At 72.6% G+C, this 57,671-nt stretch carries 44 protein-coding genes (1 of these 44 running past the window's edge); 20 read left to right on the top strand and 24 right to left on the bottom strand.

The window, feature by feature from the left end; all coding sequences use genetic code 11:
• The 16 genes from OF819_RS13370 to OF819_RS13295 form a co-directional block, all read right to left on the bottom strand.
• On the bottom strand, positions 1 to 1,215 hold the 5' portion of the coding sequence (locus OF819_RS13370) for a DUF4910 domain-containing protein (RefSeq protein ID WP_267243703.1). Its footprint begins 39 nt before the window's first position; the window shows 1,215 of its 1,254 coding nt (coding positions 1–1,215); it begins with the start codon at positions 1,213 to 1,215; its stop codon lies beyond the left edge, outside the window.
• Positions 1,216 to 1,232: 17 nt separating this feature from the next.
• Positions 1,233 to 2,267, bottom strand: coding sequence for an NAD-dependent epimerase/dehydratase family protein (locus tag OF819_RS13365; RefSeq protein ID WP_267243702.1), 1,035 nt, complete (start codon positions 2,265 to 2,267; stop codon positions 1,233 to 1,235).
• Positions 2,268 to 2,270: 3 nt separating this feature from the next.
• Complete coding sequence (locus OF819_RS13360) at positions 2,271 to 2,918, bottom strand: PIG-L deacetylase family protein (RefSeq protein ID WP_267243701.1); 648 nt, start codon at positions 2,916 to 2,918, stop codon at positions 2,271 to 2,273.
• A complete protein-coding gene (locus OF819_RS13355; protein ID WP_267243700.1) occupies positions 2,915 to 3,754 on the bottom strand; it encodes a glucose-1-phosphate cytidylyltransferase in 840 nt (279 codons plus the stop codon). The genes OF819_RS13360 and OF819_RS13355 overlap by 4 nt, the downstream gene beginning before the upstream one ends.
• Complete coding sequence (locus tag OF819_RS13350; RefSeq protein ID WP_267243699.1) at positions 3,751 to 4,986, bottom strand: class I SAM-dependent methyltransferase; 1,236 nt, start codon at positions 4,984 to 4,986, stop codon at positions 3,751 to 3,753. The genes OF819_RS13355 and OF819_RS13350 overlap by 4 nt, the downstream gene beginning before the upstream one ends.
• Positions 4,983 to 6,257 carry a glycosyltransferase gene (locus tag OF819_RS13345; RefSeq protein ID WP_267243809.1) on the bottom strand — a complete coding sequence of 425 codons (1,275 nt, stop codon included), beginning with the start codon at positions 6,255 to 6,257 and terminating at the stop codon, positions 4,983 to 4,985. The genes OF819_RS13350 and OF819_RS13345 overlap by 4 nt, the downstream gene beginning before the upstream one ends.
• A gap of 20 nt (positions 6,258 to 6,277) precedes the next feature.
• On the bottom strand, positions 6,278 to 7,567 hold the full coding sequence (locus OF819_RS13340) for an O-antigen ligase domain-containing protein (RefSeq protein ID WP_267243698.1): 1,290 nt from the start codon (positions 7,565 to 7,567) through the stop codon (positions 6,278 to 6,280).
• A 1-nt stretch (position 7,568) separates the two neighbouring features.
• Complete coding sequence (locus tag OF819_RS13335) at positions 7,569 to 9,074, bottom strand: right-handed parallel beta-helix repeat-containing protein (protein ID WP_267243697.1); 1,506 nt, start codon at positions 9,072 to 9,074, stop codon at positions 7,569 to 7,571.
• A gap of 60 nt (positions 9,075 to 9,134) precedes the next feature.
• A complete protein-coding gene (locus OF819_RS13330) occupies positions 9,135 to 11,135 on the bottom strand; it encodes an alginate lyase family protein (protein WP_267243696.1) in 2,001 nt (666 codons plus the stop codon).
• Positions 11,132 to 13,327, bottom strand: a complete 2,196-nt coding sequence (locus OF819_RS13325) for a bi-domain-containing oxidoreductase (protein ID WP_267243695.1) — start codon at positions 13,325 to 13,327, stop codon at positions 11,132 to 11,134. The genes OF819_RS13330 and OF819_RS13325 overlap by 4 nt, the downstream gene beginning before the upstream one ends.
• Entirely contained in the window at positions 13,324 to 15,240 is a 1,917-nt protein-coding gene (asnB, locus tag OF819_RS13320; RefSeq protein WP_267243694.1) for an asparagine synthase (glutamine-hydrolyzing), read from the bottom strand. The genes OF819_RS13325 and asnB overlap by 4 nt, the downstream gene beginning before the upstream one ends.
• 3 nt (positions 15,241 to 15,243) lie before the next feature.
• Complete coding sequence (locus OF819_RS13315) at positions 15,244 to 16,767, bottom strand: Wzz/FepE/Etk N-terminal domain-containing protein (RefSeq protein ID WP_267243693.1); 1,524 nt, start codon at positions 16,765 to 16,767, stop codon at positions 15,244 to 15,246.
• Positions 16,764 to 18,140 carry a Wzz/FepE/Etk N-terminal domain-containing protein gene (locus tag OF819_RS13310; protein WP_267243692.1) on the bottom strand — a complete coding sequence of 459 codons (1,377 nt, stop codon included), beginning with the start codon at positions 18,138 to 18,140 and terminating at the stop codon, positions 16,764 to 16,766. The genes OF819_RS13315 and OF819_RS13310 overlap by 4 nt, the downstream gene beginning before the upstream one ends.
• A complete protein-coding gene (locus OF819_RS13305; RefSeq protein ID WP_416370525.1) occupies positions 18,137 to 19,462 on the bottom strand; it encodes a glycosyltransferase family 4 protein in 1,326 nt (441 codons plus the stop codon). The genes OF819_RS13310 and OF819_RS13305 overlap by 4 nt, the downstream gene beginning before the upstream one ends.
• Complete coding sequence (locus tag OF819_RS13300; RefSeq protein ID WP_267243691.1) at positions 19,452 to 20,768, bottom strand: nucleotide sugar dehydrogenase; 1,317 nt, start codon at positions 20,766 to 20,768, stop codon at positions 19,452 to 19,454. Before OF819_RS13300 ends, OF819_RS13305 begins: the two co-directional genes overlap by 11 nt.
• A gap of 82 nt (positions 20,769 to 20,850) precedes the next feature.
• Entirely contained in the window at positions 20,851 to 22,329 is a 1,479-nt protein-coding gene (locus OF819_RS13295) for a sugar transferase (RefSeq protein WP_267243690.1), read from the bottom strand.
• Positions 22,330 to 22,982: 653 nt separating this feature from the next.
• On the opposite strand from OF819_RS13295, the gene OF819_RS13290 reads away from it, so the two are divergent.
• The 6 genes from OF819_RS13290 (at position 22,983) to OF819_RS13265 (ending at position 29,291) form a co-directional block, all read left to right on the top strand.
• On the top strand, positions 22,983 to 23,828 hold the full coding sequence (locus tag OF819_RS13290; protein ID WP_267243689.1) for a PhzF family phenazine biosynthesis protein: 846 nt from the start codon (positions 22,983 to 22,985) through the stop codon (positions 23,826 to 23,828).
• Positions 23,829 to 24,329: 501 nt separating this feature from the next.
• Positions 24,330 to 25,004, top strand: a complete 675-nt coding sequence (locus OF819_RS13285) for an isochorismatase family protein (RefSeq protein ID WP_323748922.1) — start codon at positions 24,330 to 24,332, stop codon at positions 25,002 to 25,004.
• Positions 25,001 to 26,884, top strand: coding sequence for an anthranilate synthase family protein (locus OF819_RS13280; RefSeq protein WP_267243688.1), 1,884 nt, complete (start codon positions 25,001 to 25,003; stop codon positions 26,882 to 26,884). Before OF819_RS13285 ends, OF819_RS13280 begins: the two co-directional genes overlap by 4 nt.
• Before the next feature lie 7 nt (positions 26,885 to 26,891).
• Positions 26,892 to 27,356 (top strand): PhzA/PhzB family protein, encoded by a 465-nt coding sequence (locus tag OF819_RS13275; RefSeq protein WP_267243687.1) that lies wholly within the window; start codon positions 26,892 to 26,894, stop codon positions 27,354 to 27,356.
• Positions 27,353 to 28,366, top strand: a complete 1,014-nt coding sequence (locus OF819_RS13270; RefSeq protein ID WP_267243686.1) for a methyltransferase — start codon at positions 27,353 to 27,355, stop codon at positions 28,364 to 28,366. The genes OF819_RS13275 and OF819_RS13270 overlap by 4 nt, the downstream gene beginning before the upstream one ends.
• Before the next feature lie 13 nt (positions 28,367 to 28,379).
• Positions 28,380 to 29,291: a class I SAM-dependent methyltransferase gene (locus OF819_RS13265; RefSeq protein ID WP_267243685.1), complete on the top strand. Its 912-nt coding sequence runs from the start codon at positions 28,380 to 28,382 to the stop codon at positions 29,289 to 29,291.
• A gap of 53 nt (positions 29,292 to 29,344) precedes the next feature.
• Here OF819_RS13265 and OF819_RS13260 read toward each other — a convergent pair whose 3' ends face one another.
• The 7 genes from OF819_RS13260 to OF819_RS13230 form a co-directional block, all read right to left on the bottom strand.
• On the bottom strand, positions 29,345 to 30,058 hold the full coding sequence (locus OF819_RS13260; RefSeq protein WP_267243684.1) for a GntR family transcriptional regulator: 714 nt from the start codon (positions 30,056 to 30,058) through the stop codon (positions 29,345 to 29,347).
• Between the two features lie 41 nt (positions 30,059 to 30,099).
• A complete protein-coding gene (locus OF819_RS13255; protein ID WP_267243806.1) occupies positions 30,100 to 31,038 on the bottom strand; it encodes an ornithine cyclodeaminase family protein in 939 nt (312 codons plus the stop codon).
• A gap of 2 nt (positions 31,039 to 31,040) precedes the next feature.
• A complete protein-coding gene (locus tag OF819_RS13250; RefSeq protein WP_267243683.1) occupies positions 31,041 to 32,072 on the bottom strand; it encodes a proline racemase family protein in 1,032 nt (343 codons plus the stop codon).
• Complete coding sequence (locus OF819_RS13245) at positions 32,072 to 33,454, bottom strand: aldehyde dehydrogenase family protein (protein ID WP_267243682.1); 1,383 nt, start codon at positions 33,452 to 33,454, stop codon at positions 32,072 to 32,074. The genes OF819_RS13250 and OF819_RS13245 overlap by 1 nt, the downstream gene beginning before the upstream one ends.
• Positions 33,451 to 34,452, bottom strand: a complete 1,002-nt coding sequence (locus tag OF819_RS13240; RefSeq protein ID WP_267243681.1) for a proline racemase family protein — start codon at positions 34,450 to 34,452, stop codon at positions 33,451 to 33,453. The genes OF819_RS13245 and OF819_RS13240 overlap by 4 nt, the downstream gene beginning before the upstream one ends.
• The gene (locus OF819_RS13235; protein WP_267243680.1) at positions 34,452 to 35,375 is read right to left on the bottom strand and encodes a dihydrodipicolinate synthase family protein; all 924 of its coding nucleotides are present in this window, start codon (positions 35,373 to 35,375) and stop codon (positions 34,452 to 34,454) included. Before OF819_RS13235 ends, OF819_RS13240 begins: the two co-directional genes overlap by 1 nt.
• A 120-nt stretch (positions 35,376 to 35,495) precedes the next feature.
• A complete protein-coding gene (locus tag OF819_RS13230; RefSeq protein WP_267243679.1) occupies positions 35,496 to 36,965 on the bottom strand; it encodes an aminopeptidase P family protein in 1,470 nt (489 codons plus the stop codon).
• Between the two features lie 166 nt (positions 36,966 to 37,131).
• On the opposite strand from OF819_RS13230, the gene OF819_RS13225 reads away from it, so the two are divergent.
• From OF819_RS13225 to OF819_RS13210, 4 genes are all read left to right on the top strand, one after another.
• Entirely contained in the window at positions 37,132 to 39,540 is a 2,409-nt protein-coding gene (locus OF819_RS13225; RefSeq protein ID WP_267243678.1) for a collagenase, read from the top strand.
• A gap of 160 nt (positions 39,541 to 39,700) precedes the next feature.
• Positions 39,701 to 40,153 carry a cell division protein SepF gene (locus tag OF819_RS13220; RefSeq protein WP_267243677.1) on the top strand — a complete coding sequence of 151 codons (453 nt, stop codon included), beginning with the start codon at positions 39,701 to 39,703 and terminating at the stop codon, positions 40,151 to 40,153.
• 82 nt (positions 40,154 to 40,235) lie between these two features.
• Positions 40,236 to 41,414: an AAA family ATPase gene (locus tag OF819_RS13215; protein WP_267243676.1), complete on the top strand. Its 1,179-nt coding sequence runs from the start codon at positions 40,236 to 40,238 to the stop codon at positions 41,412 to 41,414.
• A gap of 241 nt (positions 41,415 to 41,655) precedes the next feature.
• A complete protein-coding gene (locus OF819_RS13210) occupies positions 41,656 to 42,234 on the top strand; it encodes a DUF6099 family protein (RefSeq protein ID WP_267243675.1) in 579 nt (192 codons plus the stop codon).
• Positions 42,235 to 42,256: 22 nt separating this feature from the next.
• On the opposite strand, the gene OF819_RS13205 is transcribed toward OF819_RS13210, so the two are convergent.
• Positions 42,257 to 42,496 carry a hypothetical protein gene (locus tag OF819_RS13205; protein WP_416370531.1) on the bottom strand — a complete coding sequence of 80 codons (240 nt, stop codon included), beginning with the start codon at positions 42,494 to 42,496 and terminating at the stop codon, positions 42,257 to 42,259.
• A 322-nt stretch (positions 42,497 to 42,818) separates the two neighbouring features.
• On the opposite strand from OF819_RS13205, the gene OF819_RS13200 reads away from it, so the two are divergent.
• The 10 genes from OF819_RS13200 to OF819_RS13155 form a co-directional block, all read left to right on the top strand.
• Complete coding sequence (locus OF819_RS13200; RefSeq protein WP_267243674.1) at positions 42,819 to 43,751, top strand: LLM class F420-dependent oxidoreductase; 933 nt, start codon at positions 42,819 to 42,821, stop codon at positions 43,749 to 43,751.
• 15 nt (positions 43,752 to 43,766) lie between these two features.
• Positions 43,767 to 44,669 carry a homocysteine S-methyltransferase gene (gene mmuM / locus OF819_RS13195; RefSeq protein WP_267243673.1) on the top strand — a complete coding sequence of 301 codons (903 nt, stop codon included), beginning with the start codon at positions 43,767 to 43,769 and terminating at the stop codon, positions 44,667 to 44,669.
• A 95-nt stretch (positions 44,670 to 44,764) separates the two neighbouring features.
• Positions 44,765 to 46,252 (top strand): 3' terminal RNA ribose 2'-O-methyltransferase Hen1, encoded by a 1,488-nt coding sequence (locus tag OF819_RS13190; RefSeq protein WP_267243672.1) that lies wholly within the window; start codon positions 44,765 to 44,767, stop codon positions 46,250 to 46,252.
• A complete protein-coding gene (locus OF819_RS13185) occupies positions 46,249 to 48,777 on the top strand; it encodes a polynucleotide kinase-phosphatase (protein WP_267243671.1) in 2,529 nt (842 codons plus the stop codon). Before OF819_RS13190 ends, OF819_RS13185 begins: the two co-directional genes overlap by 4 nt.
• A gap of 907 nt (positions 48,778 to 49,684) precedes the next feature.
• Positions 49,685 to 50,410 (top strand): Crp/Fnr family transcriptional regulator, encoded by a 726-nt coding sequence (locus OF819_RS13180; protein ID WP_267243670.1) that lies wholly within the window; start codon positions 49,685 to 49,687, stop codon positions 50,408 to 50,410.
• 85 nt (positions 50,411 to 50,495) lie between these two features.
• Entirely contained in the window at positions 50,496 to 51,302 is an 807-nt protein-coding gene (locus tag OF819_RS13175) for a hypothetical protein (protein ID WP_267243669.1), read from the top strand.
• Positions 51,299 to 53,674, top strand: a complete 2,376-nt coding sequence (locus OF819_RS13170) for a hypothetical protein (RefSeq protein WP_267243668.1) — start codon at positions 51,299 to 51,301, stop codon at positions 53,672 to 53,674. Before OF819_RS13175 ends, OF819_RS13170 begins: the two co-directional genes overlap by 4 nt.
• Positions 53,671 to 54,936 (top strand): hypothetical protein, encoded by a 1,266-nt coding sequence (locus OF819_RS13165; RefSeq protein ID WP_267243667.1) that lies wholly within the window; start codon positions 53,671 to 53,673, stop codon positions 54,934 to 54,936. Before OF819_RS13170 ends, OF819_RS13165 begins: the two co-directional genes overlap by 4 nt.
• A complete protein-coding gene (locus OF819_RS13160; protein WP_267243666.1) occupies positions 54,933 to 55,430 on the top strand; it encodes a Pycsar system effector family protein in 498 nt (165 codons plus the stop codon). The genes OF819_RS13165 and OF819_RS13160 overlap by 4 nt, the downstream gene beginning before the upstream one ends.
• An 8-nt stretch (positions 55,431 to 55,438) precedes the next feature.
• Positions 55,439 to 57,671: VWA domain-containing protein (locus tag OF819_RS13155; protein ID WP_267243665.1), on the top strand; the 2,233-nt coding region annotated here is incomplete at its 3' end.

The raw sequence follows: 57,671 nt of genomic DNA, 5'->3' as shown, positions 1-57,671 counted from the left end.
CGCGTCGGCGACGGCGTCGAACGGCAGCCCGGACCGCTCGGCGACGTCCAGCAGACTGTGTTCGCCGTCGGAGAGGCTGAGCACCCAGAGCATGGCCAGCTGGGCCTGCTTCGCGTCGCTGCGGCCGCCGAGCGAGTCATACAGCCCGCGCCGGCCAAGCTGCGGTTCGCCGTAGGGGCTGAGGTTGACGTACCGCCGGTTGCGGTCCAGTACGGCGAACGCCTCGCGGCAGACGGCGAGCGTGTCCGCCATCGCCTCCGGGGAGACAAAGTCCAGATTGTCCGCCGAGGTGTGGTATTCGGGGTAGCCGGCGTACGGGGTCCGGCTGAGCGAGCCCACGCCGAGATCGAACCCGGGCGAGCAGAACTGCCGCTCGTCGTAGCCGTACGGGGTGAACTCGGCGACGCGGTGCTGGCGTTCCGAGGCGAGAAGCACATGCCGCATCACCCGGTCGATCTCCGCGTCGCCGCGCCTGCTCTGCTTGTACGTCAGCCGGCCCCTGTCGCCGGCGCAGGCCAGCACCAGACCGTGCTTGACCCGTTCCACCCTTTCCGCGTTGCGGGCCAGCCAGGTGATCGCCCCGATGGTGCCGGGCGCGAACAGGAACCGGTAGGTGTACCACGGCGTCCGCTCCGCCAGCGCACGGGCCAGGAACGTCGCCACCGCGATGCCGGCCAGGTTGTCATTGGCCAGCGACGGGTGGCAGACATGGCAGGAGACGATCACCTCGTCGGCGACCTGCCCGGGGACCACATGCTCGGCGTAGGTGAGATGGCCGTCGGCGAGTGCGGAGTCGATGCGCACCTCGTACTCGCCGTCCGGCAGCGCGTCCAGAGTCTCCTGGGCCAGGCAGAACCCCCACTCCGGCTGGTAGTAGCTGGTGCGGTACGGCACCCAGGCCGGGTGGTCCGGCAGGGTGTGCAGGTGTTTGCGCAGCTCGGCCAGCGGCATGGTCGCCGACACCGGCACGCTGTAGCCGAGCACATGCAGGCTGGACGCGGCGAAGTCGACGACCCGGTTGCCGGCGGCGTCGGCGATATACGCGTCCCGGATGTTCCACTCCTGCGGCACCGTCCAGTCGAGCACCTGAGTCCCGGTGGGCACCTCGTGCACCTGCAGCGGGACGTACTCGCGGACGATTTCCAGGGTGGCGCGCACTCCGTCGCCCGTGATGCTCCGGCACAGCGGGTACAACCGCTCCACCAGCGCGTACATCTCTGCTCCTGCCGTGGTCACCGGCGCCGCCGCAGGGTGTCGTCGACGGCGCCCGCGTCGGACGCCGCGCGCAGCACGGCCAGCCGGGTGAAGCGCCGCTCGAAGTCCTCCCGGGTCAGCCCGTGTTTCCGGTAGGCGTCGGCGAGTTCGAGCGCGCCCTGCTTCACCGTCCACTCGCAGTCAAAGCCGGGCGCCGCGGCTCGGAACCGGGAGAAGTCCACCCGGTACGACCGCGGATCGGCGCCGGTCTCCCCAGTGATCACCACCCGTGAGCCGGACACCGCCTCGGCTACCTGCTCGGCGATCTCGGCGACCGTGACATTGTTGATCTCACTGCCGATGTTGAACGCCCGGTCGTGCACCGATTCCCGCGGCGCGACCAGCGCGGCCGCGAAGGCCCGTGCGATGTCGGCGGCGTGCACCAGCGGACGCCAGGGGGTGCCGTCGGAGAGCACCAGCACCTCGCCGGACAGGAGCGCGTGGCCCACCAGATTGTTCAGCACGATGTCGGCGCGCAGCCGCGGTGAGTAGCCGAAGGCGGTGGCATTGCGCATGAACACCGGGCTGAAGTCGCCGTCGGCCAGCGCGTGCAGATCGTCCTCCACCCGCACCTTGGACTCCGCGTACGGCGTCACGGGGCGCAGCGGGGCGTCCTCGGTCACCAAGTTCGACACGTCGGGGTCGTCGGCGGCCCCGTAGACCGAGCAGGTCGACGCGTACAGAAAGCGCCGCACTCCGGCGTCGCGGGCCAGCCGGGCCAGCCGTACGGACGCGTGGTGGTTGATGTCGTAGGTGAGCTGCGGCGCCAGCGCGCCCAGCGGGTCGTTGGACAGGGCGGCCAGGTGGATCACGGCGTCCACCCCGGCGATGTGTTCGGCCGTGACATCGCGCAGATCCACCCGATGCCCCGGCGGGTCCGCGGGCGGCGGGCCCAGCACGCAGTCGGAGAACAGGCCGGCGTCAAGCCCGACGACCTCGTGCCCGGCGGCGGCGAGCACCGGGGCCATCACGGTGCCCAGGTAGCCCTGGTGTCCGGTCAGCAGTACGCGCAAGGTTCAACCCCCCAGGTTGAGAGTGAGTTTGGTGACGGCGAACGCCTCGGCGTAGCGCGCATGGCTTTCGATGCCGCGGATCCGGGCCAGCCCGAGGAAGGCTTCCCGGTCGTACCAGGGCCGGTGGCGTTGCGAGGGGTAGTGCTCCTGCAGCAGCCGCACCTTCCGTTCGGCGGTCTGCGGCGACAGCGGCTGGTACGCCGCCGGACGGCCGAGGTCGCCGTCCCACTTGACGATCTCGTAGCCGAGGACCAGATGGTCGCGGAACGCGGTGGTCACCAGCTTCGCCAGGCCGCGGTGGTCCTGGTGCGCGTCATCGGCGCGCGGGGCCAGCACCAGATCCGGCTCGGTCCGCGCGCGCAGCTCCTCGACCGCGGCCTTGGCCTCCCCCCAGTGGGCAGGCAGCCGGCCGTCCGGCAGCTTGTCCACGGTCAGCCGCAGATCGGCGTCCGGGCAGAAGGCGGCGAGCGCGGCCCGCTCCTCCTGCTCCCGTTCGCTGCCGCCGCCGGAGAGCACCAGCGCGTCGACGCGGATGCCCGGCCGTGCGAGGCACAGCGTCAGCAGCGTGCCGCCGGCGCCGATGGCGATGTCGTCGCAGTGCGCGCCCACCGCGACGAGCCGGTCCAGACGCCCCGTCCCGAGCCGGATCACGCCCTGGCTCCGAAGCCGTGCCCGTCGCCGTCCCCGCCGGCGGTCGCGCCCGCCGCCGCGGTGTCCCGCTCCCACAGGGCCCATGGGCGGTCGCCCCGTGCGTAGGCGTCGTCGAGCGCCGCCCGCTCCTTCACGGTGTCGGTCGGCTTCCAGAAGCCGCGGTGCCGGTGCGCCACCAGCCGGCCGCGCTTGGCCAGTTGGGCGCATCCGTCAGCGACCAGGTCCCCGTTCTCGGGGATGTGGTCGAAGATCTCCTGGCGGAGCACGAAGTAGCCGCCGTTCTCCCACAGCGGCAGTTCGCTCACCGCGGTGATGCCCCCCACCAGCCCGTTGTCGCCCAGGTCCACGCAGTGGAACGAGGACTGCGGCGGCACCACCATCATCGAGGCGCCGGCGTCGCGCCGGGCGAAGGAGTCGATCATCTTTGGCAGCGGGGCGTCGGTGAGCACATCGGCGTAGTTGGCGAGGAACATCTCGTCGCCGTCCAGGTGGCGCCGCACCCGGCGCAGCCGCTCCCCGATCGGCGACGCGATGCCGGTCTGCACGAACGTGATCGTCCAGGAGGCGATGTCGGTGGACAGCAGCTCGGTCCGCCCGCCCCGCAGCACGAAGTCGTTGGACGTCGTCTCCTCGTAGTTGAGGAAGAAGTCCTTGATGTGGTGAGCCCCGTATCCGAGACACAGGATGAACTCCGTGTGCCCGAAGTACGCGTAGTAGCGCATGACGTGCCAGATCAGCGGCCGCGGGCCGACCATCGCCATCGGCTTGGGCACATCGTCGGCGGCTCCGCTGCGCATACGCAGCCCGTAGCCGCCGCAGAACAGTACGACCTTCATGGCTTGACCTCGACAATGCTCAGTTCCGGTATGGGAAAGACCAGCCGGCCGCCCCAGTCGTGCACAAAGGACAGCTGCTCGACCAGCTCGGCCCGCAGGTTCCACGGGAGGACGAGGATGTAGTCCGGTCTGTCGACGGCTATCCGCTCGGGCGGCAGAATCGGGATGCGGGCGCCCGGGGTGAACCTGCCGTGCTTGTAGGGGTTGCGGTCGACCGTGTAAGGGAGCAGGTCGGGCCGGATGCCGCAGTGGTTCAGCAGCGTGTTGCCCTTGCCCGGGGCGCCGTAGCCGACGACCGTCTCGCCGCGCTCGGCCGCTGTGATGAGGAACCGCAGCAGGTCCCGGCGCACCTTGGCCACCCGAGCGGAGAACTGGGTGTATCCGGACAGCTCCTGCAGCCCGGCGGCCTTCTCCCGGTCCAGCACGTCGGCCACCTGCCGGGACGGCTCGCCCGCCGCCTCGGCCGGCCGGGCCCACAGCCGGATGGAGCCGCCGTGCGTGGGCAGCAGTTCGACGTCTGCGAGCGCCAGTCCGCCGCTCGCCAGCGCCCGGCTCGCGGACGCGACCGTGTAGTACTGGAAGTGCTCGTGGTAGATCGTGTCGTACTGGTTCTCCTCGATCAGGGTCAGCAGGTGCTGCACCTCGATGGAGACCCAGCCGTCGTCGGCGACCAGGGCGCGCAGCCCCCGGGTGAACCCGACCACGTCGGGGATGTGCGCGTACACATTGTTGGCCACGACCAGGTCCGCCGGGCCGTGCTCGGCGCGGACGCCGGCGCCGGTTGCCGGGTCCAGGAACTCCGTGAGCGTGGGCACGCCCGCGTCCCGCGCCGCCGCGCCGACGTTCACCGAGGGCTCGATGCCGAGGCAGCGGATCCCCCGGTCCACCACGCCCTTCAGCAGATACCCGTCGTTGCTCGCGACCTCGACCACGAAGGCGTCGGCGCCGAGACCCAGCCGCTCAACGGCGTCGGCGACGAACGTGCGCGCGTGCTCCACCCAGGAGGTCGAGTAGGAGGAGAAGTACGCGTACTGAGTGAACGTCTCCTCCGGAGAGATCAGCGGAGGGATCTGCGCGAGCCAGCAGTCGGTGCACACCCGCAGGTGCAGCGGGTACGCCGGCTCCGGCCGGTCCAGTTGGTCCGCGGCGAGAAAGCTCTCGCACGGTGGCGTCGCCCCGAGGTCGACGACGCTCGCCAGCGCCGCCGAGCCGCAGAGTCGGCATCCTGTCATCTGCTGCCCCCATCCCGCTCGGGCGGGCGCACCCGCCGCGAGCCAGTGCTTCCGTTCCCTGCCGGCGGCGGGCCGTCCCCGCCGCCCAACCCACCCGCGATCGCGGTGCGGTACCCCTCCACCAGGCGCTCCAGCCCGATGGCCGGGCTGAAGTCCCGCTCGTAACGGCGCCGGGCCGCCCGGCCCATCTCCCGGCCGAGGGCCGGCTCGGCCGTGATCCGGCGCAGGCAGGACGCGAGCGAGGCGGGCTCGCCCGGCCGGTGCAGCAGCCCGGTCACCCCGTCCTCGACGAGTTCGACGAACGCGCCGTGACCGGCGGCGACGGCCGGGACCCCCGCCGCCATCGCCTCCACCACGACCAGGCCGAACGCCTCCAGCCAGGTGGAGGGAGCCACCACGGCGACCGACCGCGCGATGGCCTGCCGGCACTCCTCCGGGTCGTACAGGCCGACGTACCGCACGTCGTCCCGGTCCGCGGCCCAGGCGGCCACCTCTCGCTCCAGCGGCCCCGCGCCGGCGACCGTGAGCGGCACGCCCACACCGCCGTCGGCGGCGATCTCGTCCCATGCGGCCATGAGCAGCCGCACGCCCTTGGCCTCCGCGAGACGGCCGAGATAGAGCAGCTGCTCGCCGGCGCCCGCTCGGCGGACGCCCGGGTCGGGCACGAAGTTGTGCTTCACCGCCAGCCGCTCGGACGGCATGCCCGCCCGCACCAGGACGTCGCGCTGCGCCGCGGAGATGCAGAAGAACCGCTCCACGCCGGACCACCACCGCCGCCGGTTGACCGACAGGCTGACCGCGAGCGGCACCGTGGCCAGCCGGGAGCTCCGGTAGCAGCCGTGCCGGACGGCGGGCAGCGGCGCGGACCCGACGCACTCGGTGCACGGCCGGCCGTCCCGCTGCAGCGTGCCGGGCGGGCAGACCTGGGTGTAGTTGTGCAGAGTGGCGACGGCGGGCACGCCTGCGTCGGCGCACGCGGCCAGCACCGCCGGCGACAGCAGCGGGAAGACGTTGTGGATGTGCACCACATCCGGCCGCTCGGTGCGAAGCCGGGCGGCGAGCTCCGCGCGGACCGCCGGGTTCCATGGCACGAGGAGCGGTACCGCGGCCTTGCCCAGCAGGGACCGGGCGGCGATGTCGTCGCTGCGCCGCTCGAACACCCCGACCCGGTGGCCGGCGCCGCGCAGCAGCGCCACCTCCTGGTCGACGACCTTGTTCTCCCCGCTTGGCTGCGCCGAGGCGTAGCGGTTGTGCACTACGAGGACGTGAATGCCGTGAACGTCATGCATGCTCAGATCACCTCCGGTCTCTGGGCCCATCGCGGGATGCGCCGTCGAGGGACTTCGGGCGTTGGGAGAGGAGCCGGGAGAGGGGCCGGGAGAGGGGTCGGGGAAGGCGCTGAGGGAGGCGCAGCCGCGGCGGGCGCCGCCAGCAGCGAGGCGGCCACGGCCAGATGCAGCAGATACGGCGAGGCGTCGCCGAGACCTGCCTCGGTGTACGAAGCGATCGCGCAGTAGCTGATCAGGAAGATCGCGCAGGCCCGCGACAGCGACGGCGGCCGCAGCAACGCGACGCCGCCCAGCACGATGATGACCGCCGCCACCAGGGCGACGCCGGTCATACCCTGCTCGTGGTAGACGGCCAGCCAGCTGTTGTCGATCGGCAGCCCGCCGAACGACTTGTCGCCCAGGCCCGTGCCGAAGAGGTACTCCACGGGCGTCCGGGGCGCCGCCAGCAGGGCGTCCCAGACCTTGGCCCGACCGGTGAGGCTGGTGAAGTTCTCCTGGCTCTGTCCGCGCAGGAACCACCCCTGCAGCACGGAGCTGAACCCCACCGCGGCCACGGCGGCGCACACCACCGCCCAGGCGAAGAACCGGCGGGCGGCGGCGCTGGTCAGGATGAGCGAGCCGATCGCCAGCGCCAGCCCGGTGAGCAGGCCGAGCGTGGCCGTCCGGGTATGGGTCAGCGCGAGCAGGACGAGCGCCGGCACGATGACTGCCGCCGCGCTGCCCCGGTCGGTCCTGCGGCCCACCACGAGCAGCACGGCAAGCCCGGTGATCACCGCGGCGTACTGTCCGATCTGCGGCGGGGTGAGCGGCCACAGCGCGCCGACCAGCCGCCCGCCGTAGAGCTCGGGCATGGCGGCGCCCGGCGAGAGGATCAGCCCCGCGGCCACCGACCCGAGGACTGCGAAGTACATCCGGATGTGGTGCCGGACGAACGTCAGGCTGCCGTCCCACCAGCGGCTGAGCAGCCACAGCGTGCCGACGAAGAGAGCCAGCCGGGCGCAGCGGAACAGCGCGCCGAACCCGGACTCCAGGCTCACGCTGGAGATCACGCTCGGCACCAGCAGCAGGGTGAGCAGGAAGACGAACGCGCTGGCCCGGATGCGCAGCCGGAGATTGACGGCGAGCGCCAGCGCGAACGCGGCGACCAGCGCGCCCATGGTGACCATCTGGATCAGGGAGCGGGGCAGCGGGATGACGGTCTTCGCCCCGGCGGAGCCGAGCGTGTTGAGGATCAGCAGCCCCCAGGCTGCCCCGACGATCTTCGACGGGTGCTGGGTGTCGTTTGGGCTCATCTCAGCCGCCGTCCCGGGCGCGGAAGGTGCTGCCCGCGTCCTGCCGGTACGGCGCGCCCTGCCACTGCCGGGAGTCGAGTATCCGGCTCGGGTCGTGGGCGACGAACTTCCATGGTCCGACGTAGACGTTGTCGTGCCAGCGGTTGTGCTGCTTGCGGGTGATCGCCTCGGCCACCCGCTCGCCCCGGTACGGCGACCAGTCCGGATAGGTGCCGTAGTTGGCGAGCACCGCCATGCGGTCGCAGTTCGCCGTGCAGTCGACGACGGACTTGTCCAGCACGAAGCGGTTGTCGTGGATGTCCACCCGCTGGGTCTTCCACCGGCAGTCGGCGTAGAGCGGTGCGGTGGCGATCGCCGGCTGTGTGCAGCGGTCGGTGTCCTCCACCAGCAATGTGCAGTCACCGGAGGAGGTGTTGGCCGGGCTGTTGCAGAACCGGTCGGCGTTTTCCCACAGGGTGATCCCGGACCAGTTGTTCTCCAGCACGTTCCGGTAGATCTCGATCTTGTCCGTGCGTGCCGGGATCCGCGGTTCGCCGCCGGACTCGGAGAGATAGACGGTGGGATGCGGGAAGGTGTCGCCGCGGTCGGCGTGCCTGCGGCCCTCGACCCAGTTGTTCCGCCGGATCGTGTTCTTCCGGATGACCGCGTTGTAACTGGTCTCGTAGATCAGCGCGGCGCCGTCGTTGGCCTCCAGCACATTGTCCTCGATGCGGAAGTCGTTGTTGTTGGTGTCCGCCCACAACCCGGCTCCGCGGTTGTCGTGCACCCAGTTGCCGCGGATGTCCGCGCCGTTGACGGCCCAGAACTTGACGCCGCCGGTGCAGCCGCAGCCCGGCCGCCGCCGCTCCCAGTCGCCGGTGTTGTTGCCCGTGATCTCGTTGTCCTCGACCACCAGACCGCTGATGCCGCCGCCTGCCTTGTATGCGTTTATGCCGTACTGGCCGTTGTCGCGCAGACAGCTGGCGCGGACCTGCTGCCGGGCGCCGGCCATCAGCCCCGCGCCGGAGTTGTTCTGGATCACCGCATGCTCGATCACCCACCCGTCGGCCGAGTCATGGTTGACCACGCCCTCGTCATGCGGCGCGGCGAAACCCTGCACGGTCAGATGGCGGATGGTGACGTTGCGGGCGGCGCCGCCGAACGCGTACTGGTTGGTCTTCCGGCCGTCGAGCACCGCGCCCGGCGCGCCGAGGTAGCTGTTCCCCTCCTTGGGGATGACCTGGGCATAGCGGTCCGGCTTGAGCCGGTGCTCGCCCGGCCGTAGCCAGAATGTGGTGTTCGCAGGGCTGCTCTCGGTCTTCGCGGCCAGATCACCGGCCACCGCGGGGTCGACCGGCACCGCGCCCGCCGGCGCTTTCGCCGGACCGGCGGCGGGCTTGGCGCACACGCGGGCCACGGACGACGCGGACGGCTCGGCGGACGGCGTGCCGTCACAGCCGGTCGCCGCCAGCAGGGCCAGCGCCAGCGGCGCCGTCGGCGACGCCCAGTGCCGCCACTTGGTCCCCACGTGTCCTCCCCGCGTCGTGTCGTCAAGTCCCGTCTGCCGTGCACCGCCTGGCACGCACGCTCACCCCCGTGGCCCTTCGGGCGACGCTCCCTCGCCGCGGAACCTGAGTACGGTGGTGAACTCCTCCGTGCCGTCGGCCGAGCCGGCGCCGACCAGCGTGGTGCTGGGCTCCTTGCGCCCGAAGCCGGCGGAGTACCAGCCCAGCGGCGGGTCGCTCTCGCCGCGATGCGCCCGCCAGCACAGCTGCCCCGGCAGGTCGAGCACCGCGGAGCGGTCCTCGCCGTCCCGGGTCCAGGTGAGCACCGCCCGGTTCCCCGCCAGGTCCGCGGCGATCGCCGGGCCGAGGTGGAACGCCAGGCGCACGGCCCGGCGCGGGCTGTGCCGGCCGCGCACCTGGTCGACCACCCTCAGCTCCTGGCTCGCGGCCGCCAGCTCCACCCGGCGGCGGTGCACACAGCGCCGGTAACCGTCGTGCTCGGCGCACCAGCGGGCCGTCCCCGCGGCGGAGGCGGGGGATGGGTCCGCGACCAGGACGCGGCTGCGGGCGTGCCTGGTCCACAGGAACGGGCCGCCGGAGACGGACTGGTCACCGCCGTCCACCTGCAGGGTGTTGTGCCCGAGGGTCGACCGGAAGTACTGCCGCCACTCGGGCTGCCCGTGGTAGCAGAACGTCCCGGGGTCGGCGAGCACATCGACCCCGTCGTGCCGGACCTCCACGGACAGCGCGTCCGCGTGAGCATGCGCGGCGATGGACAGGAAGCCGTGCGGCCCGCCGTCGCAGCGGCACCAGATCTCCCCCGGACCCCGCAGGATGGTGAGCCCCGCGTCGGCGAAATGGGCCGGACGGCTTGCCGGGCGGGACACGGACAGTTCAGCGGGCTTGATGAGCGCGGCCAGCAGCCCGGTGCGGACATCGGCGCCGGTCACCGCCGGCCACCAGGGGAGCCGGCCGAACACGGCGTCCCCGGTGGCCAGCAGCGAGGCCCAGCGGTCGGTGCCCGCGCCGTCCACGACCAGACCGTGCCCGTCGTCCGCGTCCCCCTGGCGCGGCGGCCGCAGCCGGCTGTCCACGATGGCCGCGAGCGCGTCGGTCATCCGCAGCAGCACCAGCCGGACCGCTGCGGGGACTTCCGCGCCCGCGGCGTCCGCCTCGGCCACCGCGGCCAGGCCGAGCTCCAGCACCAGTCCGTGGTACTCGGTGGCCAGTTCGCGGTTGAGACCGGAGCCGAAGGTGTTGTTTCGCAGCTGCCGCTCCAGTGACCGCAGCGCGTCGGCCCGCCAGCGCGCCGAGGAGGGGAACCACCCGAACGCGCAGGCCGCGGCGGCCTGCCCGGCGGCCTCGGCGATGACGTGGTTGTTCGCCGAGGACCCCCGGCTGGGGAAGGCGGCCAGCCAGCGCTGGTGGTGCCAGATCTGGTTCAGCGCCTCCGGGTTGCCCTCGAACAGACCTGCCGCGCCCGGCCAGCCGTCGAGCAGCCGGCGGATCCACACCCAGGACAGCAGCCGGATCCCCAGCTCGATGCCGCTGGTCCAGTGCACCCCGCGCAGCGGCGGGTTGGCAGACCACCACGACGTGAGGTGCCCGGCCACGCGCTCGGCGTACCGCTCGTTCCCGGTGAGCGCATAGGCGGCGGCGAGCACGGTGAGGTGCTGATGCCGGGACAGTTCCCAGATCTGCTTGATGTCCCCGACCGCGTCCTCGTCCCGGTACGGCACGTCGAAGGCGTAGCCCGGCTCAGCCCGTCGCCCGGTCTTCGGGTCGTACTGCCAGTCCGGGTCGGCCAGGTCGTCGCGTTCCACCCCGAAATACCTGGCGTGCCCGGCCATCAGCCGGTCGGCCTCGGCGATGAGCCGTTTCGCGGCGTCCGGCGGCGCCGCGGCGATCGTCCCCGCGGGCAGCACCGCGGTGAACCGGGCGCCGGTCACGCTCGGGCAGTTGGGCCGAGCCGACCGCCACCGCCGCCTGCGCAGCGCGTCGCCCGCCCGGCCGCCGATCTCCCGCGGTCCCATCCGGGACAGCCGCCGCAGATACCAGCCCGCACTCCCCGCGCGCACCGTCATCGCGTCCTCGCCAGCGTCACCGGCGCGCCGCCGGCCAGGCCGGACTGCACGGCGAGGGTGGCCGCCGTGGTGGCGGCCAGCGACTGAAGCGGCACCGGCATCGGCCCGCCGGTCCGCACGGCCTTGATGAACGCGGCCAGCTCGGCGTTCTGGCCCTTGTCCCGGGCCTGGGGCAGCCGCGAACCGATCCACTGCTTGCGGCGGCCGTCGTACACGGCGGCACGGACGAAGTCGTCGAGCCGCAGCACCTTGCCGTCCGCGACCATGTCCAGCGTCTCCTTGGGGAAGCCGGGCGCGCCCGTGGTGACATAGCTGATGGCGGCGGTGGAGCCGTCCGGGTAGCGCAGCACCGCCTGGATGTCGGCGCCGCCTTCGTCGCCGGATGTGGCGACCGCGTACACCGAGACCGGGTCGGCCCCGAGCAGCCAGCTCGCTGTGTCGATGAAGTGCCCGCCCTCGCCGGCGAACCGCGAGCCCTCGGTGTCCTGTCGGAGGTACCAGCTGCCGTGCTCCAGCCGGCCCGCATTGACCAGGTAGCGGAGGCTCGCCGGGCCGGTACGGGCGCCGAACCGCTTCCTAGCCTGAAGCAGCAGCGGCGCGAAGCGGCGGTTGAAGCCCACCTGCAGCCGGTCGTTGCCGGACTCCTCCACCGCCGCGAGCACGCCGGCCAGCTCGTCCTCGGTGAGCGCCAGCGGCTTCTCCACGAACACCGCCTTGCCGGCCAGCAGCGCCTTCCGGGTCAGTTCGGCGTGCGAGCTGTGGCGGGTGACCACGAACACCGCGTCGATGGACGGGTCGCCGAGCACGGCGTCGAGATCGGCGGTCGCCTCGGCGAAGCCGAACTTCCGCTTCGCGTTGGCCGCGGACAGCGCCGTCGTGGTGACGACCGCGGACAACTCGACGCCGTCGCGCTGTGCCAGATGCGGCAGCAGCATCGATGTCGCGTAGTTTCCCGCGCCGACGAACGCGAGCCGCACCGGGGCCTTGGCGGCACGGACCGGACTCCGCTCCGTCTTCACCGCGGGCACGGCCACCGCCTGGGCTGCCGGGGCAAGCGCTTCCCCCGTGTGTCCGGGGTACCGGAACAGCACGGCCACAGCCTTCAGACCGCCGTCCTTCAGCCGCCGGTACGTCCCGACGGCGTCGTCGAAGTCGGCGATGTGGGAGACCAGGGGCTCCACGTCGACCCGGCCGCGGGCGAGGAGATCGAGGAAACACGCCAGATTGCGGCGCTCGGTCCAGCGCACATAGCCGATCGGGTAATCCCGCCCCCCGAGCTCGTACTCCGGGTCGTAGCGCCCGGGGCCGTACGAGCGGGAGAACCGGACGTCGAGCTCCTTCTCGTAGTACGCGTTCCACGGCAGATCCAGGCGGCACTTGCCGATGTCGACGACCCGGCCGCGGTCCCGGCTCATCCGGGCGGCCAGCTCGACGGGCTGGTTGCTGTCGCCGCCGGCGGCCAGATACACCTGGTCCACGCCCAGGCCGCCGGTGAGTTTGGCGACGGAGCTCTCCACGGCGGCGGAGGCGGGATCGCCGCAGGCCGCCGCGCCCAGGCGCTCGGCGAGCTCGCAGCGCGCCGGGTCGGGGTCGACCCCGACGACGCGGACCCCCGACGCGGCCAGCAGCTGCACCACCAGCTGCCCGATCAGCCCGAGGCCGATGACCAGCGCCACGTCGCCGAGCTGTGACTCGCCCCGGCGCACGCCCTGCAAGGCGATCGACCCGACGGTGCCGAAGGCCGCGTGCCGCGGCGCGAGGCCGTCCGGCACCCGCGCGAAGAGGTTCTTCGGCACCCAGTTCAGCTCGGCGTGCAACGCGTGCTCATTGCCGGCGCAGGCCACGAGGTCGCCGGCCTGCACATCGCCGATCCCGGCGCCGACCTGCTCGACCACCCCGCACAGCGAGTAGCCGAGCGGCGTGTAGGAGTCCAGCTTGCCCATCACCTTGCGGTAGGTGGCGGGCACCCCGTTGGCCGCCACGCTCTGCATGACCTTGGCCACCTGGTCCGGCCGGGAGCGGGCCTTGCCCACCATCGACATCCCGGCCTCGGACACCTTCATCAGCTCGGTCCCGGTGGAGATCAGCGAATAGGCGGTGCGGACCAGCACACCCCCCGGCTTGCACCCCGGCTCCGGCACGTCGAGCAGCGTCAGCTCGCCGCTCTTGTAGTTCTGCACAACCTGTTTCACCCGAACTCCCCAGAAGTCGCGCCGCGATACCAGTACTCGAGGGTCAGCACATGCCAGAGATGCTTGGAGAAGTCCCGCTGCCCGGCGGCGTCCTGGGCGACCATGCGCGCCAGCGCGTCGCGGCGCAGGAGCCCGGAACCGACGAGCACGCCGTCGTGCACCACCTCGCGCACCAGCGGCGCCAGATCCCGGCTCATCCAGGCGCGCAGCGGGGCGCTGAACAGGCCCTTGGGCCGGTACACGATCTCCCGGGGCAGGGTCGAGCAGGCCGCCTCCTTGAGGACGGCCTTGCCCTGCCGTCCCACGATCTTGCGATGGCCGGGCACGGCGAACGCCGCCTTGACCACCTCGACGTCCACATACGGCACCCGCACCTCGGTCGACGCGGCCATGCTCGACCGGTCCGTGTACGCGAGGTTCAGGCCCGGCAGGAACATCCGGGCGTCGGCCAGGCACATGCGGTTGACGAAGTCGTCGAGGTCATTGTCCTGGTAGATGTCCGCATGCTCGGTCAGCACGTCCTCGACCGCCCCGGCCAGGTCCGGAGCGACCAGGGCGAGCAGCTCGTCCTGGTCGTACATGGTGTAGCTGCGCCGGAACGCGGTCTCCTCCGGCAGATCGGCGAAGGAGAGGAACCGCTTCGCGAAGCGCACCGAACGGTACCCCCGGCGGGCCGTGGCGACGGGCAGCCGGTCCACCGCCCGGAACAGGCCACGCCGGAGGGGCCGCGGGATGCGCTGGTAGCGCAGCGCGAGCAGGTTGGCCAGGTGCTTGCGGTAGCCGGCGAACAGCTCGTCCGCACCCATCCCCGAGAGCATCACCTTGACCCCGGCCTCCCGGGCTGCCGAGCAGATCAGAAAAGTGTTGATCGCGGCCGGGTCGCCGACCGGCTCGTCCAGGTGGTATGTCATCCGCGGCAGCAGGTCGAGCACATTCGGAGCGATCTCGATCTCCCGCAGGTCGACGCCGAACCGGTCGGCCACCCGCCGGGCATAGCGCAGGTCGTCCGGCATCGCCTCAAACCTGGCGTCCTCGGCCCGGAACCCGATCGTGTAAGCGGAGATCCCGGGCCGGTCGCGGGCCGCCAGCGCGGTCAGATAGCTGGAGTCGAGACCGCCGGAGAGGAACGTCGCCACGGGGACGTCGGAGAGCAGATGACGCCGTGTCGACTCCTCGACGACGGCGGCGACATCCGGCTGCTCTCCGGCCCGGGCCCGCTCCCCGGCCTCGGCGGCGACGTCCTTCAGCCGCCAGAACCGGCCGCGCTCCACCCGGCCGTCGGGCCGGCACCTCAGCCAGCTCCCCGGCGGCAGCTTCTCCGCTTCGCGGAACGCGCACCGCGAGTCCGGCACCCAGTAGTACAGCAGCGAGGCCACCAGCGCCGCATGGTCCACCTGCAGCGATCCGCCGGTCACGGCGGCGAGCGCCTTCAGCTCGGAGGCGAACGCCAGGCCCTCGCCGCGCCGGAGCAGGAACAGCGGCTTGATGCCGAGCTGGTCGCGGGCGAGCACCAGATCACCGGTGTGCTCGTCGAAGACCCCGAACGCGAACATGCCGCGCAGCCGGGGCAGACAGTCCGTGCCCCAGCGCCGCCAGGCCTCCAGCAGCACCTCGGTGTCGGAGGTGCCGCGGAAGCGCACCCCGGCGGCTGCCAGCTCGGCACGCAGCTCGGGCGCGTTGTACAGCTCGCCGTTGTACGTCAGGACGAGGCCGCCCGAGGCCATCGGCTGGGCGCCGGTCCCGGACAGGTCGACAATGGCCAGCCGGCGGTGCCCGAGGTGCACTTCGCCGTCACCGGCGGGGTGGCTGTACCGGCCCGCCCCGTCCGGACCGCGGTGGGCGAGGGTATCGGTGAGCCGGTCGGTCACCGCCTTCCCGTCCGGCCATCGGTATGTGCCTGCGATGCCACACATGTCCTACCGCGCCTCCTGGTTGCTTTCCGGGACTCGCGCCGCCCACATCGGCAGCCGCTCCGTCCGCCGTCGGCCGCCCGTGTCGTCCTGCCGGGCAGGCCGCTCGTTCTGGCCGCGCGGCGCCGTGTTCGGCCCCTCCCACAGCGTGCCGTCGGTCCGGTCACGCGGGTCGGGGTCGATCAGCACCACACCGATCACCAAAATGCGCTGGTCCGCGAGTTGCCGCGCCACGGTGTGCAGCCATGCGGCGCTGCTGTGCCCGGCACGCACGACCAGCACGGTCTGCGTGCCGAGGTGCTGAAGGCCGGTCCACGCCGCGCCGGGCGCCACCGAGCCGACGCCGAGCCAGCGCTGCTCATGCGACACCGCCGCGGCATGCCCGCCGTCGACCACGACGGGGTCTCCCGGCTTCGGGCGGCGGCCCGCGAGCCGCTGGCCGGGCAGACCGTCGACGACGGTCACCGGTCCGTCCGCCGCCAGCGCCCTGGCGAGCTCCAGGGCGATGGCGCTCGCGCTGCGCGCACAGCCCAGTTCCAGCAGCGACACCGGTTCCGCGGAGCCGCGCACGGTGCGGGCCAGGAACGCGGTGAGCCTGGTCCGTTCCGCCCGGACCCGCCGGCGCCGCCACAGTCCGGCCGGCCTGCGCGGCAGCTCCGCGATGACCGAGGCGCCGAGATTCGCCGCGATCTCCCGGCGCAGCACGGGGCGGTCCGCCACCACCGTGGAGACCGTGGCCACCGCCAGCCCGAGGACGAGCCCGAGGGCGAGCCCGATCCCGGCGTTGGCGGCAGCGGCCTTCGGCAGGGAGTGCCGCACCGCGCGGGGGGCGTCCACGATCTGGGTGCCGGCGATGAGCCGGGGCGTGCCGATCCGCGCCTCCGCGGCGCGCTGGTCGAAGTCGGCGATGCGCGAGGTGAGTTCGGCCCGGCGGGCGAAGAGCGACTCCATGTTCGCCGAAGCCTCCGGGCCGCTCTCCGGCGATCCCTCTCCGATCGCCTTGTTGACCCGGGCGAGTTCGTCCCGCATGCGGTCACGCTGGTCGAGCAGGCCCTTGGCCTCGGCGTTCGCGGCCTGCTGTATCCGGCTCACATGGTCCGCGACGAACGCGTCGGCCAGCGCCTTGGCGCGGGCCACCGCTTCCGCGTCGCTGTCACCCGCCACATTGATCTGCAGCAGGTTGTTGGTCAGGCCGATGCCCTCGTAGTCCCGCATGAAGTCCTCTGGTTTTTCCGGGGACTCAAGGGCCTGCAGCGCCTTGTCGGCGATCCGCGTGGTGTGCAGCAGCGCGACGTCGGTGCGGATCAGCGTTCCGGGGTCGTTCGGCTGGTCCCCCTGATGCGCGACCAGCACCTTGGTCACCGCGGTCGGCGGCGGTGGCAGCAGGACCGCTGCCGCCGCGCCGACGAGCAGCCCCAGCAGCGCCATGGAGCACCAGAGGCGGCGTCGCCTCCGCACCGCCACCACCAGCGCCTGCAGGTCCAGCAGCGGAGGGGCGGCGGACGACTGTGCAGCCGTACGCGTCGTCACCCCGGACCTCCCGGCGTGTCGTGGCCGGCCGCGAGAGCCGGCACGGCGGCATTCCGAGGACGGCCGGCAGACCGCGCCGGACAGGCCCGGACCGGGCAGGCGAGGACGATGCCGACGATCTCGTGCCCCGCGTCCGCACACGCCTCGGCGATGCCGGCGAGCTCCCCTGCGGTCCAGCGGCCCGCGCTGAGCACGACCAGGGCGCCGGACTCGTCGCCGCGGTCCGGCACCAGCGGCTGGGACACCGAGACCCCTGCCACCCCCGCCACCCGCAGCAGCTGATCGCTCTCGGCCTCGGCGACAAGCTGCCCGGCGGCCCGGCGGGCGGTCTCGTCGCCGTCCGGGACGACAACCAGCAGCCGCCGGGGGGCCGGCAGCGCCTCCCGGAGGCGGGCGCACACCCGCCGGCAGCGGATCTGCCTGCCGGCCTCGTCGTCCGACAACTGCGGGGCGGGCATGTCCCACCGGATGTCAAGGCCCAGCAGCCACCGGATCCGGGCCCGCGGGCCACGGCCTTCCGGCCGGTGCGCGCGCCGTTCATCGGGTACGTCGACGCTGCCCAGCAGCGCCGCCCCCAGCGCCGCGGCGATCTCCGGTTCGGTGCGCAGCCGACGGCTCATCCGCGCGGCGGCGAGATGGCCGATGATCGCGAGCAGAAAGAACAGCAGTGCCCCGGCGACGATGAGCTGCGTCCTCGTCGGCGGCGCCTCGCCGTCGGGCCGGGCCGCCGGTCCCATGACGACCATATTGGCCTTGCCGGCAGCCGGGTCGGCCTCCTCCAGCTTCTTGACGGCCTCATGCAGTGCGGTGCGCAGCTTCGCGAGCTCGGTGCGAGTCTGCACGCTCTCCACGGTCTGCCCCGGATCGGCCGCATCGGCCAGCTCGGTGATGCGGCGGCTGGTCTGCACCACCATCTGCCGCAGCGCCTCGGGCCGTGCCTCTGCCCCGGAGCCGGCGTCGTCGCCGGCGATCCGCGCGGCGAAAGCGACGAGCTGCCGGGCCACCTGGTCGGAGAGTCGCTGCGCGCGCTCCGGGGTGTCGGAGGTGCCCGAGATCTTGATGATGTTCCCGTCGGCGGCGTCGGCGCTCACCCGATCCCGCAGTTCGCTGCCGCTGACCCCGGTCCAGCCGAGCGCGGCGGCCGCACGGTCGAGCACCGCCGAACTGGTCGCGATCTCCGCCTGAGTCAGCAGCTCGCGCTTCTCCCACGCCCCGGGCAGCAGTACCGAGGCCGACGTCGTATAACGCGGCGGAAACAGCAGGGAGACGCCGTAGCCGAGGAGCGCGCCCACCACGGCGAGGATGGTGAGAAGCCGCCAGCGCCGACGGACAATGCGCCCGATCGTGACCAGCCGTATCGTGTCGTCGTTCAATGGCGCGGCTTCCTCCTTGCCCGATAGGGGCGGCCCGCCGACACCGGAGCGTGGTCACGGCAGACGGCGGCGTAGGCGGCGAGCAGCGACGCCTGCGAGTTGCGCCAGGACAGCGGCCCGTTGATCCGCTCCTGGCCGGTCTTGCCCATCCGGGCCCGCTTCTCCGGGTCGTCCAGCAGCAGCGCGATAAGCCCGGCGAACTCACCCTCGTCGTTGGCGGGCGCGTAGACGGCGGCGTCACCGGCGGAGACTCGCGCCTCCTTCAGGTCGAACGAGACGATCGGCCGGCCCATCACCATGTACTCCAGGACCTTGTTCATGGTCGACACGTCGTTGAGCGGATTGCGCGGGTCGGGGGAGAGGCACACGTCCGCGGTGGACAGATAGCGCACCAGATCGGCGTCCGGGATGCGCCCGGTGAACTGCACCTGCTCGGACAGCCCGAGCCGCCGGGACAGCTCTGCCATCGCGTCGAAGGTGTCGCCTGCGCCGACGAACACCGCGTGCCAGTCGGTGCGCCCGAGCTCGTAGCGCAGCTTCTCAAGGGCCCGCAAGGCGTAGTCGACGCCGTCCTGCGGGCCCATGACGCCGAGGTAGCACAGCAGATGAGGCTTGCCGCGCTTCAGCTCCGGCTCGGGCGGTACGGGGCGGAACCGGTCGGTGTCGGGCGCGCTGCGTACGACGACGACGTCCTGTGGCCGCCGGCCGCCACGGCGCACCGCGACGTCACGGTAGCTCTCGTTTGTGGCGAGTACGACGTCCGCGGCCCGGTAGGTCAGCCGCTCCAGCGCGCACACGGCGCGGTAGAGCAGATCTTCGCCGCGGCCGAACCGGGAGAGATACAGCTCGGGCACCAGGTCGTGCTGGTCGAAGACAAACCGCGCTCCGCGCCGCTTCAGCCACAGCGCAGGCAGGAACAGCAGGTCGGGCGGGTTGCAGGCGTGGACCACGTCGACCGGGCCGACCTTCCGGGCCAGCCGGACCGTATGCCACAACGCCAGTCCGTACTCCCGCAGATAGCCGGCCGGCCCTCCGGCAGCCGCACGCAGCGGGTAACGGTGGATCCGCACCCCGTCGATCTCCGCCTCCGGCTCCGTGTCCCGCTTGCTCCCCTGCGGACAGATGACGTGCACCTCCCAGCCCGCGTCGCGCAGCGTCGTGCACTCCTGCCACACCCGCCGGTCGAACGGCACCGACAGGTTCTCCACCAGGATCAGCGCGCGCCGGCCCGGCCGGTCGCCGCCGGCTGCGCCGCCAAACGATGTGTCGTCGGACGATGTGTCGCCGGACGGTGTGCCGCCGGACGATGTGTCACCAAGCAAGGCCCATGTACCCCGGTTCGGCCCGGCGCGCCTCGGCGTCGGGAAGGCGGATGAGGTCGACGATCAGCGGGCCGCCGCCACGGGGCAGCGCCGACAGCACGGCCGGGTCCCTGGTCCCGACCAGGCACACCTCGGCATGCTCAAGCACCTCGTCGACGGAGTCCGCGAGCAGCTGCGCGAGGTGCGGCAGCCGGGTCTCGATGTACTCGCGGTTCGCGCCGAGCAGCCGGGAGAGGCTCACATTCGCGTCGTGGATCTTGAGGTCGTACCCCTTGCCGTAGAGCCGCTCCGCCAGCTCGACGAGCGGGCTCTCGCGGAGGTCGTCGGTGCCGGGTTTGAAGGACAGCCCGAACAGGCCCGCCCGGCGCTTGCCGGTGCGCTCGACCAGTTCCACCGCGCGCTGCAGATGGTCGGAGTTGGAGGGCAGCACATGGGAGAGGATGGGCACCGAGACATCGGCGCGCTGTGCCGCGTGGACCAGGCTGCGCAGGTCCTTGGGCAGGCAGGAGCCGCCGAAGGCGAAGCCGGGCCGCAGATAGGCGGGGCTGATGTTCAGCTTGCGGTCGGCCAGGAACACATCCATCACCTGGTGCGAGTCCACCCCGAGCGCCTGGCACACCGCGCCCAGCTCGTTCGCGAAGCCGATCTTGAGGCCGTGGAACGCGTTGTCCGCGTATTTGATCGCCTCGGCCGTCGGGATCGGCACCCGGAACACCTCGCCGGGCAAGCCGTCGTACAGCGCCATCACCGCATCGCCGCTCGCCGGACCGAGCTCGCCGATGACGGTCTTGGGCGGGTCGAAGAAGTCCCGCACGCTCGTGCCCTCGCGCAGGAACTCCGGATTGACCGCGACGTGGACGTCCACCCCGGCCGTGCCGCCGACGGACTTCTCCAGAATCGGCACCAGCAGATTCAGACAGGTGCCCGGGAGCATGGTGCTGCGGAACACGACGGTGTGCCGCCCGCCGCGATCCGCCAGCGCGGCGCCGATCTGCTCGGTGACCCGCTCCAAGTACGTGGTGCACAGGCTGCCGTTGGGCGCGGACGGAGTGCCCACGCAGACCAGCGACACCTCGCTGCCCAGGATCGCCTCGCGGACGTCGCCGGTGGCGCGTAACGCTCCGGTCGGCACGACCTCGGCGATGAGCTCGCCGATCCGCTCCTCGACCACCGGGGCCCTGCCGTCGTTGACCAGGTCGACCTTCACCGGGTTCACATCCACCCCGATGACCTCGTGACCCATGCTGGCCAGGCACGCGGCCGACACACAGCCCACGTAGCCGAGCCCGAGAACGCTGACTCTCATGACCCGTTCCTCCCCCCGGGCAGGCCCTGGCGGCCTGCGGTCCACGCCGCGGCGGGACCGCCCCGCCGCAGCTCCCCGCGCATCAGTAGGCCCCCTGCCCGCGGAGCACCGCGCGCAGCGTCTTCCACAAGATCACTGTGTCCAGGGCCAGCGACCAGTCCTCCACGTACCGCAGGTCCAGCCGGACCGCCTCTTCCCACGGCAGGTCGCTGCGCCCGCTGATCTGCCACAGGCCGGTGAGTCCGGGCTTGACCAGCAGCCGCCGCCGGATGTCCGGGCCGTACGCGGCGGACTCCTCCGGCAGCGGAGGCCGGGGGCCGACGAGCGACATCGATCCGGTGAGCACGTTGAAGAGCTGCGGGAGCTCGTCGAGCGAGTACCGGCGCAGCACCGCTCCCACCCGGGTCACCCGCGGGTCCCGGCGGAGCTTGAACAGCAGGCCGGCGCCCTCGTTGCGGTGAGCCAGCCCGGCACGTGCCCCGTGGGCTCCGGCGACCATGGTGCGGAACTTGAAAATGGTGAACTCGCGGCCGTCCTTGCCGACTCTGCGCTGGCGGTAGAACACCCCGCCCCGGCTGTCCGCAAGGACGAGCAGCCCGACGAGCACCATCAGCGGCGCGAACAGCACCAGCAGGACCGCCGCGCCCACCCGGTCGACGACCTCCTTGACCACCCGGCGGCCCCCGGTGAAGGCCGGCATGCTGACCCGCAGCAGCGGTATCCCGAGCACCGCGTCGACATGCAGCCGCGGGCCGGCCACCTCCATCAGCACGGGGGCCACGACCATCTCGGCGTCGCTGCCCTCGAGGTTCCAGGCCAGCCGCTGCAGCCGGTCCGGTGACCAGTGCGGGTCCGGGGTGACCGCGACGACACGGTAGCCGTCGCTGCGGACGCGGCCCGCGACGTCCGCCAGCCGGCCGACGACCGGCACTCCGTCCAGTCGGTTGCCGTCGGGCCCGAGACCGTCCGTCGTGCACACCGCGTCCACCCGCCAGCCGAGATGCGGGTACTTGCGGGTTCGGGCGATCAGGTCGCGCACGGTGTCCGGGCTTCCGGCGGCGAGCACCGGCCGCAGGCACCGTCCTTCTTTCCGCTGTTTGTGCAGCCACAGGCGCAGCAGATACCGCGCGGTCATGGTGGTGAGCGCGATCGCGGGGATCGCGACGAAGATCCAGAGCTTGATGTTGCGCGAGGTGAGGGCGATCCCGCCGAGCGCCAGTACGACGGTCGCCGTGAGCAGTGAGCGTCCGAGCCGGCGGAATTCCTCGGCGCCCTGGCCGAGCACGGCCGGAGCCCATGAGCGGCTCATCGCAAGCGTCCCCAGCACCAGCAGCTCGGTGCCGAAGGCGAGAATTCCCCACTTCTCGTGCCAGTCGGCCGCGTCCCGGGTTCCGAAGAAGTTGCCGATCGCCGCCACCACGAAGGCGGTGACCACGGTGTCGCTGGTGATCACGGTACGGCGATACCGCTGCTCCCAGGCGATTGCCGACTGACTGAGTGCCCCCTTCGCCATACGCTCGCGCGCAGGCGGAAACGCGCTGACTAATCCCCCTTGCCGCACAGAACCCCCCAGGTCCCCAGTGATTCGACGTGTTCGTCTAACACTTCCTCCCCACGGGAGGCCCCCGCCCTCCCCCGTGCCGCGCTGTTCCTCCCCCGCGGGAGGCCCCCCGCAGGCGACATCCCGGCTATTTCAGAGAGCTACAGGACCCCAAGAATTGATCATCCCCATGTCCGGGCGCCGGGGACGCGACTGCCGGCTTTCCGCAGCGCCGGACCTATAGATCATTTAATGGTTGCCTCTAGTCCGAGAACAGCTGAAGCACGGTCAATCTAGACCATCGGGGCCGGTATGTAGAGGGGATCTGTGTGATTTGTATTCAATAATTTAGATTGAATCCATCGACCGCCGCCCGCCTCCGAACGCCTTGACGTCACGGCGCTCCAGCAGCCCGCCTGGCCCATTCGCGCGTCGTCCGGGTGCTCGATCGCTATAGATGTGGCTGTCGGTACGTTTGAGGCCGCTGATGCTGAAGGGACCGCATACAGCTGGACAAGGAAGGCCCCGGCGCCACCTCACGTGACCGCGGACCGGGCCGCCGCTGACCTGATCGCTCATCGCCGCGCGCTGCCGCGGGGGCGGCTTGAGCCAGCCGAAAGCGGCTGCTGGCACGCTCCGGGCACGGAGAAAAGAGCAAGGGGAGGGGCGGGGCGATGCACCGGTACGTCGTGGTGGACGCGTTCAGCGAACAGCCCCTCTCCGGCAATCCCGTGGCGGTCTTCTTCGAAGCGGACGACCTCCCGGGCGAGCGGATGCAGCGCATCGCCCGGGAGCTGAACCTGTCCGAGACGACCTTCGTCCTCGCCTCGCGGCAGGGCGGGGACGCCCGCATCCGCATCTTCACGCCCGTCAACGAACTGCCCTTCGCCGGGCACCCCTTGCTGGGCACGGCGATCGCCCTCGGCGCGGAGCGGGGCGGGGACCGGCTGCGGCTGGAGACCCGGATGGGCGTCATCCCCTTCGAACTCCACCGCACGAACGGGACCGCGGTCGCGGCGCGGATGCGGCAGCCGGTGCCGGACTGGGAGCCGTTCGACCGGGCCGGGGAACTGCTGTGGGCCCTCGGCGTGAAGCGCTCGGTCCTTCCGGTGGAGATCTACCGGAACGGTCCCCGGCATGTCTTCGTGGGCCTGGAGGACGTGCCCGCCCTCTCCGCGCTCCAGCCCGATCACCGTGCGCTGGCCCGGTTCGACGACCTGGCCGTCAACTGCTTCGCCGGGCCGGTCGGCACCGGAACCCGCTGGCGCAGCCGGATGTTCTCCCCGGCGTACGGCGTCGTCGAGGACGCCGCGACCGGCTCGGCGGCCGGCCCGCTGGCCATTCATCTCGCCCGGCACGGCCTCGCCCGGCACGGTGAGCCGATCGAGGTCCTGCAAGGTGTGGAGATGGGCAGGCCCTCGCTGATGCTGGCCAGGACCCGGGGCGAGGGGGACCGGGTGGACACCGTCGAAGTCGGCGGCAGCGGCGCGGTCTTCGCCCATGGCACAGCCCGCGTCTGAGCCGGCCGCGGTCGCCTCGGCGGCGGCGTCCGCCGCGCGGCTTCTGCGCGGCGGACGCCGGTAGAGCCCCTGGGCGAGCGCCGTATCGCCGGGCTGCCGCGCCAACAGCCAGGCCGGGTTGGGCAGTGCGTACGTCCAGCCGCCGGGCCGGTTCCGCATCGCGTCCAGCAGGTCCGCGGCCGTCGGCCCGCCGGACCCCGAGCAGCGGTGTGCGAGCGGGTCCGGACAGGTCAGCTGGTGGGCGGCCGCGGCCATGCTGACGGCCGGGAGCACCCAGGTGCCGCCGTGCGGGGTCCGCGCGGCGGGGACCGTCACCCCCCGGCTGAGGCAGATGTCCGTCGCCCCGCTCTCAGCGGGGGAGTACGGGGTGACGGGGCGCACCGCACCCGTCCGGCACGTCCGTGATGGCGCTGATTCGACCCCTTTTCAAGCGGGATGCGACAACCAGTGGCCATCGTGGCTTCTGAACGTGATCGACATCGCTCGAAGGGGCCCCGCCAGGTGAACGACTCCGCTGCCGGCCTGCGACCGCAGACCGTGCCCGCCCCCGCCCCGCCGGGCATACCCGAGATCGCGCCGTACGAGCTGCCCACGGCCGCCGAGCTGCCGCCCAACACCGCCCGGTGGACGGCGGAGCCCGGCCGGGCCGTGCTCCTCGTCCACGATATGCAGAGGTTCTTTCTGCGGCCCCTGCCCGACGCCCTGCGGGCCGCCCTCATCCGCAACGCGGCCGCTCTGCACGACCGCTGCCGTGCGCTCGGCGTGCCCGTGGCGTACACGGTGCAGCCCGGCGGCATGACCGCGGAACAGCGCGGTCTGCTCCAGGACTTCTGGGGACCGGGCATGGCCGCGGACCCCCGGGACCGCGCCGTGGCGGCGCCCCTGGCCCCCGCCGACGGCGACTGGGTCTTCACCAAGTGGCGCTACAGCGCCTTCTTCCGCTCCGGTCTGCTCGCCCGGATGCGCGAGGCCGGCCGGGACCAGCTCCTGCTGTGCGGGGTGTACGCCCACGTGGGCGTGCTGGCGACCGCGGTCGACGCGTTCTCCCATGACATCCAGCCGTTTCTGGCCGCCGACGCGACCGCGGACTTCTCCGCGCGCCAGCACCGGCTGGCCCTCGACTACGCCGCCCGCCGCTGCGCCGTGGTGACCACGAGCGAGGAGGTGTTCCGATGACCGACCGGAGGGAACTGCTGGAGAGGGTGCTCGGGCCCGAGCCGCCGCCCTTCGCGCTGCTCTTCCGTCCCGACGCGAACGGCCCCGGCAGTCTGGACGTCCTCGCCGGCGAGGTGTCGACGCCGGACGCCCTGGCCCGTATCCCGCTGGGCGGCGATCCGGGCGAGAAGTCCGCCGGACCCCGGCATGACGTCCTGGCCATGGTCCCGTACCGGCAGATCGCCGAGCGCGGCTTCGACTGCGTCGACGACGGCGCGCCGCTGATCGCGATGCGGGTGACGGACCAGGCGGTGCTGCCGGTCCACGAGGTGCTGGCCCGAATCCCCGTCACCCCGATCCGGCTGGTCGGCGAGCGCTTCGACGTGGACGACGAGGCCTATGCCGACACCGTGCGGCGGATCGCCGCCGAGGAGATCGGCCGCGGCGTCGGCGCCAACTTCGTCATCAAGCGCTCCTACGCCGCCACGATCGAGAAGTACGAGCTGTGCAAGGCCCTGACGTTCTTCCGCAGGCTGTGCGAGGGCGAGTCGGGCGCGTACTGGACGTTCCTCGTGCACACCGGCGACCGCACGTTCGTCGGCGCGACCCCGGAACGGCATGTCAGCCTCCGCGCCGGCACGGCCGTGATGAACCCGATCAGCGGCACCTACCGGTATCCGCCGACGGGCCCCACCCTGCCGGGCGTGATGGAGTTTCTGCACGACGGCAAGGAGAGCGACGAGCTCAACATGGTCGTCGACGAAGAGCTGAAGATGATGGCCCGCATCTGCGACGAGGGCGGCCGGCTGACCGGCCCCTTCCTCAAGGAGATGTCCCATCTCGCGCACACCGAATACCTGATCGAGGGCCGCACGGCCCGCGACCCGCGGGACATCCTGCGGGAGACGATGTTCGCGCCGACCGTCACCGGCAGCCCCCTGGAGAGCGCCTGCCGGGTCATCAGCCGTCATGAACCGGAAGGCCGGGGCTACTACAGCGGCGTCGCGGCCCTCATCGGCCGGGACCACAGCGGCGGCCCTGCCATGGACTCCGCCATCATGATCCGCACCGCCGACATCGACGCCGCAGGACGGATGTCGATCGCCGTGGGCGCCACGCTGGTACGCCACTCCGACCCCTCGTCCGAGGTGGCCGAGACCCGCGCCAAGGCCGTCGGCCTGCTGTCCGCGCTGGCGGTCGGCCGGCCGCGCCCCTTCAGCGACTACCCGGAGGTCAGGGCGACGCTCGGCGAGCGCAGCGCCTCACTCGCCCGCTACTGGGTCGCCGAAGACCCGGCCTCTGCCGGCCCCGTGCCCACGCTGCCGCCCTGCCGCACGCTGGTCGTGGACGCCGAGGACAACTTCACCGCGATGATGGCCCACCAGCTGCGCTCGCTGGGACTTCATGTCACCGTCCGCCGGTTCGACGAGGAGTACGACACCGACGGCTATGACCTCGTCGTCCTGGGGCCGGGGCCCGGCGACCCGCGGGAGGCCGGCCATCCGAGGATCGCCCATCTGCACACCGCCGTCGACCGGCTGCTGACCGCGCGCCGCCCGTTCCTCGCCGTATGCCTCAGCCACCAGGTGCTCAGCCTCCGTCTCGGCCTCGGAGTCTTCCGCTGCGACGTCCCGCATCAGGGCACACAGCGGGAGATCGACCTCTTCGGCGACCGCGAACTGGTCGGCTTCTACAACAGTTTCGCCGCCCGCAGCGGCAACGCGAGGATCGAGCGCCCGGGTGTCGGCACGGTCGAGATCAGCCGCGACACACAGACGGGAGAGGTCCACGCCCTGCGTGGACCGCGCTTCGCCTCGATGCAGTTCCACGCGGAGTCGGTGCTCACCAAACACGGCCCGCGGCTCTTCGCCACCAGGATCAAGGAAGTGCTGGAAGGGTGACAGACGCATGACCTTCACGGACACGGAACTCCGCCGCCGCCACCGGGCCGTGGTGGAGGACTATATGAGCAGAAAGGGCGAGAGCCGGCTGACCCGCTATCTCCTTTTCGCGGAGGACGGCAGCGCCGGCCTCTACACCGGGGACACCGAGGAGCCGATCGTCTCGCGCGGCCTGGACAAACTGAAGGCGCACGGCGCGTGGTCGCTGGAGATCTTCCCCGACTGGGTCTGGTACAACATCGAGATCTTCGAGACCCAGGACCCCAACCGCTTCTGGGTGGAGTGCGACGGCGAGGGCCAGATCCGCTATCCGGACTATCCGCCCGGCCACTACAGGAATCACTTTCTGCATTCGTTCCAGCTGCGCGACGGAAAGATCGTCACGCAGCGGGAGTTCATGAACCCGTACCAGCAGATGCGAGCGCTCGGCATCGACATTCCGGTGATCAAGCGAAGGGGCATACCGACATGACCGCCGACGTTCAGGCCGCCGCCCAGCAGGCGGTCGAGCTGATCACCGGAGGCTGGCGGGCCCAGGCCCTCCACACGGCCGTCAAGCTGCGCATCCCCGACCACATCGAGGCCGGGCTCGTCCGCAGCGGCGAACTGGCCGCCGCCACCGGGGCCGAGGAGGAGGGCATCCGCCGGCTGATGCGGCTGCTGACCGCCATGGGCGTCTTCGACGGCGGCGAGCGCACCGGCCACCGCAACACCCCGGTCAGCAGGACTCTGCTCGACCGCCCGGGCTCGCTGCGCGACATGTGCCTGCTGTACGGCGAGGAGTTCTACACCGCGTGGGGGCACGCGCCGCAGGCCATCAGCACCGTCAGCGCCGGTTTCGAGGCGGCGTACGGACAGCCGCTCTACGCCTACCTGGGCGAGCATCCGGACGCCTCTGACCGCTTCCAGCGGGCCATGAAGGCGGGCAATCTCTTCTTCGACCGGGTGCCGGAGGTGTTCGACTTCTCCGGCAAGCACGTCGTGGACGTCGGCGGCGGCAACGGCCAGCTCCTCGCCGCCGTCCTGGGCGCCGTCCCGGACGCCCGCGGCACGCTGCTGGACCGTGAGCATGTGATGCCCGCCGCCCGGGAGAACCTGGCTGCGACGCTCGGGGACGACGGCCGCGTCACGCTCGTCGGGGGCAGCATGTTCGAGGCCGTTCCGGGGGGCGGCGACGTCTATCTGCTGTGCCGGGTGCTCGCCGGCTGGGACGACGACCAGCTGGTGACGGTCTTCGAGAACTGCCGGCGCTCCATGGCGGGCCCGGAGTCCCGGCTGCTGATCTTCGAGCGGGTGGTGACCGACGAGGGGTGCACCATGCTGCCCGCGCTGTGGGATCTGCATCTGCTGATGACCAATGGCGGCCGGCACCGCACCGTCGAGACGTTCACCCGGCTGCTGGACCGGGCGGGCCTGGACGTGGAGCGGATCGCCGAACTGCCGGCGGAGACGACCGCGCTGATCGCGGCCCCCCGTGGCTGAGGAGGCGGCCGCCATGGCTGGAGGGCGTGCCGTGCTGGACGCGGTGGGGCGGACCTCGCTGCTGACCGCGGCGATGCGGGCCGAGGAGAACCGCAGGCCCGACCGGCTCTACGCCGACCCGTACGCCGAAAGGCTCTGCGGCGAGCTGGGCCCCGCGCTGCTGGCCGAACTCCAGGAAGGCACCCATGGCACGCCCGGCGTCCACGGCACGCCCGGCGTCCACGGCGTCCACGGCGCTCAGGCCGCCGGGCAGCAGACGGCGATGCCCAGACCGCTGGACGTCAACGCCGTCCGCACCCGGTACTTCGACGACCGGCTGCTGCGCGCCGCGCGGCACGTGCCGCAGATCGTGTCGGCGGCCTCCGGCATGGACGCGCGGGCCTACCGCCTCGACTGGCCCGCGGGTCTGCGCTACTTCGAGATCGACCGCGCGGCCGTGCTCGCCTACAAGCGGGACCGGCTGGCCGGCGCCGTGCCGCGCGCCGAGCACCGGGCGGTCGCCGCGGATCTGACCTCCCCGGACTGGGAAGCCCGGCTCGTCGACGCCGGATATGACCCCGCGCTGCCCTCCGCCTGGCTGCTGGAGGGGATGCTGTACTACCTGCCCGAAGCGGCCGTCCACCGGCTGCTGGACCGCATCCGCCGGATCGCCGCGACCGGCAGCGTGCTGGCGGCCGACCTCGTCAACGCCGCCGGCCTGACACTGGCCCAGGCACGCGGCCAGCTCGATGTCTTCGCCCGCTGGGGCTGCCCCTGGCAGTACGGCGCGGACGACCCGGAGGCGCTCTTCGCCGCCCATGGCTTCACCGCACGCGCGACCGAGCCGGGCGAGCTGTCGGCCGTGTACGGCCGGGCCGTCCCGGCGTCCCCCCGCACGGAGCGGGGCGTCCGCCGGGTGTTCCTCGTCGAGGGCAGGCGCTGCTGACCGCGCCCGGCGGGGAAGCCGGGGGAGTGCTCAGGAGCCAGCCGGGGGAGCGCTCAGGAGGTCGCGCCCAGCCTGCGGCGCGGGGCCGGAGCCTCCGCCTCGTCGTCGGGCCGCGCCCACAGGGAGCGTACGTGGCCGAGGTGGCGGGTCATACACGCCTCCGCGGCCGCGGCGTCGCCCGCCAGCATCAGATCGAGCAGTTCGAGATGCTCCTCGGCCGAGGGCAGCAGCGCGTTTCGCTCGTCCAGCAGCGTCAGCCCGTACAGCCGGGAGCGCTTGCGCAGTTCGCCGACGGTCTCGACGAGCCGCTCATTGCCCGCGAGGCCCAGCAGCGTGAGATGGAAGCGCCGGTCGGCTTCCAGATAGCCGATCAGATCGTGTTCCCGGGCCGCCTCGACGATCTCCTCGGCGATGGGCCGCAGCGCCTCCAGGTCCTCGGGTGCGGCCTCGCGGGCAACCCGGCCGACCGTGGGCACCTCGATCAGCAGCCGGATCTCGGTGTACTGGTCGAGGTCCCGCTCGCTCACCTCGGTGATCCGGAATCCCTTGTTCCGTACCGGCTCGACCAGCCCTTCCCGCGCCAGATCGAGCATCGCCTCGCGCACCGGCGTCGCCGAGACGCCGAAGTCCGCGGCGAGCCCGGGGGCCGAGTAGACCTGGCCGGGCCGCAGTTCACCCGCGACCAGGGCGGCCCGCAGGGCGTGGGCCACCTGGTCGCGCAGCCGCTCCTGGGCCGTGATGAGATGGCGTCGCTTCAGGTCGCCCATGACGAGTCCTCCGTGCAGATGAGAAGCACCAGCGTACAATGTCACGTTTCGCCGCTGCCTCGGGCGTCCGCCGCCGCACGGTGGACGGCGGCCGCCAGCACCAGGTCCTCCCATGCCATGCCCACGCTCTTGAACAGCCGGGGCCGGTCGTACGAGGACGCCGGGCGGCGGTCCGCGAGAGAGGCGAGCGTGCCCGCGACGCAGTCCTCTCCCACCGCGCCCTCAGCCATCGGGATCAGCAGATCGCCCGCCTCCCGCAGCGCCGCGGACCGCGCCTCGGCATACACCTCCGACCGCCGCACCAGCGCCGTGTCGACCTCGCGGGCGTCCGGGGTGTGCGAGCCCACCGCCGCCACCAGCGCCCGCGCGGGCGCCAGCCGCCCGTCGAACAGCGGCTCGCGCGACGAGGTGCAGCACAGCACCAGATCCGCCCCGGCCACCGCGTCCGGACCCGAGACCCCCGCCGTCACCCCGAGGGCGTCCGCGCGCCGGACCAGCTCCTCGGCGCGGGCACGGTCACGCGCCACGACATGGACCCGTTCGAGCGGCCGCTCCGCGAGCGCCGCCACGAGATGCCCGTACGCCTGCGGCCCCGTCCCGAAGACCACCGCCTCCCGGGCGTCGGGCACGGCCAGCGCCCGGATCGCCACGGCGGTGACCGCCGGGGTGCGCAGAGCGGTGAGCGCCGCGCCGTCGAGCAGCGCCAGGGGGCGCAGGGTCGGCCCGTCGAGCAGCAGATAGCCGCCGGTGATCCGGGGAAGCCCGCGGGCCGGATTGCCCGGCGCCACCCCGACGATCTTCACCCCGGCCCATGAGCGCCAGGCGGCGGGCATGGTGAGCAGCTCCCCGGCCGGCACGGGCGTCGCCGTCCTGGGCGTGCCCGCCTCCGGATCGAGCCCGTCGGCCAGGGCGCGCACCAGGGCGTCGGCGGCCGCGGAGGGGGAGAGCAGCCGGGCGACGGCGTCGCCGCCGAGCAGCATCGTCACAGCAGAAACCCCGTTCCCAGTTCGTCGTCCGCCTCCAGTGTGAACAGATGCTCGCCCGTCCGGTGGGATGTTCCGGTGATCTCCGTCAGGACGCCGTCCGGGGCGCGCCCGGCCAGGCGGGCCGTGAACACCGAGCCCACGACCGACTCATGGCGCAGCACATCGCCGACTCCCATCCGGCCCGACCCGGCGAGCAGCGCCAGCCGCGCCGAGGTGCCCGAGCCGCACGGGGAGCGGTCGATCTGGCCGTCCGCGAAGACGGTGACGCTGCGCTGGTGCGGCCCGGCCGGGGTGTCGGGCAGCTCCTCGTGGAACATCACCCCGTACACGCCCGACAGCAGCGGATCGCCGGGGTGCCGGACGGCTTGATGGCCGGTCAGCGCGGCACGGATCTCCCGCGCCGCGGCCGTCAGCCGCGGCAGCGCCCGGCGGCTCACCTCAAGACCCAGCGCCCCGGCCGCCACGGAGACATAGCACGCGCCCGCATGGGCGACGCCCGCCTCGACCGTGCCGAAGGAGCCGGCGGCGACCGGCAGCCGGGCCGCGCTCACCACGGCGGGCACATTGCGGAACGTCACCTCCGCGACCCGCCCGGCCCGCCGCCGCACCAGCGCCGTCACCCGTCCCGAGGGGACGTCGATCCGCACGGCGACCGGCGCGTCGCCGTCCTGCGGGACCCGCACCCGGCCGCTCTCGACCGCCCACGCGCCGAGCGCCATGGCGCCGTGGCCGCAGGCGGTCGAGTAGCCGTCCTTGTGCCAGAACACGACGCCGAAGTCCGCTCCGGCGTCATCGGGCGGCACCACGAACCCTCCGTACATTCCCGCGTGGCCGCGCGGTTCGCGCACCAGCAGCCGCCGGGCGGCGTCCTGCTCGCACGATCCGGCGGCGATGGCGCGCACCAGCGCCGCGCGCCGCGCCGCCACCGTGGAGCCGGGCAGCGGCGGTGCGCCGTCGGCGACGATCCGGAAGGGTTCGCCCGCCGTGTGGTAGTCGGTCGTCCGGAACTCCGCCGCCGGACGGCGCATCACATGCCTCCCGCGGGGGCGAGCGTGCAGGTCCGCGTGGCCGTGTAGAAGTCCAGCGCGGCCCGCCCCTGTTCGCGCGGACCGTGCCCGGACGCCTTCGCGCCGCCGAACGGCAGATGGAAGTCGACTCCGGTCGTCGGGGCGTTGACGCGGATCATGCCGGTGTCGAGACGGTCCAGCCCGTGCAGCGCCGTGTCCAGATCGGCGGTGTGCAGGGAGGTGACGAGCCCGTGCGGCACCTCGTTGCTCATACGCACCGCCTCCTCCAGGCTTGCCGCGCCCAGCAGTACGGCGACGGGCCCGAAGACCTCCTCCCTGAGCAGCGCCGAGCCCTCGTCGGGGTCCTCGATCAGGGTGGGGGCCGTGAACCAGCCCGGCCCGTCCGGCGCGGACCCGCCGGCCAGGACCGTGCCCGAGCGGTGGGCCGCGGCTGCCCGCGCCCGCGCCCGCTCGGAGATCACCGGGCCGCACACGGTCGCCGCGTCCGCCGGATCGCCGCAGGGCACCGCGCGCAGCGCCTGGGCCAGCGCCTCGCGGAGCGGGCCGAGGACGCCCCCGACCGCGATCACCCGGCTGGTCGCGGTGCACTTCTGCCCCGCGTATCCGGCGATCGCGGCCGCGATATGCCCGGCCGCCTGCTTCAGATCGGCGTCCGGCAGCACCAGCGCCGCGTTCAGCCCGCCCATCTCGGCCTGGACGGGCACGCCGCGCGCCGTGGCCGCCCGCACCACCGCGCCGCCCGTCGCCGTGGAGCCGGTGAAGGACACCGCGTCGGCCGTCGCGACCGCCGCCTCGCCCTCGGCGGCCCCGCCGGGCACCACCGTGAACACCCCCTCGGGCAGGGCCGCTTCGACGATCCCGGAGAGCCGCAGCGCACACGCGGTCGCCTCCGGGGCGGGCTTGAGGACGACGGCGTTGCCCGCCGCCAGTGCGGGGGCCGCCTTCCAGCTGGGGATCGCGAAGGGGAAGTTCCACGGCGTGATCAGCGCGGCGACGCCATGCGGCCGGCGTCGGGTCAGCAGCAGTCCGGCCCCGGCGGCCGGCTCGTACACGGCTCCGGTCGGGTCGTACGCCAGCTGGCCGTAGTACCGCCAGATCGCCGCCGTACGCGCCACTTCCGCCCGTGCCTCCGTCAGCGGCTTGCCCACCTCGCGCACCGCCAGCGCGGCGAGTTCGCCGGCCGCCGCCTCGACGGCCTCGGCGACCCGGGTGAGCGCGGCTGCCCGTGCGGCCGCGCCGCCCAGCGCGGGAGCCGCCGCCCGCGCCCGTACGACCGCGTCGGCCATGGCCCTGGCGCCGGGCGCGGGCAGCTCGCACACCACATCGGCGGGATCGGCCGGATTGACCGACCGTACGGAATCGGCGTCTTGGGAGCGGTTCACAGCAGAAATCCCCCGGGGAACGGGTCGGAAGGGTCGAGGAAGTGCTGGGCGGCGCCGGTGATCCAGGCCCGCCCGGTGATGGACGGCACCACCGCGGGAAGCCCGCCGACCGTCGTCTCGGCGGTCAGCCGTCCGGTGAACCGCGTCCCGATGAAGGACTCGTTGACGAAGTCGCGGTGCAGCGGCAGCTCGCCGCGCGCATGGAGCTGCGCCATCCGGGCCGAGGTGCCGGTGCCGCACGGCGAGCGGTCGAACCAGCCCGGATGGATCACCATCGCATGGCGGGAGCGGACCGCGTCGGAGCCGGGCGCGGCCAGATACACATGCTTCACCCCGCCGATCGCCGGGTCTTCGGGGTGCACCGGCCGCCCGGCGGCGTTGACGGCCTTGATGACGGCCATCCCCGCGGCGAGGATGTCGTCCTTGCGGGCCCGGTCGAAGGGCAGACCGAGACTCTCCAGCGCGACGACGGCGTAGAAATTGCCGCCGTAGGCCAGGTCGTAGGTGATCGTGCCATACCCCGGCACATCCGCTTTCCGGTCCAGCGCCGCACAGAACGACGCCACATTGGTGAGCGTCACCGACCGCGCCGCGCCGTCCTCCACCCGTACCTCCGCGGTCACCAGACCGGCGGGCGTGTCCAGCCGGACGGTGGTCACCGGCTCCACGACGGGCACCATCCCGGTCTCCACCAGGACCGTCGCCACCCCGATCGTGCCGTGTCCGCACATCGGCAGCAGCCCGGAGACCTCGATGAACAGCACACCGGCGTCGGCGCCGGGGCGGGTGGGCGGCTGGAGGATCGCCCCGCTCATCGCGGAGTGGCCGTGCGGCTCGTACATCAGCAGCGTGCGCAGCTCGTCCATGTGCTCGATGAAATGCCGGCGGCGCTCGGCCATGGTCGCGCCGGGGATCACCCCGACACCGCCGGTGACGACACGGGTGGGCATGCCCTCGGTGTGCGACTCCACGGTGTGCAGTACGCGGCGGGTGCGCATCAGCGGCATCCCTCCGCGAGCGCCTTCTCCGTCGCCGCGCGCACCGCGGCGGCGCGCGCCGGGGCCAGCGGCGAGCGGGGCGGGCGCACCGGCCCGCCGCGCCGCCCGGCGATGTCCATGGAGAGTTTGATCGACTGGACGAACTCCGTCTTCGAGTCCTCGCGCAGCAGCGGGTGCAGCGTGCGGTACAGCGGCAGGGCGGCGTCCAGGTCTCCGGCGACGGCGGCGCGGTACAGCTCGGTGCAGGAGCGGGGGAGCGCGTTGGGATAACCGGCGATCCAGCCGACCGCTCCGGCGACCGCCAGCTCAAGCAGCACATCGTCCGCGCCGATCAGCAGATCCAGCTCCGGGGCGAGTTCGGCGATCTCATAGGCCCGCCGGACGTCGCCGCTGAACTCCTTGACCGCCGCGATTGAGCCCTGTGCGTGCAGCTCGGCCAGCAGCGGCGGGGTGAGGTCCACCCGTGTGTCGCTCGGATTGTTGTACGCGACGACCGGCAGCCCGACGCGCGCCACCTCGGCGAAGTGCGCTTGCACGGAGGCGTCGTCGGCCCGGTACGCGGTCGGCGGCAGCAGCAGCACGGAGCCCGCCCCGGCGCGCGCCGCGGCCTCGGCCCAGCGCACGGCCTGCGCGCTGCCGTACCCGGCGACCCCGGGCATCACCCGGTCCCCGTCGCCCGCGGCCTCGACGGCGGTGGCCATCACCCGCTCCCGCTCGGCGTCGCTCAGCGTCTGGTACTCGCCCAGCGAGCCATTGGGCACGACGCCGTCGCAGCCCGAGTCGATCAGCCAGCGGACATGCTCGGCGTAGGCGTCGTAGTCGATGGAGAGATCCTCGCGCAGCGGCAGCGCGGCGGCGACCATGATGCCGCGCCAGGGGTGCTCATGGCGCGGCGGGTGGCGGTGCGTGGTGCGGGAGTCCATGGTGGTCTCGCTTCCCTGTCTTGTGATGTGTGACATTTTACTGTGCGGGGATGGCATCCCTCAAGAGTCACGCGCGGTCGCGCACGCGAGAGGAGTCAGGGCCCGGCGACGCGCCGTGCCTCACCCCTCCAGTAGCGTGCCCATCCACTCCTCGATCGCGTCCGGGGTCCTCGGCAGCGCCCCCGACATCAGCCGTGCGCCGTCCTCGGTGATCAGCAGGTCGTCCTCGATGCGGACGCCGAGGCCGCGCAGCTCCTGCGGGAGGGTTTCATCGTCGGGCTGGAGATAGAGCCCCGGCTCGACGGTGAGCACCTGGCCGGCCTGAAGGACTCCGTCCAGATAGGTCTCCGCCCGCGCCTTCGCGCAGTCGTGGACGTCGAGGCCGAGCATATGGCCGCTGCTGCACAGCGTGTAGCGCCGGTACAGCCCGCTGTCCGGCCGCATCGCCTCGTCCGCGGAGATCTTCAGCACACCCCACTCCGCGAGCCCCTCCGCGATCACCCGCATCCCCGCGAGATGGAAGTCGCGGAAGCTCGCTCCGGGCTTCAGCGCCGCGATGCCCGCCTCCTGGGCGGCCAGGACCAGTTCGTACACCTGGCGCTGCACCGGCGAGAAGCGCCCGGAGAGCGGGACGGTGCGGGTGATGTCCGCGGTGTAGAGCGTGTCGGTCTCCACGCCCGCGTCGAGCAGAAGCAGTTGCGAGGGGTCGAGAGGGCCGTCGTTGCGTATCCAGTGCAGCACGCACGCGTGCGCGCCGGACGCGGCGATCGTCTCGTAGCCGGCGCCGTTCCCCTCGGCCCGTGCGCGCAGCTGGAAGACGCCCTCGATCCAGCGCTCGCCGCGCGGATGGGCCAGCGCGCGCGGCAGCGCCCGTACGACGTCCTCGAAGCCGCTGACCGTGTGGTCCACGGCCAGCTGCAGCTGACCGGCCTCCCAGGGGTCCTTCACCAGCCGCAGCTCCGCGAGAGCCGCGGCCAGTTCGCCGCCGGGGTCGGTTCCGCCGAGCGTGCGCGTGGCCGGCGCGGGGCCGGTGAGGAAGTCCTCCAGGCGGTCGAGATGCCGGCAGCGGATGCCGGTGAGCCGCTCCGACTCGGCCAGATCGGGGCGGCGGCCGACCCAGAACTCCCCGTACCGGCGGTCGCGGTAGAACCCGTCGCCGGCGTCGGGCCCGCGCGGCGACCGGGGCCGTGCGAACAGCACCGCCTCATGGCCCGGCGCGCCGCCCGCCCCTGTCCCGCACGGCTCCAGCACCAGCACGTGCCCCGCCTGTTCCTCGCCCGTCAGCCCGGTCAGCCAGGCGTACGCGCTGTGCGGCCGGAAGCGGTAATCGCAGTCGTTGGAGCGGACCTTGAGCTCCCCGGCGGGCACGACCAGCCGCTCGCCGGGGAAGCGGGCGGACAGCCGTGCCCTGCGGGCGGGGGTGATGTCCGCGGCGGTCAGCCGGATGTCTCCGGGCAGCGGCGTGGCCGCCCAGCCCTGCGCCATAAACGCGGCGAGTGCGGGCGGAACCGCCAGGTCATGACTGCCGATGTGCGCCGACGCGGGGCGGCCGGCCGCCTGTTCCGCTGTCTGTTCTGTCTGTTCGGACATGGATCCTCCAGGGGAGCGGATGGATAACGCACAACCCAACGGGTTGTCAGTGCAATTTCACATTACTATGTTACGGGTCACACCTCAGAGCCCCATCCTCGACGAGGTGCCGAAGTACCAGCCGCCGCAGCGCAGTTCTCACCTCCCACGACTCTCAGGAGCACACGTGTCCCATCGCCGTACCCTGCGCAGAAGTCTTCTCGCAGCCGCGATCTCCACGGCGCTCGCCGCCCCCCTGCTCGGCGCGGCCCATGCCTCCGCTGTGCCGCAGACCACCCCCGTTGCCGCCCCCGCCGGCACTCCTGCCGCCGCCCAACAGCCCGCCGTGGACAACCCCTTCGACCACGTCGACCGGAGAGGAGCCGCGCCCAAGGCCGTCCAGGCCGAGCGCCTCGCCCCCGGCGGCGGCGTCGCGGCCGGCCGCATACCCGGCGACGCGGCCCGCAGCGCCGCCAAGCCGAGTCCGGAGCCCAGACCGGAACCGAGACCCGAGGCGAACGCCACGGCCGACGCCCGCACCGCCGCGCCGCGCGCCCTCGACGGCGCCGTCCCCTGCACCCTCGACGGCATTGCAGGACTGTCCCCGGAGCGCTTCGCCGACTTCCTCGCCGACCCCGCCGTCAGCGTCGACGGCTGCCTCTCCGATCTGATCTGGACCTGGGACGCACGGCTCGCGCCCGTCATGTCCGACGCCCATGTCCAGACCGTCGCCCGCCGGATCACCGCCCTCGCGCCCGCACACGACGGCAGGAACGGCAGCAATCTGTACGAGATGTTCACCTATCTCCACGCCGTCGCGTACCACGACTTCTCACGCGAGGAGATCGACCTCACCGACCCGCCCACCGTGGCGGCCGTCCGCGACGCCGTCCACGCCTTCGGCACGGCCCGCCGCACCTTCCAGGCAACCCGCGCCAACGCCGACACCCTGCGCGAGGCCCTGTACGCGGCCAGCGCCGAGGGACTGCGCCACCACCAGCTCGAACTGATCAAAAACGTGCTGGCCACCATGGGCAAGTACCACCGCACCACGTACGCCGACCCGGCCTGGGGCGGCGCCGCGCTCGCCGCGCTCAGCGTCAACTACCTCGGCGTCTACCCCGGCAACCAGGACACCGCCTTCCACGACGCCGTCGCCGGCGACGCCTACTACCGGCAGATGTACCAGGACTTCGTCGACTACACCCATCTCGTGGGCACGCCCAACGAGTGGGCAGTCCGCGACGCGCTGAGCGAGTACGCCCGGTTCGGCCAGATCGACTCCCTGCGCGACGAGATCGTCAATGAACTGGGCTGGGTGCTCGGCCAGACCGTCCGCAACTACGGCAAGGGCAGCGAGCCCTGGGCGAAGATCGCCTCCTGGCTCAACCACTACGACGCCTGCAAGCCGTACAAGGTGTGCATCGAGGACATCGAGAAGGAGCTGTTCCCGCACACGTACGTCTACGACAACGGCACGATCAAGGTGCGCACCGGCCTTGACCGCGCCACAGTCGACCAGCTCTACTACGCGAGCAAGCAGGTCAAGGCGCAGTTCCACCGGGTCGTCGGCAGCACGGAGCCGCTGGCGGACGACGTCAACGACGTGCTGAACATCGTGCTCTACGCCTCCCGCGCGGACTACGAGACCTACCATCCGCTGCTCACCGGGATGGGCACGAACAACGGCGGCATCTACATCGAACGCGGCGCGACCTTCTACACCTACCAGCGGCGCGTCCCGCAGGACTCCTCCCTGACCCTGGAGGAGCTGTTCCGCCACGAGTACGTCCACTACCTCAACGGCCGCTTCGCCGTGCCCGGCTACTTCGGCGAGGGCGCCTGGTACCGGGGCGACCGCACCACCGCGATGGACGAGGGGACCGCGGAGTTCTTCGACGGCGCGACCCGCGACGAGGGCATCGCCGTCCGCAAGTCCCTGGTGCGCAGCATTGTCAACGACACCGCGGGCGGCGGCCCCCGTATGTCCGTGAACCAGATCCTGCACGCGACGTACGACGGCGACGGCTTCCGCTTCTACTCGTACGCGGGCACCTTCTTCGAGTACCTGTGGCGCGAACGCCCCGCCCTGATCCAGGAGATGTACGGGCATCTGCGCGCCGACGACCCGGCTGCCTTCGACGCCTGGCGCACCCGGCTCGGCTCCGACGCGGCGCTCCAGCAGGGGTACGACGCCTTCCTGGACGCCCAGATCGCCAAGGTGGACGAGCTGTTCACCCCCGACACCACGTATGTCCCCAACGGGGAGCTGGCGTACGCGGCGGCGGCCGAGGTGCGCTCCGCCTTCGCCTCCGCGACGTACAACACGCCGGACTGCGGCGACAACGGCGACTGGGAGAGCAAGGTCCGCTTCATCTGCACCGGTCGCATCACGGCGAACCTCTCCGACTCCGGGAGCCCGGACCAGGTGTTCAAGGACATGTCGGAGACCGTCGACTACTTCATCCTTGACCGCAGCCTCAAGGGAGGGAACAACTTCAACGACATGAACTGCTCCTTCGGCCCGGTCGACATCTGGTCCTCGGGCCGCGCGGGCACCTCGGCCTTCATCTGCGAGGGCCCGCTGCGCCGCTGACCGCCGACTGGTCCGGCCGACCCGAATGGCCCGCCTGGCCGGGCTGGGCCGCGATCCAGTCACTGACCTGCGTATCCATCCCTCCCGTCACTCGATTTCCACCCTTCACTCGTCCGTGTCGCTGTTGGGCCGGGCGGGTGAGGGACGGGAGGATGGGACCATGAGTAGGTACGAGAGGTACGACGCCACCGACGAACAGTGGGAGGGCCTCGCGGAGGTCGTCCCGCTGCGCGGTCGCAACGAGTGGCCGTCGAGGGTCGATCACCGCACCGTCCCGCGGGGGTACGGAGCCCGGGCGGCCGTCGGCGCGGCAGGTTCCGGTTCACCGTGCGCGGCCCCGGACTCCGCCGAGCAGCGCCGGATGGTCGTCCTCCGTGTGCAGATCTTCGCCGACGCACGCGAGGTGGCCGAGTATCTCGTCGCCCGGATACCCGTGCTGCTCGATCTGACGAGCGCGGACGCCGATGTGGCCAAGCGCGTCCTCGACTTCAGCAGCGGCGTGGTCTTCGGGCTCGGCAGCGCCATGCACCGGGTCGACCGGAACGTCTTTCTGCTGGCGCCGGCCGGTACGGAGGTGGAGGGCGTCGCGGCCGCGGCCGTCCCTCATTCGTAGGAAGTCCCGGCGTCCCTCGTTCGTAGGAAGGGGCAGGGGAGGGAACGGTTCGCCGCGCGGAGCGCTCCCTAGCGTCCTGATCATGACGCTCTCCTCCCGGCGGCCCGTGGTCACACAGCTGCGACTCTCGCCATTCGCGGCACACCAGGACACGACCGTGCCGCTCACCGCCCCGCTCACCCTGCTCGCCGGGCCGAGCGGCAGCGGCAAGTCGACCGTCTTACGGGCGTATGAGGGGCTGGCGCGGCTGGCCGGGGGAGAGGAACTCGCCACGGCGTTCCCCGACCCCGCGGCCTGTGTGCCGGAAGCGGGCACAGTCCCGGAACGGGGCGTCGCCCGCCGCCCGTTCCGGATCGGCTGCACCGTGGACGGCCCGGACGGCCCCGTACGCCTCGATGTGGCGGTGCGGGCCGAGCCCCGGCTCCGTATCGTCGGTGAACGCCTGACCAGCAGCGGGACGACACTGCTCAGCACCGCGGCGGCGCCCGGTCGCGGTCACCGCCGTGTGCGGGCGGCCTGGCACACGCATGACGCCTCCGGCACGGACGGCGGCACTCGTGGCGTCACCCGGGCCGCCCTCCCGGACGACCGGCTCGCCACCGCCCTGCTGCCGCTGCATGTGGCGGGCAGGACCGAGGGACAGTTACGGGTGCTGGCGGCGGCCGAGCAGGCGGTGGTGGCGCTGCGTTCGCTGTTCGCCTGCGACCCCCGGCCGGAGCGGATGCGGCGTCCCGCGCCCGTGGGGGACGGCAGACTGCTGCGCGGCTGCGGCAATCTCGCCGACGTACTGCACCGTACGCGCCGCGAGTGCGCGCGGCGGCATGGACGGCTGGCCGCCGCGGCGCGGGCCGGATGCGCGGGCCCGGTCGCGGACCTCACCGCCGAGGCGCTCGCCGACGGCACGGTGCGGGCGCTGCTGGACCGGGGCGCGGGGCGCGCGGCCACCCCCGTGGAACGGCTCGGCGACGGCGAGTTGCGCTTTCTGGCACTGGCTCTGGTCCTGCTCACGGGCCCCGGGGTGCTGGCCGTGGAACAGGCCGCCGAGGTCCCGTCGGCATATCAGACGCTCACGGTGCTCGCCGACGGACTCGACCGCTGCCTCGATGTGACTCAGCTGCGCGAACTGCTGGCGCTGGCCGTGGAGATGTGCGCCCGCGGACATATCCGGCTGGTGGGCACAGTCACCGATGCCACTGCTGCCACTGTTGCGCGTGGGGTGGAGGGGGTGCGCGTAGTAGACCTGCACCGTGATGACCTATGACGCGCACCGCGGGCGACGAGCGGAAACCGACCGTCGAGGCGTCCGAACTGGTGGAGATCTTCCAGTGGCTGATCCCCGAGCAGTCGGCGTCGCCGGTCATCACTCTATGGAGTCACGGAGTTATCCACAACGGCCTTCCTGTCCACAGATTTCCGAAATCCCCTGGCCTTACGGCTCAACGCGCTTCACTCTGGGTAATACCTCAGTGGGCAGATTAATCGTACGAACGGGGGCGGCGTACATGGACGCGGAGAGGCTCATCACAGCAGGGCGGGACGCACTGGCTCAGAGCGGGACCGTGCCCGAGATCCTCGCCGAGGCATGGCAGGCCCAGATCCTGGCCCAGGCGATCGGCGCGAGACTGGCGTTGTACGGACCGGTGGGGCTGAGAGGCGAGGCGCGGGCGCTCAGCGAGACGGGAGGGCGGGGGTGCGCGGGGCTGGACTGCCCCACGGTGCGCGCGGACGGAGTCCGGGCGGCGAGGCTGACCCGAGTGGCCGACGAGCGAGGCACGCTGCTCGCGCTGAACGCACTGCTGGGGGAGGTGGGAATGGCCCTCGTCGGCGTCGCCTGCGCCACCGACGAGGAGGGGCTCTACTGGCAGTGCATCGAGGCGATAGACGCCGCCGACGAGTCGAGCGACCGGGTGCGGGGGATGCTGCGGCGACTGGCGGCGCGGGGTCCCGAGAGGGGGGAGAGGCCCCCCGACGCGGTCAGAGGCCGAGGGGACCCCCTCGTGGAGCGGACCGGGTTGTCCGCTCTGCCAGAGGGACCCGACTTATGCACCCCCGGCTCGGTGGACTCCACGGCGAGCCCATGACGCCTTCGGCGCGGGGGGACTCTCAGCCGTCGTCGCGCTGGCGGCCCTGGCCGCCGTTCCGGTCGGTGGACTGGAGGTCGGCGTCGAGACGGGAGAGGTCCGCGTTGAGCGCCGCCATCAGCTCCTCCATCTGCTGCAGCAGACCTTTGGGCGCGCCACCGCCTGCCGCACTGCATGCCGCGCCGCCGACGCTGTCCGCGGATTCGGCCCTGCGGGAGCCGGCCCCGCGGGAAGCGGACTCCGGCGTGGTCTGCCGGGGCACGGCCTGATCGGGGTCTTCCTGCTCGGCTGCTGCCTGATCGGCTGCCTGATCGGGTACGGCTTCCTGGGGCATGGCGGCCTCCTCGGCCCAGGCCCTTCCCCATGGGGGAGGGCGACACGTCAGATGGACGCACCGGCAGCGGCCGCCGGCGCGCGGGCCGGGCGGTCCGGCTCCGCCCGAGCCAACGACACGCCGTACGGGCCGGTCACTGGCCTCGCCGGACACGGCGCGCCGGGTTGACGTGATTTCACCCGACCGGGCCGCTGGCGGACAGTTGACGTCCGGAGCGTTGACGGCCGTTCGAAGGTGCAGGATGGATTCCATGGATCTTCGAATCTTCACCGAGCCCCAGCAAGGGGCCTCCTATGACACGCTCCTCACCGTCGCCAAAGCCGCCGAGGAGCTGGGGTTTGACGCCTTCTTCCGCTCCGACCACTATCTGCGCATGGGCGCCGGCTCCGCCGTCGACGGGCTGCCCGGCCCCACCGACGCCTGGATCACCCTCGCCGGGCTCGCCCGCGAGACCCGGCGGATCCGCCTCGGCACCCTGATGACCGCCGGCACCTTCCGGCTGCCGGGCGTCCTGGCCATCCAGGTCGCCCAGGTCGACCAGATGTCCGGCGGCCGGGTCGAACTGGGCCTGGGCGCGGGCTGGTTCGAGGAGGAGCACCGGGCGTACGGCATTCCGTTCCCGAAGGAGAAGTTCGCCCGGCTTGAGGAACAGCTCGCCATCGTCACCGGTCTGTGGGAGACCGAGGTGGGCCGTACGTTCTCATACGAGGGCCGGCACTACCGGCTCACCGACTCCCCGGCGCTGCCCAAGCCGGCCCAGGCCAAGGTGCCGGTGCTCATCGGCGGCCACGGGGCCAGCCGCACCCCCCGGCTCGCCGCCCAGTACGCGGACGAGTTCAACATCCCCTTCGCCTCGGTCGAGGACAGCGAGCGCCAGTTCGGCCGGGTGCGGGCCGCCGCGCAGGCCATCGGGCGCGGCCCCGGCGAGCTGGTGTACTCCAACGCCCTGGTGGTCTGCGTCGGCAAGGACGACGCGGAGGTGGCCCGCCGGGCGGCGACGATCGGACGGGAGGTCGAGGAACTCAAGGCGAACGGTCTCGCGGGTTCCCCCGCGGAAGTGGTCGACAAGATCGGCCGCTATCAGGCGATCGGCGCCTCCCGGATCTACCTCCAGGTACTGGACCTCGACGACCTGGAGCACCTGGAGCTGATCTCCTCCCAGGTCCAGTCCCAACTCACCTGAACGATCGGACGGAAGATGAAGCCCTCCCGTGCACTCGCCGATGTGCTCGCCGAGCGCGTCGTCCTCCTGGACGGCGGCCTGTCCAACCAGCTCCAGGCGCAGGGCTGCGACCTCTCCGACGACCTGTGGTCGGCGCGGCTGCTCGCCGACGACCCCGGCCAGATCGAGGCGGCGCACACGGCGTATGCACGGGCCGGCGCGGAAGTCCTGATCACCGCCAGCTATCAGGCCACCTTCGAGGGCTTCGCCCGCCGCGGCATCACCCGCCGGGACACCGAAGCCCTCCTCGCCCACAGCGTCACCCTGGCCCGCCGCGCCGCCGAGGCGGTCCCCCACGAGGTATGGGTCGCTGCCTCCGTCGGCCCGTACGGGGCCATGCTGGCCGACGGCAGCGAATACCGCGGCCGCTACGGCCTGAGCGTCGCCGAACTCACCCGCTTCCACCGCCCCCGCATCGAAACCCTCGCCGCCGCGGGCCCCGACGTCCTCGCTCTCGAAACCATCCCGGACACCGAAGAGGCGGAAGCTCTCCTGCGCGCCGCCGAAGGCTGCGGCATCCCCCTCTGGCTCACCTACACGGCCACCGCCGCCCACACCCGCGCCGGCCAGCCCCTCGCCGAAGCCTTCGCCCTCCCCGCCGCCGCCCCCGCCGTCATCGCCGCAGGCGTGAACTGCGTCGCCCCCGCCGACGCCGCCCCCGCCGTCTCCATCGCCACCGCCGTCACCGGCAGACCCGGAGTGACCTACCCCAACAGCGGCGAACACTGGACCCCCGCCCATGGCTGGCAGGGCGAGAAGACCTTCACCCCCACCCGCCTCACCGACTGGACTGCCGCCGGCGCCCGCCTGATCGGCGGCTGCTGCCGCGTGGGCCCACCGGACATCGCGGACCTGGCCAGGCTGCTCAAGGATGTGTGATGCGGCCGCCCGACTGTTCCGTCAACGTCCGCGCATAGCGTCCCACCTGGGAAAACCGCTGTTCTTTCAGGAGCGCGGCACGCATACTCGGTCAGGTGTTCCTGACGATTTCCACCACCGGCACTCCAGAGCGTCCCGCCACCGATCTCGGGTTTCTGCTGCATAAGCATCCGGACAAGGCGCAGGTCTTCTCCACCGCGTACGGCCGGGCGCATGTCTTCTACCCCGAGGCGTCCGCGGAGCGCTGCACCGCGGCGCTGTTGCTGGAGGTGGATCCGGTGGCGCTGGTGAAGCGGGGGAAGGGGAAGGGGCGCGGTGGGGCGCCGGATGCGGCGCTGGCGCAGTATGTGAACGACCGTCCGTATGCGGCCTCGTCGCTGCTGGCCGTGGCGATGAGCGCCGTGTTCAGGAGTGCGCTGCGGGGAGTGAGCGCCGCGCTGCCGGAGCGGGCCGCGGCGGGGATGCCGCTGCGGATCGAGGTGCCGGCGCTGCCCGCGCGCGGGGGAGCGGAGCTGGTGCGGCGGCTGTTCGAGCCGCTGGGCTGGAGCTCCGTGGCGGCGGAGCCGGTGGCGCTGGACGAGGAGTTCCCCGAGTGGGGCGAGTCGCGGTATGTGCGGCTCGTGCTGGAGGGGGAGCTGCGGCTCGCCGACGCGCTGCGGCAGCTGTATGTGCTGCTGCCGGTGCTGGATGACGCCAAGCACTACTGGGTCGCGCCCGACGAGGTCGACAAACTGCTGCGGGCGGGCGACGGCTGGCTGGCCGAGCACCCCGAGCAGAAGCTGATCGCCAGCCGCTATCTGGCGCGCCGCTGGAGCCTGACGCGGGAGGCGATGGACCGGCTGGAGCTGGTCCGGCTCGCCGAGGCCGACGACCTCGACGTCGCGGATGTGGACAACGCCGTGGACGAGACCGCGGACACCGAGGAGCGGCCGGCGCCCCTCGCCGTACAGCGCCGGGACGCCATCCTGGCCGCGCTGCGCGCCGCGGGCGCGGGCCGGGTGCTCGATCTGGGCTGCGGGCAGGGACAGTTGGTGCAGGCGCTGCTCAAGGACGCGTCCTTCACCGAGATCGTGGGCGTGGATGTGTCCATGCGCGCACTCGGCCTCGCCGGACGCCGGCTGAAGCTGGACCGGATGGGCGAGCGGCAGGCCGCCCGCGTCACCCTGCTCCAGGGCTCGCTCACGTACACCGACAGGCGGCTCACCGGCTATGACGCCGCCGTGCTCCGCGAGGTGATCGAACATGTCGACCCGGAGCGGCTGCCGTCGCTGGAGTACGCCGTGTTCGGCGCGGCCCGCCCCCGCACGGTGATCGTGACCACGCCGAACGTCGAGTACAACGTCCGCTGGGAGTCCCTGCCCGCCGGGCATGTCCGCCATGGCGACCACCGATTCGAGTGGACCCGCGAGGAGTTCAGCCGCTGGGCCGGGGGCGCGGCGCAGCAGTACGGCTACGAGGTGGAGTACGCGCCCGTCGGACCCGACGACCCTGAGGTGGGGCCGCCCACCCAGATGGCCGTGTTCACCGCACAGCAGACCGACCAGAAGAAGAAGGAGAAGAACAAGGAGGTGAAGGCCGCATGAGCACCGCACGCACGCTCGCCGTGACCGATCTGTCCCTCGTCGTCCTCGTCGGCGCCACCGGATCCGGCAAGTCGACCTTCGCTCGCAGACACTTCAAGCCCACCGAGGTCGTCTCCTCCGACTTCTGCCGCGGCCTCGTCGCCGACGACGAGAACGACCAGAGCGCCAGCGGCGACGCCTTCGACGTGCTGCACTACATCGTCGGCAAGCGGCTGGCCGCCGGACGGCTGACCGTCGTCGACGCCACCAATGTGCAGCCCGAGAGCCGCCGCCAGCTGATCCAGCTGGCCCGCTCCCATGATGTGCTGCCCATCGCCGTCGTGCTCGACCTGCCCGAGGAGGTGTGCGCGGAGCGCAACGCCCTGCGCTCCGACCGGGCCGGCATGCCGCGCCGCGTCATCCAGCGCCACTGCCGTGAGCTGCGCCGCTCGCTGCGCGGACTGGAGCGCGAGGGCTTCCGCAAGGTGCACATCCTGCGCAGTCCCGCCGAGGCGGAGACCGCCCGGGTCGTGCGGGAGAAGCGGTTCAACGACCTTGCCCATCTCACCGGGCCGTTCGACATCATCGGCGATGTGCACGGCTGCAGCGGCGAACTGGAAGCCCTGCTCGCCAAGCTCGGCTACGAGGACGGCGTCCACCCCGACGGGCGCACCGCCGTCTTCGTCGGCGACCTCGTCGACCGCGGCCCGGACTCCCCGGGCGTGCTGCGCCGCGTGATGTCGATGGTGTCCTCCGGCAACGCCCTGTGCGTGCCCGGCAACCACGAGAACAAGCTCGGCCGCTGGCTGGGCGGCCGCACGGTCCAGCACACGCACGGCCTCGCCGAGACCGTCGAACAGCTTCAGCGCGAGGACGAGCCCTTCCGCGAGCAGGTGCGCGAGTTCATCGGCTCGCTCGTCAGCCACTACGTCCTGGACGGGGGCCGGCTGGTCGTCTGCCACGCAGGCCTGCCGGAGAAGTACCACGGACGCACCTCGGGCCGGGTCCGCTCGCACGCCCTGTACGGCGACACGACCGGCGAGACCGACGAGTTCGGGCTGCCTGTGCGCTATCCGTGGGCCGAGGAGTACCGGGGGCGGGCCGCGGTCGTCTACGGCCACACGCCCGTGCCCCGCGCCTCCTGGCTCAACAACACCATCTGCCTGGACACCGGCGCGGTCTTCGGCGGCCGGCTGACCGCCCTGCGCTGGCCGGAGCGGGAACTCGTCGACGTACCGGCCGAGAAGGTCTGGTACGAGCCGGTCAGGCCGCTCGCCTCCGATGCCCCGGGCGGCCGCGAGGGCCGGCCGCTCGACCTCGCCGATGTGCACGGGCGGCGGATCGTGGAGACCGCCCAGATGGGCCGTGTCTCCGTACGCGAGGAGAACGCGGCCGCCGCGCTTGAGGTCATGAGCCGCTTCGCCGTCGACCCTCGGGTGCTGCTCTATCTGCCGCCGACCATGGCCCCCACCGCCACCTCGAAGGAACCGGGCTTCCTGGAGCATCCGGCCGAGGCGTTCGCCCAGTACCGGGCGGACGGCGTCGAACGGGTGGTGTGCGAGGAGAAGCACATGGGCTCCCGCGCCGTGGCGCTCGTCTGCCGGGACGCGGCCGCCGCGCGCGAACGCTTCGACACGGACACGGCCGGCGCGCTCTACACCCGCACCGGGCGGCCGTTCTTCGACGATGCGGCCATGACGGAGACGATCCTGAAGCAGCTGCGCACCGCCGTCGCCGCGGCCGGGCTGTGGGAGGAGCTGGACACCGACTGGCTGCTGCTCGACGCCGAGCTGATGCCCTGGTCGCTCAAGGCGCAGGGGCTGCTGCGCACCCAGTACGCGGCGGTGGGCGCCGCGGCGGGCGCGGTGCTCCCGGCCGCGTCGGCGGCCCTGGAGGCGACCGCGGCGCGCGGCGTGCCCGTGGACGGCCTGCTCACCGCCCAGCGGGAGCGCACCGCCGACGTCTCCGCGTTCACCGCCGCGTACCGGCGCTACTGCTGGAGCACGGACGGCCTGGACGGGGTGCGCCTCGCGCCGTTCCAGATCCTCGCCGTGCGGGGCCGCTCGCTGGCCGCCGTGGAGCACGATGCGCAGCTGGCATGGCTCGACCGGCTCGCCGAGCACGACGCGAGCGGGCTGCTCCAGGTCACCCGGCGGCTCATCGTCGACACCGGCGACGAGGCGTCGGTGCGGGCCGGGACCGACTGGTGGCTGGAGCTCACCGGCCGCGGCGGCGAGGGCATGGTCGTCAAGCCGCTGAACGCGCTTGCCCGCGACGCTGGGGGCCGGCTGGTCCAGCCGGGCGTCAAGGTCCGCGGACGCGAGTATCTGCGGATCGTCTACGGCCCCGAATACACCCGCCCGGCCAACCTGGAGCGGCTGCGGAACCGCTTCCTCGGCCATAAGCGCTCCCTGGCGCTGCGGGAGTACGCCCTGGGGCTGGAGGCGCTGGACCGGCTGGCGGAGGGGGAGCCGCTGTGGCGGGTGCATGAAGCGGTGTTCGCGGTGCTGGCGCTGGAGTCGGAGCCGGTGGACCCCCGCCTCTGAGGCACGGCCGGGGGGTCCCCCCACCCCTCCCCCCCTGCGCCCCGGGGCGCAATGCCGTTGCCTTATCCAGCGGTCCCGGGCCGGAGAGCTGCGGAAAGCTGCCCGGCGGAGACCGGGAAGGCCTGTCGGTGCAACGGCATTGCCCCGGGGCGCAGGGGGATCCCCGCTTTCCGCAGCTGGGGGCTTAGGCCCCCCAGACCCCCTTCGGGGGGAGGGGCTGCGGGGCTGGCGCCCCGCGCCCCCCAGGAACGGCAGCTTCGCGCCGCCTGCCCCGGTACGGCCTGAAGGCCGTGTCCTCGGACTCCCCCGGCTACCTGTCCAGCTACCTCCCCCAGCTATTGCTGGGAGGTGTCCCAGGGGTATCCCCAGGGAGGTGTCCCAGGGGTTTCCCACGGATGTGTCCCCAGGGGCACCCCCACGGATGTGCCCCCAACGGACTGGGTTTACGGGGCTCCGCCCCGGACCCCGGTCCTCGAACTCCCCCCAGACTCCTCCCCCAGCTACCTCCCCCAGACCCCGTCCGGGGGTACCCCCATGGGGGCGCCTCCCAGCGGTAGCTGGGGGAGATTGAGGACACATGAGCCTCGGCGGGGATTGAGGCGCGGGGGTTCGGGGGCGGAGCCCCCGGGGCAGGGCGCGGCGGCGTCGCGTGCGGGGGCAGATCCGGTGCAGACCGGGCCACGAGGGGCGCACAGTTGCGGCTGAGGGGCGCACACGTCCTCCGCGTTGACGACCATCCGCCAGCCTTCTAGCGTTCAGACCCCGCAGAGTGACGCGATGCCAGCTCTGTTGCTGACGGCGTCAACTGGTGCGGGCCAGACACAGGCCGGGTACGGGCGAAGAACGGGCACTCAGCGAAGGCGTGGTCCCCCGGAGAAAGGGCCGAATCGACCGTTGTGGGGGGACGATGAGTCTGTTTGGTCAGGACCGGTCCTTCCTCGACGCGCTCACTCCCCAGGACCGCCGCGCGCTGCTCGCCGAGGGCGCTCCCCGCTCGTACCGCCCCGGCGAGGTGATGATCCGGGAGCGTGACACCACCACCTATGTCCTGGCGCTGCTGTCTGGATGGGCGGTCGTCTCGGTCGAGACGGAGCGTGCGGCCCGGCTCATTCTCGCCGTACGGGGCGCGGGCGAGGTCGTGGGCGATCTGGCCGCGGTGGACCAGGGCCCGCGCAGCGCCACCGTCACCGCGCTGAGCCGTGTGGACGCCGTGTCCGTGTCCGGGGGCCGCTTCCGGGGGTTCCTCGCGGCCCGCCCCCACGCCACCTCGCTGATCATGCGGCAGCTCAGCGCCCGGCTGCGCAGCGCCGACAGCGAACGCCGCTCGCTCGCCTCCGCGACCGTGCTCCAGCGGCTGGCCGCCCGGCTCGCGGAGCTCGCCGAACGGGCGGGCCGCACACAGGACGGCGGCACGGTCGTGGAACTGCCGCTGCCGCAGCACGATCTGGCCGCCGCGATCGGGGCCACCCGGGAGGCCGTCGCCAAGGCGCTGCGCCAGCTCAGGGAGCACGGCGTGGTGCGCACGGCCAACCGCCGGGTGACCGTCGTCGACATGCGGGCGCTGTTCCGCCTCGCCCAGGGCCGCGGCTTCCCCGGCGGCGGGCCGCCGCACAAACCTCCGCCGACTGTGTAAACGGCTACATCGCAGACCCCCGCCGCCCGGCCAGAGTTGTTCCGTCACCAAGCGCCACAGCACCGTCAAGGTCAAGGGAGTCCTCGTGAGCAGTGCGCAAGCCGTCCCCAGAACGGTGGTCTTCGCAGACGCCTGCGGATCGGGCAGGCTCGGCCTGGACGCCAAGAGGCGCGACCGCGCCGTGATGTACGCGGCGACGGCGGAGGCGTACGCGTCCGTCGGCGTGGAGCCCGTGCGGATGCACCAGGAGGACCGGGGCGACGGCATCCTCACCGCTCTCCCGCCGGATCTGCCGCCCACTTTGATGGTGGGGCGCTGGGTGGACACCCTGTACGAGAGTCTGCGGGAGCTGAACGCCGGCCGGGCCCGCCCGCTGCGGCTGCGCGTCGGCATGCACGCGGGACTGGTGCTCGACGACGGCAGGGGTCTCGTTGGGCGTGCGGTCGACCTCGCCTGCCGGTTGTGCGACAGCGACCCGGCCAAGCAGATCATGGCCAGGGCCGAGCGGGCCGATCTGCTCCTCGTCGTCTCCGACTGGCTGTACGCCAACGTGGTCGCCGAGGGCGGGCGCTACGTGGAGCCGGACTGCTACCGCCAGGCCATGGTCCGCAACAAGGAGACCGAAGAGAAGGCCTGGTTCCACATACCCCGCTGGCCCGAGCCGCCGCTCGGCGACCGGGCCGCGGACGGGGCCGGCGGTGGGCCGGAGGGGGACGGTCCACCGCCGCGGCCTCCCACGACGGCAAGGGAGGCGCGGCCGCCCGGCGGCGAACGGCACTACAGCGCCCAGGGCGATATGCAGATCTTCCAGGGCAACCAGATCCACGGCGGCTTCACGGGCATCCGCAAAGACCGTGGGACCCGCGGCCGCCGTGAGGGGGACGGGACATGAGCGACGAGGACGACAGCACCCCGGCACAGGACGAAGGCGGCCGGGGAGACGGCAGAAGAGAAGACGGCGGGAACGACGGCCGGAACGAGCGCCGGAACGACGGCCGGGAACCCGCCTCCGCCGACGGCCAGGACGGTCAGGACGGCCCGGAACAGCAGCCGGAACCCGACCCCTTCCAGCAGGCCGTACGCAGCAGGACCGGAGGCGCGGGCGGCACCGGCGGCGCGGGCACCGCACACGCCGCCCGCCGTACCTTCGCCCGGGCGCGCGGCGCCGGGCGGCACGTCGACATCGGCGGCGACGGCCAGATATTCGAAGGCAACTACTTCATCAACCAGTTCGCCCGGGACACCGCGCCGCCCCTGGTCCACGGCGCCGTCCCGCACGAGACGCTCCGCGACCTCGACACGGTGTACTGCGAGGTCACCGGCTACCAGCGGATGAAGCAGCTGCTGCGCGCCGACGGCCTGCTGGTGCTGTGCGGCGAACCCGGCAGCGGCCGCAAGGCCACCGCCCTCGCCCTGCTGTCGGAGCTCACCGACCACCGGGTGACCCGGCTGGACCCCAGCTGCCGGCTGCACCGGATCGACGACCACATGCTGGAGAGCGGCACCGGCCATCTGCTGGAGCTGCCCCCGGACGGCGAATGGTCCTCGGACGAAGCGGAGCACACCCCCGAGCAGGGCGGCCGCGGCGATGAGGGCCGCACCGGGCCGCGCGGCCCCGCCCGCCTCTCCGAGCTGCATCTGGACCGGTTCAGCGCACAGCTGCGTGCCGCGCGGGCGTACGGCGTGGTGCTGGTGGAGAGCGGCGATCTGGCCGACCGGCTGCTGCGCGGCCGCTACGGCGTGTACTGCCCGCCCGCCCCGGCCGGCGAGGTCCTCGGCCGCCATCTGCGGATGCTGCTCAAGGACGAGCCGGACGGCGTGCTGGAGCGCGCTCTGGACACCGCGGCGCGCGACGACGTCCGCGCCGCCCTCGGCCTGGACGAGCTGCGCCCCCGCGAAGCCGCCCGGCTCGCCGGACTCCTGGCCCGCCGCCAGAAGGACGAGCTGACGGACGAACAGCTCCTCGACGAGTGCGCCGCCTTCGTCCGCGCGCAGGCGCGCTCCTGGTTCGCCGGAGCGGACCGGCCCGGCACCGTGCCCGAGGCCCTGCCCGCGCTGAGCGCCGCCGCCTTCCGCATCGCCGTCGCCGCCTTCAACGGCTCGGCGTACAGCCTGACCGCGGAAGCCGCCGAACTCCTTGCCTGGGAACTCGCCGTGACCCTCCACCCGGGGGAGGCGGTCGGCCGCAGGCTCTTCGGCACGCACACCGAGATCCGCCCCATGGTCGCCCGCGCCGTGCTGGAGGACGGCGAACTCGACCTGGGGGACGCCGCCGTCCCCGTCACCGCCGTCCGCTTCCAGGGCGACGGCCTGGCGACCGCCGTACTGCGCGAGGTGTGGCACGGCTATCACAACGCCCGCGGCCCGATGGCGCGCTGGCTCAGGGTGCTGTGCGACGACCCCCGCCCCCAGGTGTGGGTGCGCGCCTCCATCGCCGCGGGCGTCCTGTGCTCCTGGGACTGGATCCACGGATACGGCGAACTGGTCCGCCCGATGGCCCTGACGGACAGCCCGACGGCCCGGATGGCCGCCGCCACGGCGCTGGCCGAGGCCGCGCGCGACGCCGCCGTGCAGCCCGCGGTCAAGGCCCTGCTGAAACAGTGGGCGGGGAGCGACGACGAAGCACTGCTGACCACCGCCGTCATGGCGCACGGCTACGGGCTGCCCGCAGGCTCCGTGCGCGCCTCGCTCGACGCCCTCGCCAAGGCCGTGCGCTCCGACGAGGACGGGGCCGCTCTGCCTGCGGCCTCCTTCAGCGTGGTGCGGCTCCTCGCCTCCGACGAGCCGGAGCCGGTGGTCCGCCGGCTCGGCGCCTGGCTCAGGGACGGCCGGCGGGAACTCGCCGATCTCACGCTGCTGTCGGTGATCGGCGCCGTCGACACCCGCACCACCTACCTGTGGGGGCTGACCGACGTCCCCGCGCTGGAGCCGCACCAGTCACGTCCTCTGCTCACCGCACTGCTCGCGGCCCGGCCCGAGCTGACCGAGCCGCTCGCCGCGCTTCTGCGGCGCACGCTGTCCGTCGCCCGCTCCGGCGAGGCGGCGCTTGAGGCGTTCGGCGGGCTGCTCCGCAGGGCCGCCGAGGACGCCGAGGTCGCGCTTGAGCCGGTGTGCGGACTGCTGCCGCTGCTCGGCGTGCAGCGCAGGGACCGGGACCGGCTGCGCGGCCTGCTGGAGGAGCTGGTCAAGGACCGGGACGACCCGATGGACAAGTCCGCTGCCGGAAGGATGTGGGACGCGGTGGGGGAAGGAGCTGACCGATGACCTCGCCCGACGCCGACGAGCGCCCGGACCCGGAGGAGCCCGGTCCGGAGCGGGGCCTCAGCGAACGCCCGAAGGGACCCCTCGTACGCGAATGCGCACCGCCGTACCGGCGCACCAGCGGACAGCTCGCCGCCGTGGTGCTCTACCGGGACGGCGGCCATGTGGTGGAGTGGCCGGACCGCCGCGAGAGCCACCGGCGGCAGTGGCTCAGCCGCCCGTACACCGTCTTCGAGGTGCTGCTCGGCCGGAACGTCACGGAGTTCGGCCTCCGGCTGCCCGCCGCCGGGGACAGCGTCTTCTTCGACGCCCTGGCCAAGGTGCACTGGGAGGTGGCCGACCCCTATCTGGTGGTCACCCAGCGCGTGTGGGACGTTGCCGAGCTGCTGCACGACGACCTCCTGGACGGACTGCGCGCCATCTCCCGGCGGTTCGCGCTCACCGAGGCGCAGCGCGCCGACGAGGCCGTACGGGACGAGCTGAGCGCCGGCCGGCTGTCCATCGGCCGCGATCTGGGACTGCGCACCCGCGTCCACGTCTTCGTCGATCTGAGCAAGGCCGTGCAGCGCAAGGTGCGGCGGCGGCACGAGATCGATCTGGAGATGGCCGCCGACGAGCGCAAGGCCGAACGCGAGCGCCGCAGGGACCAGTACGAGCGCGGGCTGGTCGGGGAGCGCGCGAGGGAACTGGAGATCCTGCTGCGGCGCGGCGAAGAGGCCGAGATCGCCCACCACATGGCGCGGAGCCCGGACAAGCAGTGGGCGATCCGGGCCGCCATCCGGCAGGAGAAGCGGGAGGGGCAGGCCGACTTCCTGGCCCTGTTCAACCGGCTGATCGACACCGGGGTGCTGGAGCGCCATGACATCGGCGAGCAGATGTACGAAGTGCTCCAGCATCTGCGCCGCAGCACTGGCGGGGTCCTCGGCGGCGTGGCCGAACGTGTCCTGCCGCAGCCGGCCGGGGGACGGCCCGAGCTTGAAGAGCGCCCCGCGCACCGGCCGCGGTCCGAGCCGCGCCGGCCGGAGCCGAGGCGTCCCTCCTGGGAGGACGACGACGGGTTGGGCGCCGATGACGGGTTCGGCGCGGGTGACCGGTTCGGCGCGGATGACGGGTTCGGCGCGGACGGTCGGTCCGGCGCGGACGGCGACCGGGAGCGGCGGCATGTGTACGAGCCGACCCGCGTCGAACCCGCCTCAGAACGGGACTCCGTGCCGGACGGCCGGTCCAGGCCCAGCGAGGCGTTCGACGACTGGGACGACGAATGACGGCCGCGCCCGGCCCCGACGCCCCGCCCGAAGACGTCCGCTTCATGGCGGAACGGCTGCTGGCCTCCGTCCGGGAGGACATCGGCCGCGCCGATGCCAAGGCGGCGATCCTGCTGTCCGGCGCGGTGGCCGTCCTCGCCGTCCTGGTGTCCGACGGGGGCACGCTGCCGCCCGCGGAGGGATCGGCCGCCGGGCCGCTGCTGGTCGCCGCCGCGCTGTGCTGGGCCGCCGGGCTGCTGATGCTCGTCGCGGTGATCCTGCCCCGCACCAGGATCGGCGCCGAACGCACCCTGCTGCGCGATCTCGCGGCCCACTCCTCCGCCGAACATCTGCTGGCCCGTCTCGTCGCGTCCCGCGAGAACGTCACCGGCTGGCTGCTGGACCAGGCGAGCGTGCACGGAGCCGTGCTCGCCGCGAAATACCGGTGGCTGCGCCTGGGCGTGGGGTTTCTCGCGCTCGGCGGGCTGCTGGCCCTCTTCAGCGAACTGTGGTGAGAGAGACGATGCACCTGAGAAGCAAGGCGGGCGCGCTGACGGCGGCCGGTGTGCTGCTGGTTCTTACCGGCCCGCCGGCCGGCCCTGCGGCCGCGACCGCGCTGGAGCCCGCCCGCGCCCCCGCCGCCCTCCAGGCCCCCGCGGCCCCGGACGACGGCCCCGACCCCATTGACTTCGCCGTGGTCGTCGACCAGTCCAAGAGCCTCTCCGACGAGGACCTCACCCGCGAGGTGGAGGCCGCCGCGCTGCTCAGCCAGGGCGAGATATCGGAGCGCTCACGCGCCGTCGTCATCGGATTCGCCAGCTCCGAGAAGCCCGGCCAGACGCCTGTGCGCGAAGTCTGCCCGCTGACCGTGGCCGACGCCGCGGGACGGCAGCGGCTCAGCGACTGCGTACCGGACCTGTCCGACCGGGATTCCCGGCGCACCGGCCCCGGCACCGACTTCCCCGCCGCCCTGCGCCAGGCCGTCGACCGGCTGACCGAGGACGCCCGCAAGGACACCCCCAAGGTCGTCTTCCTGCTCACCGACGGAAAACTGGATGTACGCGACAGCCCCGAATACGGCACCGACCCCGCCAACCGCCAGGCCAACGGCGCCACGCGGCTGACCGAGGAACTCGCCCGCGCCCGCAGCGCCTCCGTACAGGTCTGGCCGCTCGGCTTCGGCAGCGGGATCGACCGCGCGGCGCTGACGCGCATGGCCGAGGGCGGCTACCGCGACGGCTGCGCCGAACGGCCAGAGGCCACCCCCAGAATGCGGGTCGTCGACAGCTCCGCCGACATCGACAGGGCCCTCCAGGAGACCTTCGCCGCCGCCCGCTGCGCCGGGGTCGTGCCGGGCTCGCCGCCGATCCCGCCGCCCGGCGATCTGCATGTCGCCATCCCCCCGGTCGCCACCGACGGGGCGATCACCGTCAGCAAGCGCGACCCCAAGGTGTCGGTGACCTACTACGACCCGAAGGGCCGCAAGGTGCCCGCCCGCGGCGAGTTCGACGGCTCGCTCTTCGAAGCCAGCGGCCAGGACGGCCCGGTTGAGGCGCTGCGCATCAAGAACCCGCTCCCGGGCCGCTGGCGGGTGCACATCGACGCTCCGGAGGGCCACAGGGACCGCGAGGTCACCGTCCGCGCGATCTGGCAGGGCAGGCTGCGCACCACGGTCACCCTGGACCCGGCCGCCCCGCGCGCCGGGGAGCAGGCCGTCGTCGAGGTCAGAATGCAGACTCGGCGCGGCGTCGTGATCACCGACCCGGAGCTGCTGGACGGGGTCGAGGTCTCGGCCCGGCTGTCCGGCAGCGGCTTCGATCCGGTCACCGTGCCGCTCGCCGACGACGGCAGGGAACCGGACCGCGAGGCCGGAGACGTGCGCTTCACCGGCGTGGTCACCGTGCCCGGGACGGCTGCGGGAGAACTCGAACTCCTCGCGGAGATGTCCGCACCGGGCGTCACCGCCGACCGGCGCCCGCTGCGCACCCAGCGGACCGACCGCGTTCCGGCCGTCACCGCCGGGCTGAGTGTCGACCGGGCCGCCGTCACGCCGGGCGACGAGGTCGCCGGCGTCCTCGACGTCACCAACAACGACACGGTGCCGCACACACTGCGGCTCACCCTCGACGACCAGCCGCCCGGCTCCGCCGTGAAGATCAGCCCGGCGACCGTCACCGTGCCGCCGGCCGAGAGCACCAGCGTCCGCTTCACCCTGTCCCTCGGGGAGAACACGCCGTACGGGGAACTCGGCGGCACCCTCGCCGTGGTGGACGCCACACAGAACGACGCCGTGCTCGACACCGCGTTCCCCGGCATCCGCGTCGAGGCCCCGCCCACCTGGTGGGATCGCTGGCGATGGGCGGTCATCGCGGGCTCCGCGCTTGCGCTGCTGCTCGCCGCCTTCGCCGCCGTGCGCCGCCGGGCCGCCGTCAACAGCCGTGATCTGACCGGCGTACGGCTGGAGCTGTGCCTGGAGGGCAGAGTGCTCGACGAGCTGACGGTGCGCGCCCGGCAGAGCCCGGGAGGCGACTTCCACTTCACCGTGGACCGGGCGCGGGGCGCGGCCCCCGCGCTGCAGCGCACCGCCCAGGGCACGGCGGGCAGCCACCGGCTGCGGCGCACCTCGGGCGGTGAGTTCCTGCTCCGCCCTCACCAGGGGCGTGAGCGCACACTGCGCCCCCAAGAGCCCGCGGGCATCGCCGAGGGGCTGGAGCTCCTCGTCCACGACCGGCGCGGCGCCGCCTCCCGTACGCGGC

It is taken from the genome of Streptomyces sp. PR69 (genome assembly GCF_026420845.1).
Taxonomy (GTDB): Bacteria; Actinomycetota; Actinomycetes; order Streptomycetales; family Streptomycetaceae; genus Streptomyces.
The sequence above is the reverse complement of the archived record's forward strand: the minus strand, read 5'-3'. Positions and strand labels throughout refer to the sequence as shown.

Bases quoted from the DNA above. Each gene is read 5' to 3' on its own strand.
- OF819_RS13355 (WP_267243700.1), bottom strand. From the start codon at position 3,754: ATGAAGGTCGTACTGTTCTGCGGCGGCTACGGGCTGCGTATGCGCAGC.
- OF819_RS13350 (WP_267243699.1), bottom strand. From the start codon at position 4,986: ATGACAGGATGCCGACTCTGCGGCTCGGCGGCGCTGGCGAGCGTCGTC.
- OF819_RS13340 (WP_267243698.1), bottom strand. From the start codon at position 7,567: ATGAGCCCAAACGACACCCAGCACCCGTCGAAGATCGTCGGGGCAGCC.
- OF819_RS13330 (WP_267243696.1), bottom strand. From the start codon at position 11,135: ATGACGGTGCGCGCGGGGAGTGCGGGCTGGTATCTGCGGCGGCTGTCC.
- asnB (WP_267243694.1), bottom strand. From the start codon at position 15,240: ATGTGTGGCATCGCAGGCACATACCGATGGCCGGACGGGAAGGCGGTG.
- OF819_RS13300 (WP_267243691.1), bottom strand. From the start codon at position 20,768: ATGAGAGTCAGCGTTCTCGGGCTCGGCTACGTGGGCTGTGTGTCGGCC.
- OF819_RS13290 (WP_267243689.1), top strand. From the start codon at position 22,983: ATGCACCGGTACGTCGTGGTGGACGCGTTCAGCGAACAGCCCCTCTCC.
- OF819_RS13280 (WP_267243688.1), top strand. From the start codon at position 25,001: ATGACCGACCGGAGGGAACTGCTGGAGAGGGTGCTCGGGCCCGAGCCG.
- OF819_RS13275 (WP_267243687.1), top strand. From the start codon at position 26,892: ATGACCTTCACGGACACGGAACTCCGCCGCCGCCACCGGGCCGTGGTG.
- OF819_RS13270 (WP_267243686.1), top strand. From the start codon at position 27,353: ATGACCGCCGACGTTCAGGCCGCCGCCCAGCAGGCGGTCGAGCTGATC.
- OF819_RS13265 (WP_267243685.1), top strand. From the start codon at position 28,380: ATGGCTGGAGGGCGTGCCGTGCTGGACGCGGTGGGGCGGACCTCGCTG.
- OF819_RS13260 (WP_267243684.1), bottom strand. From the start codon at position 30,058: ATGGGCGACCTGAAGCGACGCCATCTCATCACGGCCCAGGAGCGGCTG.
- OF819_RS13255 (WP_267243806.1), bottom strand. From the start codon at position 31,038: ATGCTGCTCGGCGGCGACGCCGTCGCCCGGCTGCTCTCCCCCTCCGCG.
- OF819_RS13250 (WP_267243683.1), bottom strand. From the start codon at position 32,072: ATGCGCCGTCCGGCGGCGGAGTTCCGGACGACCGACTACCACACGGCG.
- OF819_RS13240 (WP_267243681.1), bottom strand. From the start codon at position 34,452: ATGCGCACCCGCCGCGTACTGCACACCGTGGAGTCGCACACCGAGGGC.
- OF819_RS13235 (WP_267243680.1), bottom strand. From the start codon at position 35,375: ATGGACTCCCGCACCACGCACCGCCACCCGCCGCGCCATGAGCACCCC.
- OF819_RS13230 (WP_267243679.1), bottom strand. From the start codon at position 36,965: ATGTCCGAACAGACAGAACAGACAGCGGAACAGGCGGCCGGCCGCCCC.
- OF819_RS13220 (WP_267243677.1), top strand. From the start codon at position 39,701: ATGAGTAGGTACGAGAGGTACGACGCCACCGACGAACAGTGGGAGGGC.
- OF819_RS13215 (WP_267243676.1), top strand. From the start codon at position 40,236: ATGACGCTCTCCTCCCGGCGGCCCGTGGTCACACAGCTGCGACTCTCG.
- OF819_RS13210 (WP_267243675.1), top strand. From the start codon at position 41,656: ATGGACGCGGAGAGGCTCATCACAGCAGGGCGGGACGCACTGGCTCAG.
- OF819_RS13200 (WP_267243674.1), top strand. From the start codon at position 42,819: ATGGATCTTCGAATCTTCACCGAGCCCCAGCAAGGGGCCTCCTATGAC.
- mmuM (WP_267243673.1), top strand. From the start codon at position 43,767: ATGAAGCCCTCCCGTGCACTCGCCGATGTGCTCGCCGAGCGCGTCGTC.
- OF819_RS13185 (WP_267243671.1), top strand. From the start codon at position 46,249: ATGAGCACCGCACGCACGCTCGCCGTGACCGATCTGTCCCTCGTCGTC.
- OF819_RS13180 (WP_267243670.1), top strand. From the start codon at position 49,685: ATGAGTCTGTTTGGTCAGGACCGGTCCTTCCTCGACGCGCTCACTCCC.
- OF819_RS13170 (WP_267243668.1), top strand. From the start codon at position 51,299: ATGAGCGACGAGGACGACAGCACCCCGGCACAGGACGAAGGCGGCCGG.
- OF819_RS13165 (WP_267243667.1), top strand. From the start codon at position 53,671: ATGACCTCGCCCGACGCCGACGAGCGCCCGGACCCGGAGGAGCCCGGT.
- OF819_RS13160 (WP_267243666.1), top strand. From the start codon at position 54,933: ATGACGGCCGCGCCCGGCCCCGACGCCCCGCCCGAAGACGTCCGCTTC.